This is a genomic window from uncultured Enterovirga sp., from assembly GCF_964242715.1.
Classification (GTDB): Bacteria; Pseudomonadota; Alphaproteobacteria; order Rhizobiales; family Beijerinckiaceae; genus Enterovirga.
The window spans coordinates 56,540-101,707 of the sequence record NZ_CAXTAZ010000011.1; the positions used below are offsets into that span (position 1 = coordinate 56,540).

Below are 45,168 nucleotides of genomic sequence, written 5' to 3' on the forward strand. Positions count from 1 at the left end.
TCGCGGCCACGGTCGCGGTCGCGATCGGCCTCGCCGCCGCCGGCGGTTTCGCGGCGCTGAACCAGATGCAGAAGCAGCGCACCGCCGACGCGCTCGCCTCGGCCGAGGCTGGGCGCTGGGTGGCGAAATCCCAGGCCGAGCTCCGCGACGACGATCCGGTCGAGGCGATGCGCAGCGCGCTCCGGGCCTACCGGCAGCTGCCGCGGGAGGATACGCGCTCGGCGCTCCTCGCCGCCCTCCTGGATATCCCGAACCTCGCCGGCACGGTGAAGCTCCCCGATGGTCCCGCCCAGGCCCTCGCCTGGCTCGACGGCGGCACGCTCGGCTTCGCCTCGCAGGGCGGGGTCCTGCGCCGGATCCCGGTGCCGGGCCAGCCTGGCGACCGCACATTCGACGCGGCCGCCTGGCCCTCGCCGCCGGTCGAAGACCTGAAGGCGGGCCATGCCTTCGTGCGAGCCATCCGGCGGGTCGCGCCGGACAGGGTCGTGGCCGCGCTCTCGGACGGCTCGGTCCTGGCCATCGGGCGGTCGGACCCGAAGGCGGTCGAGCTCGTCCGCCCGGGCCCGAACACGGTTGTCGACGCGGCTGCGATCGGCCGGACCGGCGCCCTCGTCGCATCCGCCGCCAACGGCGAGGGCCTGAGCCTCGCGACCTGCGACGGGCAAAGCTGCACGACACGCCGCCTGAGCGAAGGTCCAGCCCTGTCGGTCGCCATCGACGAGAGCGAGACCAAGGTCGCGATGGGCGACGAGGGCGGCAACGTCTTCGTCTTCGAGCCGTCGGGTGCGCCGCATGGCCGGACGGTCGCGCTCGGCTCGCCCGTGACCTCGATCGGCTTCGGCGAGGGCGGCGCCTGGCTTGCCGCCGGCACGGCGTCGGGCGAGGCCGTGATCGTCGACCCGGTTCAGGGGAGCGTGGTCTTGCGGGCGGGCATGTCGACGCGACCGGTCGGCAGCGTGGCCGCTTCGCCGGTCGGGACGAAGGCGGCGTTCAGCTGCGGCGAGACGACGGCCTGCCTCTGGTGGCTGCGCCGGTCCGAGGCGTCGGGCGTCGCGTCGGCGGGATCGACGCGCCTGCCGGGCCAGCGCGGCGTCGTGGTCGCGACGGCCTGGTCGCCCGCGGGCGACCGGCTCGCGACGGCCTTCTCCGACGGCATCGTGCGGGTCTGGCGATCCGACGCGACGGGACAGGTCGGCGCGGCTTTCCGTCCCGAGCGGATGGTGAACCTGCTTCGCGTCCAGGCGAGCCCGGACGGCAGCCTGGTCGCGGCCGGCGGCGGCGACGGCGCCGTCAGGATCTGGGACCGGCGCACCCATGCCCTGCGACGGGTGCTGCACAGGCCGGGCGGCGAGTTCGAGACGCGCTCGGTCGCCTGGGCGCCCGACGGCCGCATCGCGGCGGTCCATGACGACGGGGCCGTCGCGATCTGGCCGGCAAGCGGCGGCGACGGCGAGCCTGTCGTGAAACGCTGGGACGCGAATGCCAACCCGGGCCTGGCCTGGACCGGTGGCGGGCGCATGCTCGCCGTCGCGCTGGGAGATGGCCGCATCGCGCTGCACGACCCCGCGACCGGACAGGACGCGTTCCTGCCGGCGATCGGTCCCGGCACGGATCCCTGGGGCCTCCTCGCGAGCCCCGACGGCGCCTCGCTCGTCGCGACCTACGTCCGGGGCGAGATCCGCCGCTGGCAGCCCGCCGCGAAAACCCACACCGTTCTACGCTCCGCGGCCGACAGGCCGGCTGGCGAGCGCGGCGGTCCCGAAAGCCTGTCGGAGAGCCCGGACGGCCGCCGGCTCGCGGTCACGGCGGACGACGAGGACGTCCGGGTGCTCGACCGCAGCGCCGGCACTTGGACGACGCTCCGGACGGAATCGCCGCAGACGAAGGCGGTCGCCTTCAGTCCCGACGGCGCTCGGCTCGCGGCGCTCGGCGTCGATGGGCGGCTCTATCTCTGGACGGTCGCGGCGACCGGGTTCGAGCGACACCTGTCGTTGCAGCCCTCCGCCGGTCCGACGCAGCTCGGTTCGCGGCGGCCGGCGAACGGGCTCAGCTGGGCCGGTCCGGACACGCTGGTCGTCGCGACATCGGGCGGGACGCTGCAGGCGATCGGGTTTGACGAGGCGGCCTGGGTGCGGCGGGCGGAGACGCTCGATCTCGCCGTCGCGCCGGGTCCGTGATGGACCTTCCGGCCGGCCGTTTCGGGCGATAGGATTTCGAGGCGGAGGGAGCGAGCGATGGCGGACCGGCATCTCGGATCAGCGGCAACCCTTCTGGCCGGCGTCTTCTTCGCCCTAGCGCTGTGCGGCTCGGCCGGGGCGGAGGAGGACGACGCCTCCCCGACGGCCCGCGTAGTCGTCGCCCTTCCGGCCGAAGCGGGAGCGTGGCGCAGCCGCAGCCAGCCGGTCTACGATCCGAAGGCCCAGGCGCTCGTCCGCAAGCTCTACACGGTTTGGGACCCCACGCCGTCGCGGGGGCTCGACTTCACCTGGCTGCCGGATCGTCCGGCGGATGGCGAGGCGGAACGCATCACCGGCCAGGGGCGGCTCGTCTGGCGGGCCGCCGGGAAGCCCTCCTACGATCCGGCCTCCTTCGTGGCCGAGTATCGCGGCCGCATGCAGGCCGGTCGTCCGGACGGCGTCGGGAGCTATCGCGATCGGCAGGGCCTGTCCTACGAGGGTGGCTGGGTCGGCGGGCGCCCGGCCGGCACCGGCGCGATGAAGCTCGGCAACGGCGCCGAATATGCCGGTCGGTTCGAGCATGGTGGCGCGGAAGGCCTGGGCCGGTTCTACGACGTCGACGGCGAGATCTTCGAGGGCCTGTTCCGGCGCGGGCTGCGGGAGGGACGGGGCCGCACGATCCTGCCGGGCGGCGGCGCCTACCAGTCGCGATGGGTGGCCGGCGAGGAGGTCGCGAATTCCCGCAAGCTCCGGGTCGCGCAGCTCGGCCCCGGAGTCGCTGCGAATGACGACATCCGGCTCGGCATCACGGTCGATCGCGTCGATGATCCCGACCTCCTGCAATACACGACCAGCAATGCCGAGAGCGGACTCCTGATCCGGCCGAGCAAGGGGCGGCTGATGGATGCCTGGAAGGGCAATGGCGAGATCCAGTTGACCGAGCGCGAGGAGGGGATCACCGGGCGCGGCAGCTACGGCATCTTCGCCTTCGCGGCCGGCGACATGCCGCCTCTGTCGCTCGTCTTCGAGGTGCAGAACCGGGCGGCTGCCCCGGTCCGGGTGCGCGGGGCCTATCTCGACGTGGATGCGAGCAATACCGATCTTCAGCCCGCGATCCAGATGAGCGGCGGCTCCTCGGGCGAATGCAGCGCGCGGGCCCGTTCCGATTTCTCCCCGCGCTACGAACTCGAGAATTTCGGCTGGGGTGCGGCGGAAGGCGCCAAGCTCCGCTTCAACTTCGTGGCGCCACGCTCGAACGCCGCCTCGCCGTCTGCGATCACGAAAGAGGTCGGCAATGTCACGACCGTCAGCAAGGTCGATTTTGAGGCCGAGCTCCGGGCCGCCGGGGTCAAGACCGATATCCTGAAGCAGCGGGCCCAGAGCGGCGGCATCGCCTGCAAGTCCAAGGGCAATCCCGGCGCCTGCCTCGCCGAGATCGTGGCGACCGGCTATTTCGGCACCCTCGGGCGTCTCGTTCGGCTCGATGAGCGGGACATCGTCCTCCACGCGGGCGGCACGCTCGATTACGGGTGGCGGACGCAAGGTGGCGAGCAGAAGACCCGGTCATCTCCCTTCAACGCGCGGCTCCTGCTGGCCCGCACCCCGGTCGAGGCGGAATGCGGCGAGGGGGCCGAGAAGGAGGCCGTCGGCAAGAAGCCGCTCGAGTTCCGGCTCGACCAGACGCGCTACCGGCTGCCGGTCGCCTTCGAGCGCACCGTCCGGGCAGGCGGCAGCGCGCGCTACACCGTCACCTTGCAGGCCCCGAAATCCTCCGAACACAAATTCAAGGTCGTGCTGCAGACGGCCGATGGCCGGCAGATCGCCTCGCGGCCGATCGCGCTCACCTATTTCCGGCCGAACCGCCTGACGGACCAGTATCTGAACCAGTGACGTCACCCGCCTCGCGCCCACGCAGCAGCGCGTTGCCGAGCTCGAACAGGTTCGGCAGCGGGATCAGCCGCACCGCGAAGGTGCCCTGGCGGAAGCGGCGCAGCTCGAGAAGGGCGCCTGTGCCCCGGGGCGAGGTCTGGTCGAAGAGGAAGTTTCCGAGGGACGGAAGCAGCGCGTATTCGCCGCCCTGCGGCGCCTCGATCCGGGCGGCGGCACGGTGGCTATGCGCGCCGATGATCGCGCCGACCCCGCAGCGATGCAGATTGCGGGCGGCCTCGTATTCGGCCGGGCCGATATCGGTCGCGTATTCGACGCCCCAATGCACGAAGGCGACGAGGGGCGGGCGCGCGGCCGCTCGGCAGAGCGTGTCGAGATCGCCCTCCCGCACCACCGGGAAGCCGGAGCGGTCGTTCCGGCCGACGAAGTTGAGCGGGATGATCCGGACAGGCCCGAGATCGGCGACCCGTCCGTGCGGCATCGGCATGATCCCGGTTCGCTCCAAATGGGCGATCGTCTCGCGGTAGCCGTCACGACCGAGATCGAAGCTGTGATTGTTGGCGAGGCCGGCGGCCTTGACGTTCATGGCCTTCAGGATGGGCAAAGCGAGCCCGGCATGGATCGCGTGGAGATGGTCGCCGATGCCTTCCGGCGGTTCGGTCAGCAGCACGCCTTCGAGGTTGAGGACGAGCGGCGCCCCGCCGGTCAGGGTCCTGACCCGCGCCGCGATCGCGTCGGCGATGGCGGGCGTGGCGAGCGCCTTGGTTAGCCAGCGCCCCGGAAAGGCGTCGCCACCGAAGACGAGGACCTCCTGGTCCGGATAGGCGTAAGGGAAGGCCTCGGTCTCGGTCGCATAGACCGAGACGAGGTAGCTCGTCGTGCGCGAGGCATGCGGCACGTATTCGACCGAGTTCCGGCTCGCGATCACGGTCCCTCGGGACCCGCGCGACGCCTGTAAGCTCATCTGGACATACTGCGCGCCCCGCGAATCCATGTGGTCCGACGAGACGAGTCGCTCGATCGCGGCCGGATCCTCGGCCGCGATCACGTTCAAGGTCTCCTGGTCGCGGGCGAGGCTCGCGACCACCGGGAGGTAGTGGGAATAGTCGGTCGATTGCACGACGAGCGTGCCCGGTCCGGCAAGCTTCTCCAGGAGCGCCGTCGCCCGGTCCCACTCGGCCCGGCCCGCCCGGAGCGAGATCGCGATCGGGACGATCTTCGCGTCGGGAAAGAAGTGCTTCGCGAAGGGCAGCAGGGCCGCGATGCCGTGCTCGCGGTCGAAGAGATCCGAAACCTCGAACAGCTCGCTATCCGCGACGAGCGTTCCAACCGCATCGCGATCGGTCGCGAGCCTCCCGAACACGGTGTCGAAGTCGTGCGCGCTCGTCGCAAGGGGCTTGCGGCTTCGGTTGAAATGGTCTGGCGACAGGATGACGATCCGGTCGTAGCGGTTGCCCTGGGCGGCCCAGAAGCCCCGCGCGATCAGGTCCGCCGCAAGCAGGTGGTGCGGGACGGTGATGCCGGTGACGGTCGGCGGCCGCGCCGGCGCAGGTTGCCGCTCCGCCGCGATCGCGGCCAGGAAGGGCTGCGGGTCGGTGTACAGGGAGGGGAAGGAGGCGGTTTCGGCCGGCTGGGCCTGTCTGTCAGCCGAGTCGTGTCCGGGAGCTCCTTCTCCCGCGAGAGGAGAAGGAGCCGCGCAGAGGCCGAAGCTGGTCGTCGTGAGGGCGAGGACCAGCCCGAACCGGAGCGCCGCCCAGCGCCTCAATGAAAGGCCCCGACGCCGAGATGGCGCTCGATCGAGGCCTGGTCGCTCCGGAGTAACGGACTCGGGCCGGACCAGACGATGCGGCCCCGGTCCATGACCACCGTGTCCTGGGCGAAGTCGAGGGCGCGCTCGATCTGCTGCTCGACGAGGACGATCGTCATGTCGCCGCTCTCGGTCAGCCGGTGAAGCGCCGCCATGAGTTCGTCGCAGATGACCGGCGCCAGGCCCTCGAGCGGTTCGTCGAGGAGGAGGACGCGCGGCCGGCCGAGCACGGTCCGGGCGGTCGACAGCATCTGCTGCTCGCCGCCGGAGAGGAGCGAGGCGGTCTGCCGGCGCCGTTCTCCTAGCCGCGGGAACATCGCATAGGCCTCGACCAGCGCCGAGCGGGGCCGTTCCTTCAGGCCGGCGACGAGGTTTTCCTCCACGGTGAGCGAGCGGAAGACGTCGCGGGTCTGCGGCACGTAGCCGAGACCCCGCCGGGCGCGCTCGGGCGTGGACAGCGCCGCGACATCCTGCCCGTCGAGGAGGATTTGACCCTCATGCCGGCGGGCGAGGCCCATCAGGGCGGCGAGCAGCGTCGTCTTGCCGACACCGTTCCGGCCCAGCACGGCGAGGCGCCCGCCCGCCGCCACGGCGAAGCTCGCCTCCTCGACAATCTGCGTCGCGCCGTAGCCGGCGGTGAGCCCTGTCACCTCGAGCGAGGCGGCGCCGCTCATGCGTGAGCCGTTCCGGCGTAATTGCCGAGATAGGCTTCGCGCACCCGGGGATCGGCGACGACCGCGGCAGGGGAGCCGTCGAAGATCGCCGCCCCGGAGGCCAGGACCACGACCCGTCGGGCGAAGCGGAGCACCAGGTCCATGTCGTGCTCGATCATCAGGACGGCGATGTCGGAGGGCAGGCGGTCGATCGCCTCGACGATGCGGGGCGCTTCCGCGCGCGACACCCCGGCGGCCGGCTCGTCGAGGAGCAGCACCTTCGGCCGCAGCGCGACTGCGATCGCGATCTCGACCAGCCGCTGCTGCCCGTAGGCGATTTCCCGGACGAGCGCTTCGGCGACAAAGCCGAGGCCGAGTTGACCCAGGATCGCGTGGGCTTCGTCCTCCAGCACCGGATCGGCATGGGCGTTCCGCAGGAGTCGACCGGTTCGGCCATGGCGCTGCAGCAGAGCCAGAAGCACGTTCTCGACGACGCTCATGTCCTGGAACAGGCGGCTGATCTGGAAGGTGCGGACGAGCCCCCGCCGGACCCGGGCCTCGACGCCCTGGTCGGTCACATCCTCGTCGCCGAGCCGGATGCGGCCGCCATCGGGGCGGAGCTGGCCGCTGACGAGGTTCACGAAGGTGGTCTTGCCGGCCCCGTTCGGGCCGATCAGCGCGACGCGGTCGCCGGGCGACAGGGTGAGCGAGATATCCTGGCTGACCCGCAATCCGCCGAAGGATTTCCGCAGGGCTTCCACGGTGAGGAGCGCGCTCACCGCCGCCTCCACAGGCCCGGGACGGAGGCCACGATCTTCTGCAATCCGCCTGGCAGGAACAGCATCACGGCGATGAGGAGAAGGCCCATGATGGTGAGCCAGTGGAAGGGGTTCGCGGCCGAGACGATATGTTCGAAGACCTGGAAGACGACGGTGCCGATGATGGCGCCCGACAGCGACCCCGACCCGCCGAAGACGAGCATCACGAGCGCCGTCGCGGACCGCTCGAAACTGACGCTGTCGAGCCCGACGACGCCCGTCGTGATCGCGGACAGCGCGCCGCCCAAGCCGGCGACGAGCCCCGAGATGCCGTACATGGTGACGAGCGCCGGCTTGATGCGGGCTCCGAGCGCCCGGACGCGGATCTCGTCCTCGCGGATGCCGCGGCAGAGGAGCCCGAAGGGCGAGCGCACGAGAAGCCGCAGGAGCCCGAAGACGACGATCAGGAGCGCGATGCCGAGAACGTATCCGGTCTGGCCGTAGAGATCGAACTCGAAGGTTCCGAACAAGGGTTTCGGCGTGATTCCGGACAGCCCGTCGCTGCCGCCCGTGACGGTCGATGCCTTGTTCGCGAGCGCGCCCGCGAGCTGGACCACCGCGATCGACAGGACGAGTTGCGGCAGGCCGGAGGCCCGCAGGATGACGAGGCCGGACACGAGGCCCGAGACGCCGCCGGCCGCCATCCCGATCAGGAGCAGCGTCAACGGCTCCGTAATCCCAGCATGCACGGCCACGACCCCGGCCCCGTAGGCACCCGCCCCGAACAGCGCGGCGTGGCCGAGCGTCGCCACCCCGCAATAGCCGACGACGAGGTCGAGGGAGAGGACGAGAAGCGCCATCGCGCAGATCCGGCTCAGCAGGCCGAGATCGTAGGGGAAGAGAAAGAAGCCGACCGCCCCGGCGGCCGCGATCGCGGCCATGCCGAGGAGCGTGACCAGGCGGTCCCGACGGACGATGCGACCGTGCGACCGCGACCGGGCAGGAGCGGACACCGAAGCCGTGGGCGCGCTCAATGGGCCCGTCCCAGGAGGCCGCGCGGAAAGGTCCAGACGACCGCGATCACGGCCGCATAGAAGAAGAACTCGCCGTATTCCGGCAGGAGATACTTGCTGGTCGTATCCACGAAGCCGAGGAGCAGCGCGGCCAGGAGCGCGCCCGAGATCGATCCCGCGCCGCCGACGGAGACCACGACCAGGAAGGTGACCATGTAGCGGAGTGCGTAATAGGGCTCGACGGGCAGGATCTCGGCCCCGATCACGCCGCCGAGGGCGCCGAGCCCCACGGAGAGCGCGAAGGCGAAGGCGTAGATCCGCTGCGTCCGGATCCCGAGCGCGGCCGCCATCGACGGGTTGTCGACCGCCGCCCGGAGTCGGATGCCGAAATCGGTCCGCTCGATCAGGAGCCAGAGCCCGAGCGCCACGGCGGCGCCGGTCGCGATCACGACGAGGCGATGGGCCGGCACGGTCCGGAAGCCGAGATCGACCGGGCCCGTGAAGGCTGCGGGGAGAGGGATCGTCTTCAGCGTCGGCCCGAATGCCCAGTTCGCCGCGCCTATCACCGCGAAGGTGATGCCGATCGTCATCAGCACCTGCACCAGCGGATCGGAGGCGCCATAGATCCGTCGATAGAGTGTCATCTCGAGCGGGATCGCGAGCAAGACGGCGCCTGCCACCGCGAGAAGGATGGCGACCCCGTAGGGCAAGCCGAGCGACAGAGTCGCCCAGGAGGCCAGATAGCCTCCGATCATCGCGAAGGCGCCATGCGCGAGGTTCACGACCCGCATCAGCCCCATCGTCACCGAGAGGCCGATCGAGATGATGAACAGCACCATCCCGTAGGCGAGCGCGTCGAACAGGATCGAGACGGCCGTCTGCACGAGGGGCCGTGTGATCCGAACCGCGGGCCCCGAAGGCCGGGCCTTATTGCATCAGGCCGAAATCGGGCTGATCCGGATAGGCCTTGATCTCGCGGTTGATATACTCGCCGTCCTTCTTCTCCACCACGCGCTTGTAGATGCTCTGGCGGATGTGGCGGGTCTTCGGGTCGATCGAGACCGGGCCGCGCGGGCTCTCCCAGGCATAGCCCTTGACGGCATCCATCGCCTTCGCCGGGTCCTGCTTGCCGTCGGTCGCCTCGATCATCCGGTAGAGGAGCCGGGTGCCGTCATAGGCCGCGACCGCGGTCATCACGACTTCCTTCTCGGGCAGGCCGACCTTCTTCAGCTCGGCCAGGAAGGCCTTGTTCTCGGGCGAATCGTGCGACATCGCATAGCCGTAGGTCGAGATGATGCCGAGCGCGGCATCGCCCAGCGCCGGCAGGTCGGTCTCGAGCGTCAGGTCGCCCGTGGTGATGAGCTTGATGCCGGCGGCCTTGAGGCCGTTGTCGATGAAGGCCTTGACGAAGGCCAGGGTCGGCGGGCCGCTCGGCAGGAAGGCGAAGACGGCGTCCGCCTTGGTGTCCTTCACGCGCTGCATGATGGGGCCGAAGTCGGTCGTCCGCACCGGCATGCGGATAGAATCCGTCACCGTGCCGCCATCGGCCTCGAAGGTCTTCTTGAAGGCCGCCTCGGCGTCGAGGCCCGGCCCGTAATCGCTGACCGCGACCACGGCCCGCTTCGCGCCCTCCTCGATCGCGGCCTTCGCGGCCGGAACGGTGATCTGCCAGAGCGTGAAGGAGGTCCGGCTGACCAGCGGGCTCTTCTCCGTGATGGAGGACGTCGCCGCGTTCATGACCACGAAGGGCGTCTTGCCCTGGTCGATGACGGTCGTGATCGCCATCGCGTCCGGAGTGAAATAGGCGCCGGCCAGATACTGCACCCGATCCTTGACAATCAGCTCCTGGGCGAGCGCCTTCGCCTTCGCGGGATCGATCGCGTCGAGGTCGCGGTAGATGAACTCGACATTGTGGCCCTTCACGGTCTTGCCGTTCTTGGACTGGTAGGCCTCGATCCCGGCCTTGAAGTTCTTGCCGAAGATGCCGAAGGGCCCCGAGAAGGGACCGATGACCCCGACCTTGACCGTATCGGCCAGGGCCGGCAGCCCTGCCAGACCAACCGCGGCGGCCGCGATTACGAAGAACCCAACGCGTCTCATCTTGTGCCTTCTCCGATGGCCGGCCGCATCGCGGTTGATCTAGCACGAAATAACGCCGTGGCATCGCCCACCTTCGTGGCACACGCAACAGGCCTTCGCGCCTGACGCGGCCCCGCGGCGCAGACTAGGCCTTCGCTCAAAAAACCTCGAAATACTCCCGGTGCTCCCAATCGCTGACCTCGGATTCGAAGCGGTCGATCTCGGCGTGTTTGATGTGGGCGAGGTAGTCGATGAAGCGCTCGCCGAGATGCTCTCGGAAGAAGCTGTCGCCTTCGAGGGCGAGCACGGCCTCCCGCAAGCTTCGGGGAAGCCGGGAGGCCTCGGCCTCGTAGGGGGTGTCGGCCGACGGCCCGGGTTCGCGTCCCCCGTCGATGCCGTCGAGCCCGGAGAGGATCTGCGACGCCATGTAGAGATACGGATTCGCGGCCGGCTCGCCGATCCGGTTCTCGAGCCGCGTCGCGGGATCGCCCGGGCTGCCGAGCACCCGGATCATCACGCCGCGATTGTCGCGCGCCCAGGTCGCCCGGTCCGGGGCGAGCGAATAGGCGCGCAGGCGCTTGTAGCCGTTGATCGTCGGCGTGGTGAACACGGCCGCCGCGCGGGCATGGTGGAGGAGGCCGGCGAGATAGCGACGGCCGGTCTCCGACAGGAGATCGTCGCTGCCCTCCGACGCGAAGGCGTTCGTGCCGGTCTCCCGACTTCGGAGCGACTGGTGCAGGTGCCAGCCCGACGAGACGAGGTTCGGCAGTTTTGGCCGGCACATGAAAGTGGCGTGGAAGCCGTGCCGGCGGCAGATCTGCTTCACGGCGCTCCGGAACTGGACCATGAGGTCGGCCGGCTCGAGCCCGACCGTCGGCGCGAAGGTGAATTCGCACTGACTCGGGCCGTATTCCACCTCGACCGACCGCAGGGGAAGCCCGAGCGCCAGCACGTCGCGGCGTATGATCTCCAGCACCGGCTCGATCAGGTCGTAGCGCTGCTCCGTCAGATACTGGTAGCCGGGCGACAGGAGCGCGACCGCGGGCGGCTCGCCCGGTTGCCCGGCATGGGCCGGGTCCATCTTCGGATCGACGAGCCGGAAGATGTGGCATTCGACCTCGATCCCGGCCGTGAAGTCGAAGCCGCGCCCGGCGAGGTCCGAGAGCACGCGGCGATAGATGTTGCGCGTCGCGAAGGGCACGGGCGCGCCGTCTGCGAAATGCAGGTCGCAGAGAACCCAGCCGGTCTTCTCCGCCCAGGGCAGGATTTTGAAGGTCGCCGGGGCCGGGATCATCAGGGCATCGCCGCCGCCCTGCATCTCGGCCATGCCGAAGCCGCCGCCGGCGGAGAAAACCGGGAACACGGTCCGGTGCGCCGTGTCCTTGGCCAGCAGCGTCGTCGTCACGGAGACGCCGCTCTCCAGCACCCGGATCGCCTCGCCGGCGACCAGCGTCTTGCCGCGCAGGATGCCGTGCTGGTCCGGGAAGGAGAAGCGGACGACTTCGAGACCTTCAGCCTCGATCCGCCGCACGATCTCGGCCGCCTGCCGCCTCTGGTCGTCGGACCAGAGGCCGTGCCGTTCGACGAAGGTCATCGGCGCGTTGCCTCTCCCGAGAGGGAGAGGTCGAGCGACCGCGGTAGCGGGCAACCGGGTGAGGGTCGATCCCTCTCCGGATACTCCGCATCCCTCACCCGGTCGGCTGCCGCCGACTCTACCTCTCCCTCTCGGGAGAGGCAGGCGCGCCCCTTCACTCCGCCGCGCTCAGATGCACGATCCTCTCGTCGCCCGGGACGGCAGCCGGGACGGGCGCCATCCAGGGGGCGGCGCGGCGGCGGGCGACGTCGACCTCCATCCAATAGGTCTCCCAGCCGCGGGTCGGACCGATCCCGTCCATGGTGCCCGGACCCTGGATGGATCGTGCGCTCTTCTCGTCGAGGAACAGCATCGGCTCCCCGCCGCCCGCGACCTTCTCGATCTGCTCGCGCAAGAGGCGGCGATACTGGATGATAGCCTTGTCCGACGAGCCGAGATGCTCGCGCGTCCGGTCCTGGATCGGCCCCATCGATTCCACCGCCCAATGGTCGTGGACGTTGATGTCGTGGCCCATGCCCGTATAGGTCTCGTGCTTCTGCTCGTGCGGGTCGAAGCCGTAATGGTTGCGCTTGTTCTTGCGCGAGCGATATTCGGGCAGCTCGTAGAGTTCGAGCCGCTGCGCCCTCATCTTGGGCTTGTCGACCGGCTTCGTGTAGCTCGTGAAGATCGCGTACCAGTAGCAGGTCTCGTCATCGACCGGGACATGCCATTGCGTGATCGTCATCTCGGTCGACATCGGGATGACGAAGGCGTGCGGGAAGAGCTGGTTCGTCACTCGGACATGGGTGCGCTCGCCGTCGATCTCGCGCAGCGCGATGAGGCGAAGGCCGTATTCGGTCCGCTCCACATTGATGATCGGCCGGTCGTATTCGCGCAGGATGCGGGTCATCGGCATCTCGGTGCCGGCCGAGGCGCCGCGGAACTGCTTGCCGTAGGATTGCGACACCTCCTCGTCCTCGAAGAAGCGGTGCAGGAAGGAGGCGTGCGCCGGGTCGATCCCGACCTCCAGCGCCTGGAGCCAGTTGCACTCGATCAGGCCCTTGAACGCGAAGGTGTGGCTGTCCGGTGCGACGAAACAGTCGATCTCGGGAAAGGCCGGCGGCGCACCCTCGCCGAGCCAGGCCCACAGGATGCCGTTCCGCTCCGTGACCGGATAGGCACGCTGGCGGATGTTGCGGCAGAGCTGCGAACCCACGGGTTCGGCCGGCGTCTCGAGGCAGGTGCCGTCGGCCGCGAAGAGCCAGCCGTGGAAGGCGCAGCGCAAGCCCTCCTCCTCAAGCCGGCCGAAGGCGAGGTCGGCGCCGCGATGCGGGCAGTCGCGGTCGACGAGGCCGTAGCGACCCTGCCCGTCGCGGAACAGCACGAAGTTCTCGCCCAGCAGCCGCACCGGCACGACCGGCCGCTCGCCCGCGAGTTCGTCCGCGAGCGCGGCCGGCTGCCAGTAGCGCCGCATCAGCGCGCCGGCCGGGGTGCCGGCCCCGGTCCGGGTGATGAGGTCGTTCTGCTCCTGGCTCATCATGGCGGCAGTCTCCGGGTCACGGATAGGCTTCCTGCGACGTTACGATCCCGTGTGACGCGCCGCAACGAGCGGGCACAGGCATGTGCCGCGCCAGCCCGGCAGGTCATGCCGTGCCTTGACGGCGGCTGCCCGGCACGGGATGGCGGGGCCTTGCCCGAGCGGGGCGCGGCGGCGGAGCAGACGTGTCGGGCAATGTGCTGGTCACGGGGGCGGCCGGTTTCATCGGCTTCCATGTCTGCCGGAGGCTTTTGACCGAAGGCCGCCCGGTGGTTGGCGTCGACAATCTGGATCCCTATTACGATGTCGCCTTGAAGGAGGCGCGGCTCGCCGAACTCGCGGCAAATCCGGGCTTCCGGTTCGAGCGGACCGACCTCGCGGACGCGGCCGACACGGCTTCGTTGTTTCGCCGGCACGACCCGTCGCTCGTGATCCATCTCGCGGCCCAGCCCGGCGTCAGGCATTCGCTGGTCGATCCCGGGGCCTATGTCGGGGCGAACGTCACGGCCTTTCTCCACGTCCTCGAAGCGTGCCGGCATGGTCGCGTCGCGCATCTCGTCTACGCGTCCTCCTCGTCCGTCTACGGCGCCAACACCGCCATGCCCTTCTCGACCCATCGGGGCGCCGACCATCAGGTCAGCCTCTACGGCGCGACCAAGAAGGCGAACGAGGCGATGGCACATAGCTACAGCCACCTCTTCGGCCTGCCCGCGACGGGCCTGCGCTTCTTCACCGTCTACGGTCCCTGGGGCCGGCCCGACATGGCCATGGTCCTCTTCACCCGGGCGATCCTGGAGGGGCGGCCGATCGACCTCTTCAACGGCGGCCGGATGAGCCGCGACTTCACCTATATCGACGACGTGGTGGAGGGGGTTGTCCGGGTCGCGGCCGCGCCGCCCGGGCCCGACCCCAACTGGTCGTCTGCCGCGCCCGATCCCGCGACCAGCGCCGCGCCGCACCGGCTCTTCAACCTTGGCGGTGATGCCCCGGTCGAACTCGGCCGGGTCGTCGCGCTCCTGGAGGCCGAACTCGGGCGTCCGGCACTCACCCATCTCATGCCGATGCAGCCGGGCGACGTCATGGCCTCCTGGGCGGATGTCGAGGACCTTGCCCGGCTGACGGGCTTCCGGCCGCAGGTCCCGATCGCAGAGGGGATCCAGCGCTTCGTTGCCTGGTACCGGGGCTTCTACGGCGCGTGAGCGGCGTGGACGCGGCGACCCTTCGCCGATAAGGCCGTCTCGCGCACGGGCCGGGGCAACGTGCTCGAGACAGGGAGGGCGTCATGGAGTTGCAGCGGAACGCGTTCAAGGCGGGGCTCGCGGAGGGCCGCACGCAGATCGGTCTCTGGAGCAGCCTCTGCAGCAACATCGTGGCCGAGATCCTGGGCGATTGCGGCTTCGACTGGATCCTGCTCGACACCGAGCATTCTCCGAACGAACTGCCCGGTCTCGTGTCGCAGATGCAGGCGCTCGCGCGCGGCACCGCGACCCCGATCGTCCGGCCGGCCTGGAACGACGCCGTCCTGATCAAGCGCATCCTGGATGCGGGCGCCCAGTCGCTGCTGATCCCCTTCGTCCAGAACGAGGCGGAAGCCCGGGCGGCGGTGGCCGCCACGCGCTACCCGCCGGAAGGCATCCGGGGCATCACGACGAGCGGCCGCGCCGCCCGTTTCGGGCGCGTGCCGAACTACCTGAAGACGGCCGCGAGCCAGATCTGCCTCCTCGTCCAGGTCGAGACCGAGGCGGCCTTGAACGACATCGAGGCGATCGCGTCGGTCGAGGGCATCGACGGCGTCTTCATCGGCCCGTCCGACCTTTCGGCCTCGCTCGGCCATCTCGGCAACTCGGCTCATCCGGTGGTGCAGGACGCCATGCGGGACGCCGTCACGCGGTTGACCAAGCTCGGCAAGCCGGCCGGCATCCTGACCTCGAACGAGGCGGAGGCGCGACGCTATCTCGAATGGGGCTATCGCTTCGTCGCGGTCGGGTCGGATCTCGGCGTGCTGACGCGGAATGCCGACGCGCTCGCGAAGGCCTTCAAGAGCTAGCGGGGCGCGCCGACCCGGATCGGACCGAACCGGCAGGACCGGCGGTCCACCTCCGGGCAGGGCCTGAAGCTGCGCAGGTCGCGCGTGAAGCAGATCCGGACCTCCTGCAGGGCGCCGCGCCCGCATTGCACCGACATCATGTCGGACCGCAATCCCGGATTGGCCTCGCTGAAGGCGCGCTCGATCGCCTGCGGCGAGGTCCGGCCGTCCTCCCCGAGATCGGCCAGCGCCTCGGGGACCCGTATCTTGGCGCGGGTCTCGCGCACCGCCCGCATGTACTCGGACGGGCCTAGCCCGGAGCAGGTGCCGTGCTGGCGCCATTCGTAGCGGGCGAGGGATTCCTCCGGAAACACGTCGCCCGCCTCGTCGAGCGCGGGGCGCGGCAGAGCCCGTTCCGGGCCGCATCGCGACGGGAAGCCGCGCTCGTATTGCGGCCAAAGCCCGTGCACCACGAAACCGAGCCGGCGTCCGGCCTCGCATTGCCGGGAGCCGCGCCGGTCGCCTGTCGTCTCGCAGAAGCCCGGCGACCAGGAGAGGGCGAGGACGTAGAAGTCGAATTCGCCGGGCGTCCCACCGCTCCGGCCCTGCGCGCCGGCCGGGCTTGCGGCCCCGACGAGCGACGCGGCGAGGGCGAGGGCGAGCGCCGGAGCGATCAAGGGCGCGCCATGCGGCAGGCGGGCGAATAGGCGAGATTGCGGTCGAGGCCGGTCACGCACCATTCGACACCCCAGCCGGCGCCGATGAAATTCGTGTCCTCGCGAACCGAATAGTCGACCCGGTGGTGGCGACCGCTCGAGACGTAGGCAGAGGCGGTGCAATAGCGGCGCGGGATCAGGTCGAGGCCCCAGGGACGCCAGGCGAGGGGCTTGATCTTGGAATATTCGACGATGGTGAGGTTCGAATTCCAGAATTTCGCCTCCTTTTCGGCGAAGGCGGTCGAGATCTCGGCCAAAACGGACGGGTCACCGCAGGTCGGCAGCTCGGCCACATACGGGATGATGCGCTTTTCGGCCGGCACGACCTCATAGGCCGAAGCCGTCGAGCAGGAGAGAAAGGCGCAGCCGAGAAGAAGGAGGATGCGGCGCATGCGGATTGGTCCACGGGGGCGGGCCCCGACCATGCCGGGCCGTCGTCCGGCCGGCAATGGCGGGCGTGCAACACCCTCTGCCTTAAGCGGGTTGCTCGTCCCGACCTGAAGCTCGGTTCAGTACAGGCGGCCGGCCCCGGCCAGGTGGGGCTGGAGCGGCATCGGAGTGCCGGCCGAGGCGGGCGAGCGAGGTGCGACGGGCAAGGACGTGCGCTCCTGCCCCGTGCGGAGCGGCGCGGCGTGAACGCGCGACCCTTCGGACACGGTCTCGGAATCCTCGTCCTCCTCCATCCCGGGCCGCATGGCCGGTTCCGGTCGCGTGCGAGCCGGAAACAGTGGAGGCGCGCCGGCGACGCGATCCGGGCCGAGCCTCGGTTCATATTTGATCAGGGGCTTGCAGACCCGCCGTCGCCCGGCCGTATCGTGCCGCGCGAGGTCGAGGTGGAAGTGGTTGTAGTGGAACACGTCGGAGCCGGGGGCCAGCACCGTCGTGAAATGCCGGCACGCGCCCACGAAGACCTCGCGCAGAAAGTCCTGCTCGTCGGCCGCGCCCCGCCAGCCCTTCTCGACGGTGATCTCCCGCCCGTCCGCGAGACGGAAGGCAAAGACGTCGAGGGCATTGCCGTAGGCGTGTTCGGAGACCTTGGCGCCGCTCTGGTTATTGCGCGGCCGGCAGGAATAGGAGCCGGCCCGGATCCCGGTCACGGCCTGGCCGAGATAGAGTTCGGCCGCGGGCTGCACCGTCCCGGCGAGCCAGCGGTCGATTTCCGGGATGATTGGGCAGGCGAGGGTCACGGCGCTGGTGAGACGGATGTCGCCCCCGGCCAAGGCCTGTGCCCGGTACGGATAGGTGATGCCGCAACTGCCCGGGCCGTCGATCTCGGCGGCGCGCGACATGTAGGCCGAGGGGGCGACGAGTTTCGCCGCGAGGCACGCCTCCTCCGCCTGGACGCGCCAGGCTTCGCGGGTCTCGAACGAGAACCGCCCGCACCCGACGAGACCCGCGCCCAGGAGCACGAGGGCCGACAACGCAACACGACCACGACGCATGGTCGGGACAATGCGAGCGATCCCGTTAACGCTGGTTCAACCTCCGACCGAGGGGGCTGACCCATATCGATGCAGCATGGGCGGCCCAAATGCCGCCGGGCGGCCTTTTCACATCGGGCCGGAGAGGCCACGATTGCCGGATGCAAGGATCCGCCATGCTCTCTCTCGTCGACATCACCGGCCGCATCCGCTCGGGCCGGCTCACGCCCGATGCCGCCCTGGCTCTCTCCGCCGACGCCATCCGGGACCGCGAGGCAGAGGTGGGCGCTTTCGTCCGCCTTGCCCCCGAACCGACGCGAGCGGGCCAGGGCCGGCTTGCCGGGATCGCGGTCGCCGTGAAGGACATCATCGACACGGCCGACATGCCGACCGAAATGGGCGCACCCGCCATCCATGGGGGCTGGCAGCCCCGTGCCGACGCCCCGGTTGTCGCCGCGCTCCGGCGAGCGGGCGCCACGATCATCGGCAAGTCGACCACCACCGCCTTCGCGACGACCGACCCGACCGAGACGCGGAATCCGCATGACCTCGGTCATACGCCGGGCGGCTCCTCGGCCGGATCGGCGGCGGCGGTCGGGGCCGGGATGGTGCCGCTGGCGCTCGGCACGCAGACCGGCGGCTCTGTGATCCGGCCGGCCTCCTTCTGCGGCGCCGCCGCGATCAAGCCCTCCTTCCGCCTCCTGCCCACCGTGGGCGTGAAATGCCTCGCCTGGACGCTGGACACGGTCGGGCTGTTCGCGGCCGGAACCGCCGACCTCGCGGCCGCGCTCGCGATCCTGAGCGGGCGGTCGATGGAGGGCACCGGGCTGCGCACCCCCCGGCTCGGCCTCGTGCGCCAGCGTTTCGCCGGCGCAGCCGAGCCGGACGGGGAGCGGGCGCTGGAGGAGGCCGCCGACATCCTCGGCCAGGCCGGGGCCACGATCGTCGAGCCCGGGGAACCGGCCGCGATCGCGGAGGGATGGCACGTCCATCCGGCGATCCAGGATTTCGAGGCGGCGACCTCGCTCGCCTGGGAATATGACAATGCCCGAGACAGGCTGCCCCCGCATATCCGGGACAGCCTGGACCGGGGCCGGGGGATCGCGGCTTCGGAATACGACGAGGCCCGGCGGGTCGCGAACCGAGCTCGACGTGATGCGAAGCTCCTCTTCCGCGACGTCGATGCCGTGCTGACCTATTCGGCCACGGGCGCCGCCCCGCGCGGTCTCGCCTCCACCGGCGATCCGAAATTCAACCGGCTTTGGACGATGCTGGGGACCCCCTGCGTCACAGTGCCCGGCCTCCGCAACGCGGCCGCCCTGCCGATCGGGATCCAGGTCGTCGCACCATTCGCCCGGGACCATGTCGCGCTCGAAGTGGCTGAGTTCGTTGAGGCCGCCCTTGCCGGCACACATGACTGAGCGGCGGACGCCGCAACTCGAAGCGAGGCATCCCTCATGGCGGGATGTGGTCGCTCTCGCGGCTGCAATATGGAAAGCGCCTATCCGGTTGAAACCGGCCCTGGTAGCATTGCGTTAAGGACCAGAGCGGGAGGCGGCGGCAATGGACCTGATCGTAAGGCGGGACTGGTGGTCGACGATGCAGATCGGCGCCTTTTGTGCGGCGCTCGGTCTTCTCGGGGCGATCGTGGTAGGCGTTTTCTGAGGGGTTCAACCTCTCACTCGCGAATGGAAAACCGCCGAAGGGCGGTTTTTTTGTGCCCTGCCTCGAAAACAGGCGTGTGCTTCAGGCCTGTCGAGCTTAGGGCCTTGGCATGGCGAGAGGGCTGATCGGGAGAGCAGGCGTCGAATGGAGCGGACTGGCAATCCTCTCCTTCGCCCTTTCCTACCTTTTCGTCGCGGCTTCGCTCCCGGGCTCCATCCTGATCGGACCGATGCTGGCTGCGATCGCCTTTGGCCTGGCCGGGTCAGAGCGCCGGGTGGCCCGGCCTGTCTTCACGGTCGCGCAAGGCGTCGTCGGATGCCTCATCGCCGGATCGATCACCTCCGAGATCCTGCGGGAGGTGGTGCGGGACTGGCCGATCCTCCTGTTCGGCGTCACCGTCACGATCGCGGCCTCCAGCGCGGTGGGCTGGGTCCTGGCGCGGTTCGGAACGCTTCCGGGCTCGACCGCCGCCTGGGGCTCGTCGCCGGGCGCCGCCTCGGCCATGGTCGCGATGGCGGGCGAGTTCGGCGCCGACGTCCGGCTGGTCGCCACCATGCAATATGTGCGGGTGATCTGCGTGGTGCTGGCGGCCTCGCTCGTGTCGCGCGTGCTTCTGGGCGGGATCGCGCCGGTCCAGATCCCACAGGCGGCAGCGGCCCCAGCCTCTCTCGACCTCCTGGGTCTCGGGGCCACGCTTGCGGTCGCGGTCGCGGGTTCCTGGCTCGGACGGCGCCTGCGGGTGCCGGCCGGCGGCATCCTCGTCCCGCTCGGGATCGCGGCCGCGATCAACGCTGCAGGCGCGGTGCATCTGGCGCCTCCTGCCTGGCTCCTCGCCTTCGCCTATTACGTCATCGGCTGGACCATCGGGCTTCAGTTCGAGCGCGTCTCGCTTGGCCGTTCGGTGAGGGCGCTCCCGGAAATCCTCGCCGCCTCCTTCGCCCTCATGGCTCTGTGCGGCGCCGCGGCCTGGATCATGGTGCGGCTGACGGGGCTCACGCCGCTCACGGCCTTCCTGGCGACGAGCCCCGGCGGCATCGACACGGTCGCGATCATCGCCCTGTCGGGCGGAGCCGACACGCCCTTCGTCATGGCCATGCAGACCTTGCGGCTTCTGACCGTCGTGGCGGCCGGCCCGGCGATCGCCCGGCTCCTGACCCGGACCACGAAGCGGGACGGTCAGTCCGGCGGGAAACGCGACGACGACGGCGGGAACACGACGCCGTCATAAATCTCGGCCAGCGGTAGCTCGATCCCGAGCGCCGGCAGCGGAACCGACCCGTCCAAGACTTCGATCCGCGCCCGCGTCCAATTGCGCTCGGCCCCCCGCGAATAGGCCAGCACCTCCGGGTGGTTAGGCTCCACGTAGAGGATATGCTCCAGGCCTTCGATCGCCTTGTACTCGGTCAGCTTGCCGATGGCGTCGAAATCTCGCGTCGACGGCGACATCACCTCGACAACCAGCCGCGGATCGGCGGCCCGGTACCCGTTCGGGTCGCGCCGGCCGCAATCCACGCCGGCGTCGGGCCGGCGGATCTGGCCGGGATAGGTCTCGACCGCTCCGTCGCCCGTGAAGGGGCGGCAGCCGCTGCCGCGAAGGCGATTACCAAGCGCAATGATGATGTTCGCCACGACGTCGTCATGGCGATTGCTCGCGCCCGCCAACATCCGGAGAGGGAGGCCACCGACAAGTTCGTAGCGCTCGTCCTGGCGTTCCTGCCAGGCGAAGAAATCGTCGACCGTCCAGGCTCGCAAGACCGAGGAAGCCACGTCCACCTCCGTGTCCATCCTACACCGGAACTGGGGCGAGCGTCGCGCTTCCGAAACGAAAATGGCCGGGCATCGACTGGGCCATTCATGCCATGTCGGTCCGTCTGAGGTCTCTACTCGGCGGCCTGAAGCTGCGGCATGCCCTCTTCGGCCTTGCCGTCGGTATAGGTCGACCCGGTCCGGTTCTGGCCCGGAGCCGGCTTGCCCGGCAGCGGAGGCAGCGCCTTTGCCTTCGCGAGGTCGATCCCGGCGCCTTCGGCGACGCGGCGGCCGTAATCCTCGTCGCAATGGGAGAAGTGATAGACCATGCGGAGCTGGATCGGCTCCGGGCAGGCCTTCATGTCGCCGACGAGGTTGGCGATCAGGTCGTCGCGCTCCCAATCTTGGAAGGAACGGTAGCGAACGCCCGCCTGGGTGTAGTCGTCCTGCACGCGAGTCGGCTGGTAGCGGCCGAGATGGCCCTCGACCAGCTGGTGATACTCCTTCGCCGGCTTCGGCGCCTCGAGCAGGCCCTGGTTGAGCGTGGAGGGCTCGTAGTTGATGTGCTTGTTCGCGCCGGTGCCGTCGACCGCATAGGTCATCTGGCCGTCGCGCTGGTTCGAATAGACCTTTACGCCGGGCTGCGGCGCGTTGATCGGCAGTTGAAGGTAGTTGGCGCCGACGCGGTAGCGCTGCGTGTCCGAATAGGACAGCGTCCGGCCCTGCAGCATCTTGTCGTCCGAAAAGTCGATCCCGTCGACGAGCACGCCCGTGCCGAAGGCCGATTGCTCGACCTCGGCGAAGAAGTTGTCCGGTACCCGGTCCAGCACCATCCTGCCGCACGGCAGGAGCGGAAACTGGTCGACGGGCCACAGCTTCGTGTCGTCGAGCGGATCGAAGGTGAGGTGCTCGTTCGGGCCGTCCGGCATGATCTGGACGCAGAATTCCCATTCCGGGAAGTTGCCGGCCGAGATATTGTCGTAGAGGTCGCGCGTTGCGTGGCCAACGTCACGACCCTGGATCTCGGCTGCCTGGGCCGAGGTCAGGTTACGGACGCCCTGCTTCGGCTCCCAATGGAACTTGCAGAGGACCGCCTCGCCCTGGTCGTTGACGAGCTTGTAGGTGTTGACGCCCGAGCCCTCCATCTCACGGTAATTGGCCGGGATGCCCCAGGGCGACTTCAAATGCGTCACCATGTGGAGCGACTCGGGGTGGCTCGCGATGAAGTCGAAGAATCGCCAGGCTTCCTGGCGGTTCGTCACCGGGTCCGGCTTGAAGGCATGGATCATGTCCGGGAACTTGATCGCGTCCCGGATGAAGAACACCTTGAGGTTGTTGCCGACGAGGTCCCAATTGCCGTCCACCGTCTTGAACTTGACGGCGAAGCCGCGCGGGTCGCGCTCGGTTTCCGGGCTCTCCTTTGCGCCGGCCACCGTGGAGAAGCGCACGAACATCGGCGTCTTGACGCCGGTCTCGTTCAGGACGCGGGCACGGGTGTATTTCGAGGCCGGCTCGTCGCCGATGGTGCCATAGGCCTCGAAATAGCCATGCGCGCCGGCGCCGCGGGCATGAACCACGCGCTCCGGAATGCGCTCACGATCGAAATGGGTGATCTTCTCGATGAACTGGTAATTCTCGAGCGTCGCCGGGCCGCGCTCGCCGACCGTTCGCATGGACTGGTTGTCGCGAACGGGATGACCCTGTCGGGTCGTGAGAATGCGGTCGTCGGCCATCGGGAGGCTCCTGCCTGCGTTTTTTTGGTCGACGCGCGCCGAAGGGCCAATGCGAATACGACCAATCCGGAACAGCCTGGACCAGCCGGACGATCAATGCCAATGCCTATACACGAAGGAAGCCATAGGCGTGGGTTATGAATACGGCCGGGCTGTCGCTGCGCGACCTCGAATATGTCGTCGCCATCGAGGAAGAGCGTCACTTCGGGCGCGCTGCCACCCGCTGCAACGTCAGCCAGCCGGCTCTCTCGGCGCAGATCCGGAAGCTGGAAGGCTCGCTTGGCCTTGCCCTCTTCGAACGGACGAGCCGGCGCGTGCTGGCGACCGCCGGGGGCGAGGCGGTCGCACGGCAGGCCCGGCGCGTTCTGGCCGAGGCGCATCGGCTCCTCGAGATCGCGCGGGCAGGGCAGGGCAGCGGCTTCGCCGGTCGCCTCGCCCTGGCCGCGATCCAGACGCTCGGCCCCTATCTGTTTCCGCTCGTGCTCCGGCGATTGCGGGCCACCTTCCCGGATCTCGCCTTGAACCTGAGCGAAGGCCGAACCGCCGAACTCCTCGAGAGCCTGCGCGAGGGTCGGCTCGACGCCGCGCTCCTGTCCTTGCCGATCGAGGCGGGAGGGCTCGCGGTCGCTCCCCTCTTCCTCGAACCCTTCTGGCTCGCCTGCCCGGCCGACCATGCGCTCGCCCGGGCGGACCGCCTTGAGCCGGCACAACTCGCCGGACCAGGCCTCCTCCTCCTCGACGAAGGCAATTGCCTGCGCGACCAAGCCCTCGCAGCCTGCGGTGCGGCGCAGGCCGGCCGGCACGCGACAAGCCTCGAGACGCTTCGGTCCATGGTGGCGGCGGGCGCTGGCTACACGTTGCTGCCTCGCTTGGCTGCTCGCGACGGCGCCGATCCGTCCGGCCTCCTCGTCTGCCGCCCTTTCCCGGAGCGGGAGCCGGGCCGCGTCGTGGCGCTGGTCTGGCGCGCCTCCGACCCGCGCCAGGAGGGTTTTGGCGCGCTCGCCGCCTTCTTTCGCCGGGAGACGCCGGAGGGAACGCAGGCGCTCGACCAGGATGGCAGGCCGTCCGCTGAGGCCACGACCTCGCGGACGGCATGATGTAAGCCGGCATGTAGGCCCGGACGGCCGGACAGGGAGGTGACGATGGCGAAGCGGAAAACGGCTGCCCAGGCCCAAGACGCTGGCCCTGCCGGGGCAGCAAAGCCGAAGAAGCCCGACATCGGCCTGAAGCCTGCGCCGCAGCTGGATCGTGAGGCGACGGCGCTCGGTCTGCCGCCCGGCGAGTTGTCGCCGGAGATGGCGGCCTATCTTGCGAAATGCGACGAGAAAATCGGTTTCGTGCCGAACGTGCTCACGGCCTACGCTCACGACACCGCCAAGCTCGGCGCCTTCGCCGCGATGTATAACGACCTCATGCTGGCGCCGTCCGGCCTGTCCAAACTCGAGCGCGAGATGATCGCGGTCGCGGTCTCCAGCCAGAACCGCTGCTACTATTGCCTTGTCGCCCACGGCGCCGCTGTCCGGCAGCTCTCGGACGATCCCTTGCTCGGCGAGTTGATGGCGATGAACTACCGCGCGGCCCGGCTCGAACCCCGGCACCGTGCGATGCTCGACTTTGCCGTGAAGCTCACGAACCAGCCCTGGACGATCGAGGAGGAGGATCGCGCCGCGCTGCGGGCGGCCGGCTTTACGGACCGCGACATCTGGGACGTCAGTGCCGTCGCATCGTTCTTCAACATGACCAACCGGATGGCCTCGGCCGTCGACATGCGGCCGAACCCGGAATACCACGCCCAGGCCCGCTGACCTCCGCAGGAACTTTGTAGTTTCGCCGGCTATTACAGCCCTGATAGGGGTTTCTCGACCCCTTCAGGATATTCCTTCCATGTTGTCCAGGCTCCTAGCAGCCGGCGCACTCGCCGCCGCTTCGCTCCTCCCGTCTGCCCCGGCCTCGGCGCAGGTCGCCATGCGGGTCGGCGTGATCCCGATCGTGGGTGCGGCGCCGATCTTCGTCGCGAACGGGGCCGGCTGGCTCAAGGCGGCGGGAATCGACACGCGGGTCACGACATTCGAATCCGGTCCGAACATGATCCAGGCCCTCGCCTCGGGCACGATCGACGTCTACGTGGCCGGGGTGATGCCGCTCGCGGTCGCGCGATCGAAGGGCATCGAATCGAAGGTCCTCACCGCGACGGCGATCGAGGAAATGGTCTTCGTCGCCGGCCCGAAGCTCGCGGCCTATTTCACCGACGGAGTCTCGGCCGCGGATGCCCTCAAAGCGTTCCGGGCGAAGGAGGGCAAGGCGGCCAAGCTGGCTGCCCAACCGCCGGGCTCGGTGCCGAACACGACCCTCCAACACTGGCTCTACGCCGTGTCGAAGGCCGACAAGGGCGATACCGAGATCATCTCGATGGGGATCGATGCGACCCAGCAGGCGGTGCTGGTCGGCGCGGTCGACGGCGCGGCGATCCGGGAGCCCGCGCTCACGATCGTGCAAGGCCGCAATCCCAACATCAAGCTGGTCGCGACGGGAGGCCAGATGTTCCCGTCCCAGCCCGGCACGGTGGTGGCCGTGACGCCCGCCTTCCTGGCCGCGCAGCCGGCCGCCGTGCAGTCGTTGGTCGACGGCCTCGTCCGGGCCGACGCGCTGCTCAAGGAGAAGCCGGCCGAGGCCGCGCCCTTCGTCGAGGCGGCGCTCGGCAAGGGCATCGTCGACGCGGCGACCATCACCAAGGCCCTGACCTCGCCCGCCTCCCGCTTCGTCGCCGACCCTCGCGTGATCATCGAGGCGACGGCGAAGATGCAGGCCTACCAGGTTTCGATCGGCACCCTCGACAAGGAAGCGCCGCTCGAGGGCCTGTTCGAGCCGCGGTTCTACGAGCAGGCGGTTCGGGCGGCGAAGAAGTGAGCTTTGGCTTCTGCCCAACCGTTGTTCCACACAGAGCGTCATGCTGAGGAGTGCCGCGAAGCGGCGCGTCTCGAAGCACGCACAACGGCCAAGCGTGCTTCGAGACGCAGGCTGCGCCTGCTCCTCAGCATGACGCCGGAGGTGGAACACTTTTCGCTGTGGCGGGTCCTGTCGTGACCCGTCTCACCCGCACCGCCCTCGCGGCGCTCGGGCTCGCGCTGTTCCTCGCGGTTTGGGAGGCGCTGCCCCGGCTCGGCCTCCTGAACGCGACCCTGGTGCCGCCGCCATCCGCCATCCCTGCCGCATTCGCGAGCGAGGTTCGCTCCGGCATTTGGATCGCCGCCGTCCTGTCCAGCCTGTCGCATTACACGACCGGTCTCGTGGTGGGCGCCGGCTTGGGCGTGGCGCTCGGGATCGCGAGCGGCATGTTCCGCCTCGTCGAGGACCTGACCGCCTGGATCGTCCGCCTGATCCGCCCCATCCCGGGTCTTGCCTGGGTACCCTTCGCGATCATCTGGTTCGGGGTCGAGCCCTCGGCCGCCGTCTTCATCATCGCGATCGGAGTGTTCTGGATCGTGTTCTTCGCCACCCAGGGCGCGATCCGGGGCGTCGACCGCGACCTCGTCGAGGTGGCCCAGGCCTTCGGCTTCCGGTCGGCGGGCGCGCGGCTGGTCAAGGTGCTGCTGCCATCCGCGACGCCCGGGATCATGGTCGGGCTCCGGACCGCCCTCGGCCAGGCTTGGATGGCGGTGGTCGCGGCCGAAATATTCGGCGTGCCGGGTGTCGGTCAGCGCATGATGCAGGCGTCCAGCCTCCTCGCGACCGACATCGTGCTCGTCTACATGCTCACCATGGCCGGCCTCTACGGCCTTATCGACACCGCCTTCGTGGCGGCTCAATCCTGGCTGCTCCGATGGCGAGCGTGATCGACATCCGCGGCCTCGCGCTCACCTACGAGCGCGACGGCCGCCGGACCGAAGTGCTGCGCGGCCTCGATCTTTCGATCGAGCCGGGCGAGTTCGTGGCGATCGTCGGCGAATCCGGCGTCGGCAAGTCGACCTTGCTCCGGGTGCTGATCGGCCTCGCCGAGCCCAGCGCAGGCACGGTCACGGTCCGGCCCTCGCCCGGGCGCGAAGCGGGCCGCCTGCCGCCGATGGCGCTCGTCTTCCAGGATTCGCGGCTCCTGCCCTGGCGTCGGGTGATCGCGAATGTCGGTTTCGGGCTCGAATGGCACGGCGTCGCGGCGGCCGAGCGAAAGCGGCGTGCCCAGGCCATGCTCGACCTCGTCCGGCTCGGCGACCTCGCCGGGCGCTGGCCGCACCAGCTCTCGGGTGGGCAGCGCCAACGCGTGTCGCTCGCCCGGGCCCTCGCGGTCGAGCCGGACGTGCTCCTGATGGACGAGCCCTTCTCGGCGCTGGACAGCATGACCCGCGAGGGCCTGCAGGACGAACTCCTGCGCATCCGGCGCGAGACCGGGCGCACGATCCTGTTCGTGACCCATGACATCGATGAAGCCGTCTACCTCACCGACAGGGTCATCGTCCTCACGGGCCGGCCTGCCGGGATCGGGGCTGACGTCCGGGTCGGCATCCCGCAACCGCGACGGCGACGCGACCCGGCCCTCGCCGAGATCGGCCGGGCCCTCCGGGCCGAACTCTCCCAGCTCTCGTCGGAACTCTGACGTTATTGCGCCGCCCGGCGCGAGCCGTCGAGGATCGCTTGCGGCTCGAAGGTCGCGCCGGCCTCGCCGGTCCTGTTCCCGCAATGACGGCAGATGTGACGGAAGAGGAACTCGCTTTCGCGGGTGCGGCGCTCCAGCTTCTGCTCAAGCGTCTCAGGTGCAGGCGCGAAGCCTTGCGGGTTGACCGTGACGGCGAGCGGCCCGGACGTGGTCTGGGCCAACGCCGCGCCGGCCGTCAGGGCGAGTGCGCAGGCAGCGATCAGCCACGCCGCCAGCGTCGTGTGTTTCAGGCCCGGTTCCGCAGCTGGTCCGGCTCGGAGCCGCTTCGCTCTTCCGGGCGAGCGCCGTAGACCTGCACGGCGCGGCTGGAGAGCGATCCCGCACCGGTCTCGCCCATCGCCGAGGAGGCTGCCGCGAAGGGCATCACCTGACGGGCGAGATCGCCGAAAGCCCGGGCGAGCCGGATCCGGCTTGTCCGTTGATCGGTCGTGCTGGTCATGACGTCCATCCTCCGACCCGCGGAGACTACGGTCCGGCGCTTGGCCCCGTCCTGACGAAGGCGTGCAGCCGCCGTTCATCTCAGGAACGCGGCCACGCCGGGAGTGGTTCGCGCATGGTTTCGTACGCGGCCGCGAGCGCGAGCACCCCCTCGTCGTCGAAACGGCGGCCCGCGATCTGCAGCCCGATGGGAAGGCCGCCGGACGTCATTCCACAGGGCAAGGAGGCTGCCGGCTGTTCCGAGAAATTATAGGGCACCGTGAAGCCAATATGCTCGAAGGGCCGGGACGGGTCGTCGAGGGGAGACGCCATCTCGGCCGGAAAGGCCGCGACGGGCGCGACCGGTGAGAGGACCGCGTCGTAGCTGCCGGTGGCCGCGAGCGTGGCATCCCGGATGGCGCCGATCTGGCTGAGGCCGCGGTAGACGTCAGCCCCCGTGAGGCTGCGTCCCGGTTCGGCCCATTGCAGGATGTAGGGCAGGATGCGGGCGCGCTCCGCCTCGGAGAGGAGCACGATGTCGGCCCAGGCGCGCTGGCGCCAGAAGGCGTCGAGCCCGTCCAGCATGGCCCGCGTCATGAACGGCCGGACCGGTTCGACGATCGCGCCGGCGGTCTCGAAGAGCCGAGCTGCCGAGACCACGGCCTGGTCGATCTCGGGATCGACGGCCATACCGATGCCGGGATCGCGCCAGAGGCCGATCCGTATCCCCTTGAGGTCGCGGTCCAGCCGATCGAAGCGGAGGTCGGCCGGCGGCAGGCTCATGCCGTCCCGCGCATCGGAGCGGGACAGCTCACGCATCATCAAGGCCGAATCCGCGACCGTGCGGGTCATCGGTCCGGCCACTCGCCCCCAATAGGGCGGGTCGACCGGCACGCGGCCGAAGCTCGGCTTGAGCGCCACGATCCCGCACCAGCCGGCCGGCAGCCGCACCGAGCCGCCGATGTCGGTGCCGAGATGAAGAGGGCCGTAACCGGCCGCCGCCGCTGCCCCCGCTCCGGCGGACGACCCGCCGGGCGTCTTCGAGAGGTCCCACGGATTGCGGGTCAGGGGATGGAAGCTCGACAGCCCCGAGGACAGCATGCCGTAATCCGGCATGGTGGTCTTGGCGAAGATGACGGCCCCCGCCTCGCGGAGGCGTGCCGCCGGCGGCGCGTCGGTGGCGGCGGCGGCGAGTTCGCGGGCTGCGGTGCCGAGGGGCATCTTCGCGCCCTTCGTCGCGATATTCTCCTTGATCGAGACCGGCACGCCTTCCAGCGCCCGCGCCTCGCCCCGCATCCAGCGCGCCTCCGCATCGCGGGCGGTCCCAAGGGCTTCTTCCGGCCGGAAGTCATAAAGAGCGCAGAGTTTCGGCTCCCAGGCCTCGATCCGGCGGAACACGGCCTGGATAACGTCGACGGGTGACGCTTCGCGCGACCGGAAGGCAGCCAGGAGGTCGACGGCGGAGAGGTCGGCGAGGTCGCCAGACGGGGATGGGGCTTCGGTCATGCTTCTGGATACGCCGCCGGACCTCATTCGCGCTACCGCCCCGGCGAGGGCGGCGGAACGAACATACCGGGCGCGGAGGTGATGATCGTGTCCCTCGCAGCGGGCGACCGGAGCGGTTCCGATGGGTCCGGGGCACCGGCGAGGCTCGGGCCGGCGACCATCCCGGCCTCGCTCGTGTCGACCGCATCCGGCACAGGGGGAACTCGACCGCCCGCGAAACGGCCGAGCGCCGCGATGCGATCGTCGATCGCCGGATGCGTTGCGAAGAGGTCGGCGAAACCGGAGCGGGGATTGTCGACGCAGAGTTCCATGACCCCGGAGGGAACGCCGACGAGCTCGCCTCGGCCGCGGATCTTCACGAGCGCGTTGATCATCGCATCCGGGTTCTTGGTGAGTTCGGCCGCGCCGGCATCGGCCAGGTATTCGCGCGACCGCGAGAGCGCGAACTTGATCACCTGCGAGAGCAGCCAGACGACCAGCATGATCACGACCGCGATCAGGATAGCCGCCGCCGCCCCGCCCTTCTTCTTGCCGGAGCCACCTCCGAAGCTGATGCTCCGCGGCCCGCGGGCCATCATCTCGCCCGCGAAGGACAGGATGCCGGCGACGACGACCGCGATCATCATCGTGCGGACGTCGTCGTTTCGGATGTGGGTCAGCTCGTGCGCCAGCACCGCTTCGAGCTCCGCCTCGTCGAGCGCGGCGAGGAGGCCGGTGGTGACCGTGATCGCATATTGCTCGGGCTTGAGCCCCGTCGCGAAGGCGTTCAGCGCCTCGCTCTCCATTGCGCGGAGCCGCGGGACCGTCATGCCGCGGGCGATGCAGAGATTCTCCACGAGCTCGTAGAGCCTGGGATGGGTGTCCCGCGACGCCTCGTCGGAGCCCGTGACCCTGTCGATGAGGGCTTGGTGGACACGGTAGGCGACCGCGATCCAGATCCCGGCGCCCGCGATCGCGAGGGGGCCGAGCCATACGAGGTCGTGCCAGGCGGCCCGGACGTAGCTCCCGACGCCGTCCGGGTAGCCGGCCGGGAGCTCGCCGCTCCAGCCCCGCATGAGGAGTGCGATGCCGAAGGCCAGTACGAGCACCAGCACGAAGAGCCCGGCCAGGAGGACACGCGAGCGGACCCGGTTCGCCCGGATATGCGTGTAGAGTCCGAAGGCGGGCAGCATGGCGATGCCCCGCCGGGCTAGAACTTGACCGCGGGCGGCGCGTCCAGCGTCTTCCGCTCGGTCTCTCCGAGGTCGAAGAACGGGCGCGGCTGGAAGCCGAGCGAGCGGGCGAAGAGCGAGGCCGGCAGGGCTTCGATCCCCGCATTATATTCGGCGGTCGCGTTGTTGAGGAAGCGCCGCGAGGCCGCGAGCTTGTTCTCGACGGAGGACAGCTCGGTCTGGAGCTGCTGGAAATTCGTGTTGGCCTTCAGGTCGGGATAGGCTTCGCTCAGGGCGAGGAGGCGGCCGATGGCGCCGCCGAGTGCCTGCTCGCTGGCGGCCTGCTGAGCCGGGCCCTGTGCGGTCATGGCCGCGTTTCGAGCCTGCACCACCGCCTCGAGCGTCCCGCGCTCGTGGCCGGCATAGCCCTTCACCGTCTCGACAAGGTTCGGGATGAGATCGTGACGCTGCTTCAGCTGGACGTCGACATCGCCAAAAGCCTGGGACACGCGCTGCCGCAGCGTGACGAGCCCGTTATAGGTGACGACCAGATAGAGGAGCAGCAGGACCACCGCCCCGAGCAGAACCCATTCCATTGCCGATACCCCTTCGCCCAACCCGACGAGCGGCCGCAGGCCGGCTGCCGTGACGCATTATGCGGAATATCGAGGTTCGGCCGCAATCAGGAACGAGGGATTGAGCCTTCGAGTAGGCAACATTGCGGAGCGCCGGCCGAGCCCTGGCGACCGCGGAGGGACTCGAACCCCCAACCTTCGCGTTCGAAGCGCGACGCTCTATCCGATTGAGCTACGCAGTCCTGCCGTTGGTGACGGCCTCTTTAGGTTTCGGCGAGCGCCCACGCAACCAATTTAGGGCCAATCCGGTCGGCTAGCGGGGCTGGACGTAGATGTTCACGAGGAGACCGACATCCGCCTGGTCGGACACGTCGTTCATGTATTCCTCGATGAACTGATCCTTGGCGACGATGTCCTTCACCTCGAGATAGGTCGTGATCGTCTCGTAGGTGGTGTCGATCTCGTCATAGGCGCCCTGGTGGACGAAGCGGAAGGCCTTGCCGGCGGGGCTGAGGCCAAACCGCATTCCGGCCGGCAGGTCGGGCGCGGGTGGCGGTGCGGAGGTGACCGGCACCATCGCCTCGAAACGGAAGGCGTCGTCCGACGTCTGCGTGAAGACGGCCAGCGGCCGCCCGATCGGCGCCAGGTTGCGGCGGGCGAGTTCGGCCTCGATGAGAGCGAAGGCCTCGCGCAGGGATTTCAGCCCGGTATTCCAGTCCCCTGTTCCCGGCAAAATCAGCACCGCCTTTTCGGGGAGGATCACCTCGTCGACATTGCCCGGATCCCCGGGCTGGGGGACGAGCGCCGGGCGAGCATCCCGCGCTCCAGCGCTCGTATTCGGGGCGGAAGTGGCGGGCGCCGCGCCCGAAGGCAGCGCGCCTGCAGGCGGCGGCTGGGTGATGGTCGCGGGCGGAGGCGAAGCCGGGCCGGCAGGCTGCGTCGAGCCCTGGGACGACACCAAGGTCAGCGCTGCCGCAAGCGCGACCCAACGACATACGGCTCTCATCCTGTATTCCCCCGAGGCCGTGACGGCGGCCATGTCGGCCCTCGCGACACGCCGTCCGTCGTCCGATATACGGGCCTGCAACCGGATTGTTCCCGATGAGTCCGCTCGCCGACAGCCGCTACCTCAAGATGAACGGGCTCGGCAACGAGATCGTGGTCGTCGACCTGCGCGGCCGGTCCGACCGGATCACGCCCGACGAAGCCCGGGCGATTGCCCGGGATCCTCGGACGCATTTCGACCAACTCATGGCGATCCACGATCCGTCGAAGGCCGGAAACGATGCCCGGCTCGCGATCTACAATGGCGACGGCTCGCTCTCGGATGCCTGCGGCAACGGGACACGCTGCGTCGCTTGGGCGATGCTCGACGACCCCCTCATGGCGCGACCGCTCGGCGGACGGCTCCGGCTCGAGAGCGGGGCCGGGCTCCTCGCCGTCGAGCGTGTGTCCTCCCACGTGTTCACGGTGGATATGGGCGTGCCTCGGCTGCGCTGGGACGAGGTGCCGCTGGCCGAGCCGTTCAACGACACGCGCCGGATCGAACTGCAGATCGGCCCCATCGACGCGCCGGTCCTGCATTCGCCCTCAGTTCTCAGCATGGGCAATCCGCATGCGATCTTCTGGGTGGACGATCCGGACCGCTACGATCTCGGCCGGATCGGCCCCCTCCTCGAACATCATCCGGTCTTCCCGGAACGCGCCAACGTCTCGCTGGCGGCGGTGCGGTCGCCCTCGCATATCGTGCTGCGCGTCTGGGAACGAGGCGCCGGGCTGACCCGGGCCTGCGGTTCGGCCGCCTGCGCCGCCCTCGTGGCGGCGGCCCGGAAGAAGCTCACGGGCCGGCAGGCGACCGTGACCCTGCCAGGCGGCGATCTCGAGATCAGCTGGCGCGAAGAGGACGGTCACGTCCTCATGACGGGCCCGGTGGAACTGGAATACGAGGGCGTCTTCGCCCCGGACCTGTTCGAGGACGTCCGGCTGGAACCCGGGCGCGCCGCCTGATGGCGGTGGACGCGCTTACCTTCGGCTGCCGCCTGAACGGCGCGGAATCGGAGACGATCCGGGGCCGGGCAGCCGCGGCGGGCTTCGCCGACCTCATGCTCGTGAACACCTGCGCGGTCACGGCCGAGGCGGTGCGCCAGGCCGGGCAGGCGATCCGACGGGCAGGGCGCGACCGGCCCGGCGTGCCGATCGTCGTCACGGGCTGCGCGGCCCAGATCGATCCAGCACCTTTCGCGCAGATGCCCGGCGTGACGGCCGTCTTCGGCAATGCCGAGAAGATGGAGCGGGACATCTGGCGACGACTGCGGGCCGGCTCGCTCGACCGCGTGACGGTCGGCACGATCGCGGCGACCGCGTCGCCTGAACCGGCAAGCGATGCCGGGGCCGGGCGGGTGCGGGCCTTCATCGAAATCCAGAACGGGTGCGACCACGATTGCACCTTCTGCACGATCCCGCGCGGGCGGGGGCGCTCCCGCTCGGTTCCGGCCGCGGCCGTGATCGCGGCCGTGCGGGTGGCGGCCGCGGGCGGTGCGCGCGAGATCGTGCTCACCGGGGTCGACGTCACGGCCTACGGCCCCGATCTCGGCACCGAGACGCGCCTCGGCACGCTGGTGAAGACGATCCTGGCGGCCGTGCCGGAGCTGGAGCGGCTCCGCCTCTCCTCGATCGATTCCGTCGAGGCGGATGACGATCTCCTCGACGCGCTCGCCACCGAGCCGCGGCTGATGCCGCATCTGCATCTCTCCTTGCAGGCGGGCGACGATCTCGTTCTCACCCGCATGAAGCGGCGGCATCGCCGTGCGGACGCGATCCGGTTCTGCCGCGAGATCCGCCGGCTCCGGCCCGACATCGTCTTCGGCGCCGACCTCATCGCCGGCTTCCCGACCGAGACCGAGGCAATGTTCGCCCGCTCGCTCGCACTGGTCGAGGAATGCGGGCTGACGCATCTGCACATCTTCCCCTATTCGGCCCGGCCCGGGACGCCGGCCGCCCGCATGCCCCAGGTCGCCGCATCGCTCGTCCGGGAACGGGCCGCGCGACTTCGGGAGGCCGGCGCAGACGCGCTTCGGAAGCATCTCGAAGCGCAGGTCGGCTCGCGCCAGCGGGTTCTCGTCGAGGGATCCGGGATCGGCCGGACGGAAGGCTTCGCGCTGGTCCGCTTCCCCGCGCCGCTTACCAAGGGGACGTTGCAGGAGGCCCGGATCGCAGGGCAGACGGGGCGCGAGCTTCTTGCCGCCTGAGGCGGGCAGGCGCGGATTCCGGCAAGCGCCTATATAGCGGATCGAAGCCCGCGGCGCGGCTGCGGCAAGGATGACCTGATGGCGTTGCAAGGCCGGAAGCCCGGTTGGCTTCTCGACAAGATCCTGGGCCGCACGGACGAGGCGCTGCCCCCTCCGGTGCCGCCGCAGGCGCCGGCTGCTCCATTCCCTCCGAGTGAGGATCCCGCGCCGGTCGAGCCCGCGCCTTCCGAGCTGCCGATCCTCTCGCCAGCCTCCCGCTCGGAAGGCCAGCCGGACTTCATGCCGGCCGCGGACGTGGCCGCGATCCCGGCGGTCGAGCCGACCGTGACGGAAGCCTCTCCGGAGACGCCGGTCGCCGCACGGCCGGTCGACGAACTCGTCGGCGCGACCCTGCAGCCCGTGGAGGGCGCGCCGGAAGGGGCGACTCTCCCGGGCGTTCCGCATCCGGGCCTGCCCGAAACGGCTGCACCCGCGTCGGCCCCGGAGACACGGCCGACCTGGTTCAGGCGTCTCGCGGACGGGATGCGCCGGACCTCGTCCGTCATCGGCGACAGCGTCACGAGCCTGTTCACCAAGCGCCGTCTCGACCGCGCCACGCTGGACGACCTCGAGGACGTGCTCGTCGGCGCCGATCTCGGCGTCGAGACCGCGACCCGCATCACGGCCGCGGTCGCGGGGGGACGCTACGACCGGGAAATCTCGGCCGGCGAGGTCAAGCGCATCATGGCGGCGGAAATCGAGAAGATCCTCGCGCCCGTCGCGCGCCCGCTCGTGATCGAAAGCGGCCGCAAGCCCTTCGTCCTCCTGATGGTCGGTGTGAACGGGGCCGGCAAGACCACCACCATCGGCAAGCTCGCCTCGAAATTCCGGCAGCAGGGCCTCTCGGTCACGATCGCGGCCGGCGACACCTTCCGGGCGGCCGCGATCGAGCAGCTGAAGGTCTGGGGCGAGCGGGTCGGCGCGCCGGTGATCTCGCGCGGGCAGGGCGCAGACGCGGCCGGGCTCGCCTTCGACGCTCTGGAAGAGGCGAGGGGACGCGGCGCCGACGTCCTCATGATCGACACGGCCGGCCGGCTCCAGAACAAGGCCGGGCTGATGGCCGAACTCGAGAAGATCATTCGGGTCGTCCGGAAGCTCGACCCCGACGCCCCGCACGCGACGCTGCTGGTCCTTGACGCCACCGTCGGCCAGAATGCGCTCTCGCAGGTCGAGATCTTCGCCAAGACCGCCGGCGTGACCGGCCTCGTGATGACGAAACTCGACGGCACGGCTCGGGGCGGCATCCTGGTCGCGCTCGCAGCCAAGTTCGGGCTTCCCGTCCACTACATTGGGGTGGGGGAGGGCGTCGACGATCTCGAGCCGTTCACGGCCGGCGACTTCGCCCGCGCCATCGCCGGGATCGAGGAGGCGGCCTAAGCCGGCAGCGCCGGCACGATGTCGGTCAGCCTGAAGTCCTTGCCTGTGAAGAGGAGCGGCGCTGACAGATACTTCGCGAGCGCATAGGCGAAACAATCGCCGTAGTTCAGCGCCGCTGGGTGCCGGCCCTTGCCGTATTGCGCAAATGCATCCGCCGCCAGCTGCGCCCGGGGCAGGTCCACCGGCACGACGTCGATTCTGTAGCGAGCGACGAAGGTGTCGAGGTTGCTACGTCCGGCGAGCCCCCGTCCCAGTGCTACCATCGCGCATTCCAGGTAATTTCCCGCGGACATCGACAGGCGGGGTGACGCGACCAGGATCTCCGCCAGTTTTCGTTCGTCCGGCTCGCCTTTCAGGATGGATATGAACACCGACGTATCGACGGTGATCATACCGGAAGGCCATTCTCGTCGTAGGCCAGGATCTCTTCGATCGGCCGGGGATCGACGATAGGGAGGGCGTTCCAGCGTTCGCGGAAGGCTCGGTTGAAGGCGAGGGCAGACTCGACCTCCGCCTCGATATCGCGCTCGAGCCGGTCCTTCTCCCGCCTGAGGAGGTCCAGGAGGAGGTCCGTCGTCCCCTTGCCTGTGCGACGCTTCAGCTCCGTGACGAGCGCCTCCGCCTCCCGGTTCTTGATATTGATGGACATGGCGGCCATCTCCCGATTACAGACAGGTTCACTCGTTTCTGTAACACGGGCAGGATGATCCGGAAATGGACGAAGCCGGCCCCTCGAAGCTCAACCCCTTCGTCAAGCTCGCGCTTGAACTCGGACCATTGGTCCTGTTCTTCTTCACCAATGCCTATTCGGATCGCTTCGGGGTGCCGCAGGACCGGCGCATCTTCGTGGCGACGGGTCTTTTCATCGCGGCCACGGTGGTGGCCCTCACGGTGCATTACATCCTGGTACGCCGGCTTCCGATCATGCCGCTCGTGTCGGCGGCCGTCGTGATCGTGTTCGGCGGGCTGACGATCCTTCTGAACGACGAGACCTTCATCAAGCTGAAGCCCACCATCGTGAACGCGCTGTTCGGGGCCGTGCTGCTGGGCGGGCTCTACTGGCGCAAGCCGCTCCTCGCGATCGTGCTCGATTCGATGCTGAGCCTGACGGAGGAGGGCTGGCGCAAGCTGACCTTCCGTTGGGCCATCTTCTTCTTCGTGCTGGCGGCCCTGAACGAGATCGTGTGGCGCACGCAGACGACCGACATGTGGGTAAACTTCAAGGTCTTCGGCATCATGCCGCTGACCGTCGTCTTTGCGCTCGCTCAGACGCCGCTTCTCATGCGCCACGAACTCAAGACCGACGCGAACCCGCTCCCAGGTCGCTGACGGCCCAGTTTTGCGTCCGCGCTCGCGACCTCGCCGCAGCTCGACCGACCAGCGGGCCGTCGAGGTCTCGCCCGAGTCCGATCCGGAGCGCTGCGGCCTGTGCGGCCGCCCGATCCCGCCCGGCGCCCGGGCGAGCCGACACCATCTCGTCCCGAAGCTGAAGGGCGGAGCCAAGCTGCCGACGGTGCTGCTGCATCAAGTCTGCCACAGCGCCATTCACGCCCGCTACAGCGAGGCGGATCTCGCCCGGCGATTGTCGGACCTCGACAGCCTTCGGGCCGAACCGGACCTCGCGCGCTTCCTTTCCTGGGTGCGGCGCAAGCCGGACGGTTTCCATGCCGCGACGCGCCGGACGGCAAAGCTCCGCGACGAGCGGCCGCGCCGGTGACCGCGTCGCTCAGGCCGGCGCTGCTGCGTGATCCGGGAGGCCGGCGCGCTCGCGCAGCAGGTCGACCCAATGCGCCGAAGGCTGCGCGCCCGAACGGCGGATCGTCCGTCCAGGACGAAGAAGGGGACGCCGGAAACGCCGATCTCGGCGGCGCGGCGCTCGAGGGCGGCGACCTCCCGGTCGAGCGCCGGGTCGCGGATCGCGGCGGCAGCGTCGGCCCGTTCGAGGCCGTGGCGGGTCGCGAGGTCAAGGAGGACGTCGTCGTCGCCGACATCGAGCGCCTGCTCGAAATACGCCGCCAGAAGTGCCTCCTTGACGGCATCTCCGCGACCAGCCCGGTTCGCCTGCATGATCAGCCGGTGCGCCTTCCGGGTGCTCGGGGTCCGGGTGACCCGGTCGAAGGCGAAAGCGATGCCCTCGTCGCGGCCGCGTTCGGTCATCTCCCGGTCGAGCGTCTCGCTCCGCTCGCGGCCGAATTTGCGGGCCCGGTAATCCGCCCGCGCCATGCCGCCCTCCGGCATGTCGGGGTTCAACTCGAAGGGCAGCCAGGTAATCTCGGCGGTGGCCCGGAGGTCCAGCTCGTCCAGGGCGCGCTCGAGCCGGCGCTTGCCGATGAAGCACCAGGGACAGATCACGTCCGAAAAGATCTGCAGCGTCAGGGTCATCGCGTCTTTTCCCCGGGCCGTCCGATGGCCCGCACCCGGGCCATGAAACCGGCCAATTCCTCGGGCGCGAGCGGGCCGACATGCTTGTGCCGGATGATCCCGTCCGGCCCGACCACGAAGGTCTCGGGCACGCCGTAGACGCCCCATTCGATCGCGACACGGCCGCTCTCGTCGGTGCCGAGGGCGGAGAAGGGGTTGCCGAGGGCGGTGAGGAAGCGTCGGGCCGCGTCCGGGCGGTCCTTGTAGTTGAAGCCGACCACCCGGACCGAGGGATCCTTGGCGAGTTCCATCAGGACCGGATGCTCGACCCGGCAGGGCGCGCACCAGGATGCCCAGACATTGACGATCGTGACCTTGCCGGCCGCGAGATTGGTATTCGAGAAGCCCGGCAGCGCCGCGCCGCCGACCCGTGCCCCTTCGAGCGGCGGCAGCGAGAAGGCCGGAACCGGCCGCCCGATCAGGGCCGAGGGCACGCGCGACGGATCGCCCGAATAGAGCCGCACCGCGAAGAGGGCTGCCAGCGCGGCGAAGGTCAGAAGGGGCAGGAAGACGAGCGGGCGAAAGGCCCGCCGGCTCGCAACGCCCGTCTCGCCCGCCGGCAGGGAGGCCGGATCAGCCATGCCGGGTCTCCTCTTTGCCCCGGGCCGGGCTCTCGAGGCGCGCCAGCGCCCGAAGCTGGGCGCGATGGTCGAACACGGCCCGGACAAGGAGGGCGGCGACGGCAAGCGCTGTCACGCCGTATGCCGACCAGATGTAGAACCCGTAATCCGCGCCGGGCATCAGGCTGAGACCGGATGCGGCGACAGGGTGCCGACGGAGCTGTCGTCGAGCCGCTCCGCCTCGATCAGGGTCAGGCGGCGCACGCGGCGGCGCAGCACCTCGGTCCTCATCCCGGCGAGATGCAGCGTGACCCCGAGGCAGGTGAAGGCCGCCGCCATGACGAGGAGCGGCTGCAGGATCGAGGAATGGATCGCCGGGCCGGACATCCTGAGGACCGACGCGCCCTGGTGCAGCGTGAACCACCAATCGACCGAGAATTTGATGATCGGGATGTTGATCGCTCCGACGAGCGTCAGGATGGAGACCGCCCGCGCGCCCTGGGCGGGGTCCTCGATCGTCCGCCAGAGGGCCAGGATGCCGCAATAGATCAGGAACAGGATCAGCATCGAGGTCAGGCGCGCGTCCCAGACCCAATAGGTGCCCCACATCGGCTTGCCCCAGAGCGAGCCCGTGACAAGGCAAACCAGCGCGAATGCGGCCCCGATCGGCGCCGCCGCCTTCTGCGACACGTCGGAGAGCGGGTGACGCCAGATCAGGCTGCCGAGCGCCGACGCCGCCATCAGCATGTAGAAGAACATGGCGAGCCACGCTGCCGGCACATGCACGAACATGATCCGGACGGTCTCGCCCTGTTGGTAGTCGGGCGGGGCCACGACGAGGGCGAGATAGAGCCCGATCGCGCCGAGGGTCGCGGTCGCGACGGCCAGCGGCACGACGAGGTATCGGGACCAGCGCATGAAGGCGCCCGGATTGGCGATCGCAGTCAGCATCCGTTCCAATCTACCTCATGGCCGGTCCGCTTCAATGCGGCGTTCGCGCCCGCTACTCCCCGGCGCGGAGCACCATGGCGGAGGCGAGGGTGCCGACGACGCCTGCCGACAGGGTGAGCGCCGCCAGGATGAGAAGGGCAGGGCGGGCGGCCTCTCCGGCCGGATCGGCGGCCGCGACACCGAAGATCAGGGTCGGCACCATCAGCGGTATGACGAGGATCGCCAGGATGAGGCCGCCTCGCCGCATCGTCGCCGTGAGCGCCGCCCCGACGGCGCCCAGGAAGGTCAGCGCCGGCGTGCCGACGAGGAGCGACAGGGCGGAGGCCCGCATTGCCTCCGGGCTCATAGCGAGAAGGAGGCCGAAGAGCGGGGAGGCGAGGGCGAGCGGCAGGCCGGTCACCAGCCAATGCGCTGCGACCTTGGCCAGGACCAGCATCTCCATAGGGCTCTCCGACAGCCTGAGGAGGTCGAGCGACCCGTCCTCCTCGTCGGCCTGGAACAGCCGGTCGAGCCCGACCAGCGTCGACAGGATCGCGGCGATCCACAGGATGGCCGGCCCGATCCGGGACAGGAGATTGAGATCCGGGCCGAGCGCGAAGGGGATCAGCGCGACGACCATCAGGAAGAAGACGAGCCCGAGCCCGCCCGATCCGCCCACCCGGGCGGCGAGCGCGAGATCGCGCCGGACGAGCGCCAGGAAGGTGCGGCTCACCAGCCTGGCTCGCCAGCAGCGGCGGAGGGGCCCGGCCCGCCGGCCGGCGAAACGGGAGCCGCCATCCCGAACTCGGCCCGCGGTCCGGATGGCCGACCGAGAACCAGCTCGCGGCTTCCCTCGAGAGGGAGCGGCATGTGGGTCGCCGCGATCAGGAGGCCGCCTCCGGCCAGGTGATCGCGCATCAGGGCCAGGACCATCGCCTGTCCGTCCTGGTCGAGCGCGGTCGTCGGCTCGTCGAGCAGCCAGAGCGGCCGTTTCGCGACGAGCAGGCGGGCGAGCGTCACGCGTCGCCTTTGCCCGGCCGACAGGTAGCCGACGGGAAGGTGGCCGGCCCGCGCGAGCCCGACCCTTGCGAGCGCTTCCGCGGGCGGCAGCCCTGGCGAGCCGAGGCAGGCGGCCGCGAAGGCGAGATTTTCGGAGGCCGTGAGCGATCCCTTCAGGCCGTCGCGGTGGCCGAGATGGTGGACGCATTCGCGCCGGGACCGCTCGCCTGTTCCCGACAGCGAGATCGTGCCGGCGGAGGGCCGGAGAAGACCTGCGAGCGCGGCCAGCAGCGTCGACTTTCCGGCCCCGTTCCGGCCGGTGACGAGAAGCGCCTCGCCCGGTCGGACGGACGCGGTCACGTCCGCGAAGACAAGCCTGCCGGCACGGCGGCAGGCGAGGGTCTCGATGTCGAGTTGCAACGCGGCTGTCCGGCTCCGTCGGCCCAGCTATCACGCAGGAAGGGGCGCGGCGAGGACGCCTTCGCGTGACGTCCGCTGCCGGTAATAGGCCCAGAGCATGCCTGCCGCGGCCGTGCGCCATGGCCGCCATCGCTCGGCGAAAATGGCCAGATCCCGAGCGGTCGGACGTGCCGGAAGCCCGTAGGCGAGCCGGGCTGCCTCTTGCAGCGCGAGGTCGCCGGCCGCAAAGGAATCGGGATGGCCGAGGCAGAACATGAGATAGATGTCCGCCGTCCAGGGCCCGATGCCGGAGACGGCCGTCAGACAGGCATGCGCCCGCTCCGCCGGCATCTCGGCGAGCCCGTCGAGTGGCAGCGTGCCATCCTTGATCGCGGCCGCGACCGCCCGAAGCGTGCGGATCTTCGCGCCCGAGAGGCCCGGTCGACGGAGATCCTCGTCGGAAGCCGCCAGGATGGTGTCGGGCGACAGGGGATCGATGCTCGCGGCAAGCCGCCCGTAGATCGCGGCGGCGCTCGCGGTCGAAAGCTGCTGGCCCATGACGATGGCCGCGAGGCCCGCGAAACCCGGCTCACGCTTTCGAAGCGGCGGCCGGATGCCTCTGGCGACGAGCTCCGCCATCACGGGATCCAGCCGCACGAGCTCGGCCAGCCCCGCCGCGAGCGCGTCCTCGGAATCGATCAGGCGAGCCACCGGCTGTCCTCTTGCGGCGGCTCGGCACGGTCGCTGCCGTGACACGGCCGCGCTTCCGTTTTGCTCCGAGCCCGAACGGGCGGCTGCATCTCGGCCATGCCTATTCCGCGCTCCTGAACGAGCGGATGGCAGAGGCGGCGGGCGGGCGGCTCCTGCTCCGCATCGAGGATATCGACCCGGTCCGGTCGAAGCCGCATTTGGTGGACGCGATCATCGCGGACCTCGCCTGGCTGGGCCTCCGTTGGGAGGAGCCGGTCCGGCGGCAATCGCAGCATCTCGAGGATTATGCTCGTGCCTCCCGGCAGTTGTGCGAGGCGGGTCTCGTCTATCCGTGCTTCTGCACCCGGTCCGAGGTGCAAGGTGCGGCCGAGGCAGCGCGCCCCGGCGAGCCGGCGCCGCGCGATCCCGACGGAGCGCCGCTCTACCCTGGCACCTGTCGGCGTCCGATCACCACGGACTGGGCGATCCGCGAGGCCGAGCACCGCGTTCCTGTCTGGCGTCTCGACACCCGGGCCGCGCTCGCGCGCCTTCAGGGCGCTCCGATCGGCTGGACCCGGATCGCGGCGGACGGGCAGGACAGCTGGCGCGAAGCTCGCCCGCTCCTCTGGGGCGATCCGGTCGTCGTCCGGCGCGACGTCGGGACGAGCTACCACCTGTCGGTCGTGACGGACGATGCCTTGCAGGGCATCACCCATGTCGTGCGAGGCCGGGACCTCGAAGCCGCGACGGACCTTCACGCGCTGCTCCAGGCTCTGCTCAGCCTTCCGGCACCGCTCTATCACCACCATGACCTCGTCCTCGACACAGGAGGTGCCAAGCTGTCGAAGAGCCTCGGTTCCGCCTCGCTCGACCAAGCCCGCGCCGCCGGAGCGAGCCCGGCCGACATCAGGCGCGCGCTCGGCTTCGAAGGCCGGCCCTAGCGCGGATCGGTCGAGGCGAGCTGGTTGGCGCCGGCCCTTTTCGAGATCGAGTCGATCTGGTCGCGCTGGCGTCCGAAATCCACCAGGGCACGGCCGTCGAGTTCGCGCCCGCGCGGGACCCGGATCTTCATCGGATCGACGAAACGGCCGTTGACCAGCACTTCGTAATGGAGGTGCGGGCCGGTCGAGAGTCCCGTCGAGCCGACGAAGCCGATGACCTGGCCCTGCCGCACCCGCACGCCCGGCGCGATGCCGCGCGCGAAGGCGGATTGGTGATTGTAGGTCGTCACATAGCCGTTGGTGTGCTGGATCTCGATCCGGCGGCCGTAGCCGCCGGAATCCCAGGACGCCTTGGTCACCGTCCCGTTTCCGGCCGCCAGGATCGGCGTGCCGATCTTCGACGCCCAATCGACGCCGGAATGCATCTTCCCGTAGCCGAGGAGGGGATGGAAGCGATTGCCGAAGCCGGAGCTCATGCGCGCGTCCAGGATCGGCTTGCGGACCAGGAACTTCTTCAACGAGCGCCCGGCCTCGTCGAGATAGTCGATCGTGCCGTCCTCCGCCTGGTAGCGGAAGATCCGGCGCACGTCGTTTCCGATCGTCAGGGCGGCGGATTGGAGTTCGAGCCGCTCGGTGCCGCCCTCCTCGTCGGTCGCATAGAAGATCTCGAACGAATCGCCGACAGCGACGCGGCGCTGGAAGTCGACATCGTAGCCGAAGATGCGGACCAGTTCCTCGACGGTCTGGCGCGGCAGGTCGTGTTTCAGGGCCGTCTCGTAGAGACTGTCGTAGAGGCGGGCGCCGGTGCCTTCGGCTTCCTCCTCCTCGTCCTCGGTGCCCGCGGGCCTGCCGTCAGTGCGGGCCGATTCGACCGGGGGCGGCGCCACGGAGACGAAAGCCCCACGGTCGTTCATGGCCGCGATGGCGTCGATCCCGCGCTCGCCATAGAGGACGGCCCGCATCACGGGCCGGGCCTGGCCCGGAGCGGGCGGCGGTGCCAGCAGCAGACGAAGCTGCATGCCTTCCACACTGCGCTCGCGGCCTCCCAGCGCGGCGAGGATCTGGCGGGCCTCCTCGGGACTGGCACCGGCGCCGCGCAAGGCGGCGTCCAGCGCCTCGCCGCGCCGGATCGGGACGGTGCGGTCGTCGAAGGCGAGTTCGCCCGCCCGAGCCGCCGATTTCGGCAGGCTCGTGACGTTTTCGGGCACGACCCGGACCTCGATCGACCGGAAGGTCGTGTCGCTCGCGGACGGGAAGAGGCCCGGAGCGGTTCCGGCCGCTGGTCCCTGCGGTCCGAAGGCGCGCGGCAGGATGGCCGGAAGAGCGTCGGCAACCGAGGCGCGTCGCCCGGCCTCTGCCGCCGCCCGGGCCGCCGCTTCGACCTGGATCGCCACATTCTCGTCCGAGAGGCTCGGTCCCGCGGGCTCGAGCATCAGCGTCGACAGGTCCGTCTTGACCACGGAGACGTCCGCATCCCCGGATTCCGGAATGGCCTCGACCGCCCGCTCCGCCTCGGCGGATGCGAAGAACCGCATCGGGTTGAAGGCCGGGATGTTGGTCGCATAGACGCCGCTCGTCAGCGAAAGGGCGGTGGAGATCCGGGTGAACGTCCGGACTTTGATCACCTCGCGGTCGCCGGCCCGGAGCGTCATCGGGGCGCGGTAGACCTGCTTCGCCGACGCGACCGTTTCCGCCCGCACTAGCTTATCGCTCTTACGGAGGCCGCCGCCCGGGCCGGCATCGGTTCGGCCGGACCCGGCCGGGGCCGGCTCGGCGAGTTCCGCGAAGGTCATCTCTCCTTGCGAGGAGACGTAGATGGCCGAGCCGATCAGGACGGTGCCGGCGAGAGCCGTCAGGACGCTGGCGCCGAGCCAGCGGAAGCTCAGGGCATGCCGGCTCGCCGAATGGGTCGGGGCCTCTATGTCGAGGGGCGGATCGTTGCCGAAATTCCAGCTCGGAGACCGGTACGGCGACGCCGTCCGGGCGGACCGGGCCGGTCTGTCCGGCCGCACGCCTGGCCCGGCGAAGGCGACGCGGTAGGGTGTGGAGTGGAACGTCAAAGAGGGAATCGCTTCCGCGCGGCGGTGACCATGACCGGGCCCAAGCCTTTGTTCAACACGACGGCGCCGCCGCTTCGACAGGCCCTTATGGCAGCCCGTCTGTGGCCGGAGCGTGGCCGCGCCTCGTCCGAAACGGCCGCGACGGAGACCCGGGGCCGACGCCGGTTCGTTGCGCAATCGTCGCAAAAAATTCGTCAACCGTGTTGACAGCCCCGGGGGGCGCGTCTAGAACCACGTCCATCGACGGCGGCCGGCAACGGCGGGCCGCCAAACGCTTCCTCGGATCAACGGGTTCACTTACCCGGCTTCGGCTGGGTCGGGTGAATTTGTCGCCTGCGGAATCGTGTTTAGTCTCGATACCGCTCTTTGACAAGTGAATATGGAAAGAGAAGCGTGGACGGCGGGGTCCTTGCGGA

At 69.6% G+C, this 45,168-nt stretch carries 45 protein-coding genes, 1 tRNA gene and 1 pseudogene (1 of these 47 running past the window's edge); 17 read left to right on the forward strand and 30 right to left on the reverse strand.

Features of this window, described 5'->3' with window-relative positions; all coding sequences use genetic code 11:
* Together ACFE87_RS08010 and ACFE87_RS08015 are read left to right on the forward strand one after the other, a co-directional pair.
* Positions 1–2,177, forward strand: the 3' portion of a protein-coding gene (locus ACFE87_RS08010) for a TIR domain-containing protein (protein WP_375459101.1). The gene continues 2,101 nt to the left of window position 1, outside the view; 2,177 of the gene's 4,278 nt are visible here — the last part of the coding sequence; the start codon falls outside the window, past its left edge; it ends in the stop codon at positions 2,175–2,177.
* A 57-nt stretch (positions 2,178–2,234) separates the two neighbouring features.
* The gene (locus tag ACFE87_RS08015; RefSeq protein WP_375459102.1) at positions 2,235–4,067 is read left to right on the forward strand and encodes a hypothetical protein; all 1,833 of its coding nucleotides are present in this window, start codon (positions 2,235–2,237) and stop codon (positions 4,065–4,067) included.
* Here the strand turns inward: ACFE87_RS08015 and amrB are convergent.
* From amrB to ACFE87_RS08055, 8 genes are all read right to left on the reverse strand, one after another.
* Positions 4,018–5,829, reverse strand: a complete 1,812-nt coding sequence (gene amrB / locus ACFE87_RS08020; protein ID WP_375459103.1) for an AmmeMemoRadiSam system protein B — start codon at positions 5,827–5,829, stop codon at positions 4,018–4,020. The two genes, ACFE87_RS08015 and amrB, sit on opposite strands and share 50 nt — an antisense overlap.
* Positions 5,826–6,545, reverse strand: coding sequence for an ABC transporter ATP-binding protein (locus tag ACFE87_RS08025; RefSeq protein WP_375459104.1), 720 nt, complete (start codon positions 6,543–6,545; stop codon positions 5,826–5,828). Before ACFE87_RS08025 ends, amrB begins: the two co-directional genes overlap by 4 nt.
* Positions 6,542–7,303 (reverse strand): ABC transporter ATP-binding protein, encoded by a 762-nt coding sequence (locus ACFE87_RS08030; protein ID WP_375459105.1) that lies wholly within the window; start codon positions 7,301–7,303, stop codon positions 6,542–6,544. Before ACFE87_RS08030 ends, ACFE87_RS08025 begins: the two co-directional genes overlap by 4 nt.
* Positions 7,300–8,223 carry a branched-chain amino acid ABC transporter permease gene (locus ACFE87_RS08035; RefSeq protein WP_375459147.1) on the reverse strand — a complete coding sequence of 308 codons (924 nt, stop codon included), beginning with the start codon at positions 8,221–8,223 and terminating at the stop codon, positions 7,300–7,302. Before ACFE87_RS08035 ends, ACFE87_RS08030 begins: the two co-directional genes overlap by 4 nt.
* A gap of 89 nt (positions 8,224–8,312) precedes the next feature.
* The gene (locus tag ACFE87_RS08040) at positions 8,313–9,179 is read right to left on the reverse strand and encodes a branched-chain amino acid ABC transporter permease (RefSeq protein WP_375459106.1); all 867 of its coding nucleotides are present in this window, start codon (positions 9,177–9,179) and stop codon (positions 8,313–8,315) included.
* A 43-nt stretch (positions 9,180–9,222) separates the two neighbouring features.
* On the reverse strand, positions 9,223–10,395 hold the full coding sequence (locus ACFE87_RS08045; protein WP_375459107.1) for an ABC transporter substrate-binding protein: 1,173 nt from the start codon (positions 10,393–10,395) through the stop codon (positions 9,223–9,225).
* Between the two features lie 136 nt (positions 10,396–10,531).
* The gene (locus ACFE87_RS08050) at positions 10,532–11,968 is read right to left on the reverse strand and encodes a glutamine synthetase family protein (RefSeq protein WP_375459108.1); all 1,437 of its coding nucleotides are present in this window, start codon (positions 11,966–11,968) and stop codon (positions 10,532–10,534) included.
* A gap of 154 nt (positions 11,969–12,122) precedes the next feature.
* Positions 12,123–13,487: a Rieske 2Fe-2S domain-containing protein gene (locus ACFE87_RS08055; protein WP_375459109.1), complete on the reverse strand. Its 1,365-nt coding sequence runs from the start codon at positions 13,485–13,487 to the stop codon at positions 12,123–12,125.
* 182 nt (positions 13,488–13,669) lie between these two features.
* On the opposite strand from ACFE87_RS08055, the gene ACFE87_RS08060 reads away from it, so the two are divergent.
* Positions 13,670–14,683 (forward strand): NAD-dependent epimerase, encoded by a 1,014-nt coding sequence (locus ACFE87_RS08060; RefSeq protein ID WP_375459110.1) that lies wholly within the window; start codon positions 13,670–13,672, stop codon positions 14,681–14,683.
* Positions 14,684–14,766: 83 nt separating this feature from the next.
* Complete coding sequence (locus ACFE87_RS08065; protein WP_375459111.1) at positions 14,767–15,531, forward strand: HpcH/HpaI aldolase/citrate lyase family protein; 765 nt, start codon at positions 14,767–14,769, stop codon at positions 15,529–15,531.
* Here ACFE87_RS08065 and ACFE87_RS08070 read toward each other — a convergent pair.
* The 3 genes from ACFE87_RS08070 to ACFE87_RS08080 form a co-directional block, all read right to left on the reverse strand.
* Positions 15,528–16,250 carry a ribonuclease T gene (locus ACFE87_RS08070; protein WP_375459112.1) on the reverse strand — a complete coding sequence of 241 codons (723 nt, stop codon included), beginning with the start codon at positions 16,248–16,250 and terminating at the stop codon, positions 15,528–15,530. The genes ACFE87_RS08065 and ACFE87_RS08070 overlap by 4 nt on opposite strands.
* Positions 16,184–16,618 (reverse strand): hypothetical protein, encoded by a 435-nt coding sequence (locus ACFE87_RS08075; protein WP_375459113.1) that lies wholly within the window; start codon positions 16,616–16,618, stop codon positions 16,184–16,186. Before ACFE87_RS08075 ends, ACFE87_RS08070 begins: the two co-directional genes overlap by 67 nt.
* 117 nt (positions 16,619–16,735) lie before the next feature.
* Positions 16,736–17,647, reverse strand: coding sequence for an extensin family protein (locus tag ACFE87_RS08080; protein ID WP_375459114.1), 912 nt, complete (start codon positions 17,645–17,647; stop codon positions 16,736–16,738).
* A 176-nt stretch (positions 17,648–17,823) separates the two neighbouring features.
* On the opposite strand from ACFE87_RS08080, the gene ACFE87_RS08085 reads away from it, so the two are divergent.
* Both ACFE87_RS08085 and ACFE87_RS08090 read left to right on the forward strand, forming a co-directional pair.
* The gene (locus tag ACFE87_RS08085; RefSeq protein WP_375459115.1) at positions 17,824–19,068 is read left to right on the forward strand and encodes an amidase; all 1,245 of its coding nucleotides are present in this window, start codon (positions 17,824–17,826) and stop codon (positions 19,066–19,068) included.
* 353 nt (positions 19,069–19,421) lie between these two features.
* The gene (locus ACFE87_RS08090) at positions 19,422–20,540 is read left to right on the forward strand and encodes an AbrB family transcriptional regulator (RefSeq protein ID WP_375459116.1); all 1,119 of its coding nucleotides are present in this window, start codon (positions 19,422–19,424) and stop codon (positions 20,538–20,540) included.
* Here ACFE87_RS08090 and ACFE87_RS08095 read toward each other — a convergent pair.
* Positions 20,489–21,079 carry a Uma2 family endonuclease gene (locus tag ACFE87_RS08095; RefSeq protein WP_375459117.1) on the reverse strand — a complete coding sequence of 197 codons (591 nt, stop codon included), beginning with the start codon at positions 21,077–21,079 and terminating at the stop codon, positions 20,489–20,491. The two genes, ACFE87_RS08090 and ACFE87_RS08095, sit on opposite strands and share 52 nt — an antisense overlap.
* Before the next feature lie 113 nt (positions 21,080–21,192).
* Entirely contained in the window at positions 21,193–22,791 is a 1,599-nt protein-coding gene (locus ACFE87_RS08100; RefSeq protein WP_375459118.1) for a catalase, read from the reverse strand.
* Between the two features lie 137 nt (positions 22,792–22,928).
* On the opposite strand from ACFE87_RS08100, the gene ACFE87_RS08105 reads away from it, so the two are divergent.
* From ACFE87_RS08105 to ACFE87_RS08125, 5 genes are all read left to right on the forward strand, one after another.
* Positions 22,929–23,888 (forward strand): LysR substrate-binding domain-containing protein, encoded by a 960-nt coding sequence (locus ACFE87_RS08105; RefSeq protein ID WP_375459119.1) that lies wholly within the window; start codon positions 22,929–22,931, stop codon positions 23,886–23,888.
* A gap of 45 nt (positions 23,889–23,933) precedes the next feature.
* The gene (locus ACFE87_RS08110) at positions 23,934–24,596 is read left to right on the forward strand and encodes a peroxidase-related enzyme (RefSeq protein ID WP_375459120.1); all 663 of its coding nucleotides are present in this window, start codon (positions 23,934–23,936) and stop codon (positions 24,594–24,596) included.
* 79 nt (positions 24,597–24,675) lie between these two features.
* Positions 24,676–25,698 (forward strand): ABC transporter substrate-binding protein, encoded by a 1,023-nt coding sequence (locus tag ACFE87_RS08115; RefSeq protein WP_375459121.1) that lies wholly within the window; start codon positions 24,676–24,678, stop codon positions 25,696–25,698.
* A gap of 173 nt (positions 25,699–25,871) precedes the next feature.
* Complete coding sequence (locus tag ACFE87_RS08120) at positions 25,872–26,624, forward strand: ABC transporter permease (RefSeq protein WP_375459122.1); 753 nt, start codon at positions 25,872–25,874, stop codon at positions 26,622–26,624.
* On the forward strand, positions 26,612–27,379 hold the full coding sequence (locus ACFE87_RS08125; protein WP_375459123.1) for an ABC transporter ATP-binding protein: 768 nt from the start codon (positions 26,612–26,614) through the stop codon (positions 27,377–27,379). The genes ACFE87_RS08120 and ACFE87_RS08125 overlap by 13 nt, the downstream gene beginning before the upstream one ends.
* Positions 27,380–27,381: 2 nt before the next feature.
* Here the strand turns inward: ACFE87_RS08125 and ACFE87_RS08130 are convergent, their stop codons facing one another.
* The 7 genes from ACFE87_RS08130 to ACFE87_RS08160 all read right to left on the reverse strand — a co-directional run bounded on the left by ACFE87_RS08130 (position 27,382) and on the right by ACFE87_RS08160 (position 32,127).
* Positions 27,382–27,600: a hypothetical protein gene (locus ACFE87_RS08130; protein ID WP_375459124.1), complete on the reverse strand. Its 219-nt coding sequence runs from the start codon at positions 27,598–27,600 to the stop codon at positions 27,382–27,384.
* A gap of 65 nt (positions 27,601–27,665) precedes the next feature.
* Positions 27,666–27,878 (reverse strand): hypothetical protein, encoded by a 213-nt coding sequence (locus ACFE87_RS08135; RefSeq protein ID WP_375459125.1) that lies wholly within the window; start codon positions 27,876–27,878, stop codon positions 27,666–27,668.
* An 80-nt stretch (positions 27,879–27,958) separates the two neighbouring features.
* Complete coding sequence (locus tag ACFE87_RS08140) at positions 27,959–29,362, reverse strand: amidase (protein ID WP_375459126.1); 1,404 nt, start codon at positions 29,360–29,362, stop codon at positions 27,959–27,961.
* A 32-nt stretch (positions 29,363–29,394) separates the two neighbouring features.
* The gene (locus ACFE87_RS08145) at positions 29,395–30,534 is read right to left on the reverse strand and encodes a M48 family metallopeptidase (RefSeq protein ID WP_375459127.1); all 1,140 of its coding nucleotides are present in this window, start codon (positions 30,532–30,534) and stop codon (positions 29,395–29,397) included.
* Between the two features lie 17 nt (positions 30,535–30,551).
* The gene (locus ACFE87_RS08150) at positions 30,552–31,109 is read right to left on the reverse strand and encodes a LemA family protein (protein WP_375459128.1); all 558 of its coding nucleotides are present in this window, start codon (positions 31,107–31,109) and stop codon (positions 30,552–30,554) included.
* A 144-nt stretch (positions 31,110–31,253) separates the two neighbouring features.
* Positions 31,254–31,330: transfer RNA gene (locus ACFE87_RS08155), tRNA-Arg, on the reverse strand.
* A gap of 71 nt (positions 31,331–31,401) precedes the next feature.
* On the reverse strand, positions 31,402–32,127 hold the full coding sequence (locus tag ACFE87_RS08160; RefSeq protein WP_375459129.1) for a GyrI-like domain-containing protein: 726 nt from the start codon (positions 32,125–32,127) through the stop codon (positions 31,402–31,404).
* 62 nt (positions 32,128–32,189) lie between these two features.
* Between ACFE87_RS08160 and dapF the strand changes: the two genes are divergently transcribed.
* The 3 genes from dapF (at position 32,190) to ftsY (ending at position 35,752) form a co-directional block, all read left to right on the forward strand.
* Positions 32,190–33,095 (forward strand): diaminopimelate epimerase, encoded by a 906-nt coding sequence (dapF, locus tag ACFE87_RS08165; RefSeq protein WP_375459130.1) that lies wholly within the window; start codon positions 32,190–32,192, stop codon positions 33,093–33,095.
* Positions 33,095–34,336 (forward strand): tRNA (N(6)-L-threonylcarbamoyladenosine(37)-C(2))-methylthiotransferase MtaB, encoded by a 1,242-nt coding sequence (gene mtaB / locus ACFE87_RS08170; protein WP_375459131.1) that lies wholly within the window; start codon positions 33,095–33,097, stop codon positions 34,334–34,336. The genes dapF and mtaB overlap by 1 nt, the downstream gene beginning before the upstream one ends.
* 78 nt (positions 34,337–34,414) lie before the next feature.
* Complete coding sequence (ftsY, locus tag ACFE87_RS08175; protein WP_375459132.1) at positions 34,415–35,752, forward strand: signal recognition particle-docking protein FtsY; 1,338 nt, start codon at positions 34,415–34,417, stop codon at positions 35,750–35,752.
* Here ftsY and ACFE87_RS08180 read toward each other — a convergent pair.
* Positions 35,749–36,144, reverse strand: coding sequence for a type II toxin-antitoxin system VapC family toxin (locus ACFE87_RS08180; protein ID WP_375459133.1), 396 nt, complete (start codon positions 36,142–36,144; stop codon positions 35,749–35,751). The two genes, ftsY and ACFE87_RS08180, sit on opposite strands and share 4 nt — an antisense overlap.
* Positions 36,141–36,401, reverse strand: coding sequence for a type II toxin-antitoxin system VapB family antitoxin (locus tag ACFE87_RS08185; protein WP_375459134.1), 261 nt, complete (start codon positions 36,399–36,401; stop codon positions 36,141–36,143). Before ACFE87_RS08185 ends, ACFE87_RS08180 begins: the two co-directional genes overlap by 4 nt.
* A 65-nt stretch (positions 36,402–36,466) precedes the next feature.
* Between ACFE87_RS08185 and ACFE87_RS08190 the strand changes: the two genes are divergently transcribed.
* Positions 36,467–37,081 (forward strand): septation protein A, encoded by a 615-nt coding sequence (locus ACFE87_RS08190; RefSeq protein ID WP_375459135.1) that lies wholly within the window; start codon positions 36,467–36,469, stop codon positions 37,079–37,081.
* A 10-nt stretch (positions 37,082–37,091) separates the two neighbouring features.
* On the forward strand, positions 37,092–37,469 hold the full coding sequence (locus ACFE87_RS08195) for an HNH endonuclease signature motif containing protein (protein WP_375459136.1): 378 nt from the start codon (positions 37,092–37,094) through the stop codon (positions 37,467–37,469).
* Positions 37,470–37,621: 152 nt separating this feature from the next.
* Here the strand turns inward: ACFE87_RS08195 and ACFE87_RS08200 are convergent.
* The 7 genes and pseudogenes from ACFE87_RS08200 to ACFE87_RS08230 form a co-directional block, all read right to left on the reverse strand.
* Positions 37,622–38,134: pseudogene (locus tag ACFE87_RS08200) on the reverse strand (DsbA family oxidoreductase); the annotation flags it as partial.
* Positions 38,131–38,754, reverse strand: coding sequence for a DsbE family thiol:disulfide interchange protein (locus ACFE87_RS08205; protein ID WP_375459137.1), 624 nt, complete (start codon positions 38,752–38,754; stop codon positions 38,131–38,133). The pseudogene ACFE87_RS08200 and the gene ACFE87_RS08205, both read right to left, overlap by 4 nt.
* Positions 38,747–38,914, reverse strand: a complete 168-nt coding sequence (ccmD, locus tag ACFE87_RS08210) for a heme exporter protein CcmD (RefSeq protein WP_375459138.1) — start codon at positions 38,912–38,914, stop codon at positions 38,747–38,749. The genes ACFE87_RS08205 and ccmD overlap by 8 nt, the downstream gene beginning before the upstream one ends.
* On the reverse strand, positions 38,914–39,684 hold the full coding sequence (locus tag ACFE87_RS08215) for a heme ABC transporter permease (RefSeq protein WP_375459139.1): 771 nt from the start codon (positions 39,682–39,684) through the stop codon (positions 38,914–38,916). Before ACFE87_RS08215 ends, ccmD begins: the two co-directional genes overlap by 1 nt.
* Before the next feature lie 52 nt (positions 39,685–39,736).
* On the reverse strand, positions 39,737–40,396 hold the full coding sequence (gene ccmB, locus ACFE87_RS08220) for a heme exporter protein CcmB (protein WP_375459140.1): 660 nt from the start codon (positions 40,394–40,396) through the stop codon (positions 39,737–39,739).
* Positions 40,393–41,082 (reverse strand): heme ABC exporter ATP-binding protein CcmA, encoded by a 690-nt coding sequence (gene ccmA / locus ACFE87_RS08225; protein ID WP_375459141.1) that lies wholly within the window; start codon positions 41,080–41,082, stop codon positions 40,393–40,395. Before ccmA ends, ccmB begins: the two co-directional genes overlap by 4 nt.
* 30 nt (positions 41,083–41,112) lie before the next feature.
* A complete protein-coding gene (locus ACFE87_RS08230) occupies positions 41,113–41,772 on the reverse strand; it encodes a DNA-3-methyladenine glycosylase family protein (protein ID WP_375459142.1) in 660 nt (219 codons plus the stop codon).
* A gap of 38 nt (positions 41,773–41,810) precedes the next feature.
* Between ACFE87_RS08230 and gluQRS the strand changes: the two genes are divergently transcribed.
* Positions 41,811–42,692: a tRNA glutamyl-Q(34) synthetase GluQRS gene (gene gluQRS, locus ACFE87_RS08235; RefSeq protein WP_375459143.1), complete on the forward strand. Its 882-nt coding sequence runs from the start codon at positions 41,811–41,813 to the stop codon at positions 42,690–42,692.
* Here gluQRS and ACFE87_RS08240 read toward each other — a convergent pair.
* Positions 42,689–44,704 carry a M23 family metallopeptidase gene (locus tag ACFE87_RS08240; RefSeq protein ID WP_375459148.1) on the reverse strand — a complete coding sequence of 672 codons (2,016 nt, stop codon included), beginning with the start codon at positions 44,702–44,704 and terminating at the stop codon, positions 42,689–42,691. The two genes, gluQRS and ACFE87_RS08240, sit on opposite strands and share 4 nt — an antisense overlap.
* Positions 44,705–45,168: the final 464 nt, after the last annotated feature.

Bases quoted from the DNA above. Each gene is read 5' to 3' on its own strand.
- ACFE87_RS08100 (WP_375459118.1), bottom strand. From the start codon at position 22,791: ATGGCCGACGACCGCATTCTCACGACCCGACAGGGTCATCCCGTTCGC.
- ACFE87_RS08135 (WP_375459125.1), bottom strand. From the start codon at position 27,878: ATGACCAGCACGACCGATCAACGGACAAGCCGGATCCGGCTCGCCCGG.
- dapF (WP_375459130.1), top strand. From the start codon at position 32,190: ATGAGTCCGCTCGCCGACAGCCGCTACCTCAAGATGAACGGGCTCGGC.
- ACFE87_RS08090 (WP_375459116.1), top strand. From the start codon at position 19,422: ATGGCGAGAGGGCTGATCGGGAGAGCAGGCGTCGAATGGAGCGGACTG.
- ACFE87_RS08050 (WP_375459108.1), bottom strand. From the start codon at position 11,968: ATGACCTTCGTCGAACGGCACGGCCTCTGGTCCGACGACCAGAGGCGG.
- ACFE87_RS08025 (WP_375459104.1), bottom strand. From the start codon at position 6,545: ATGAGCGGCGCCGCCTCGCTCGAGGTGACAGGGCTCACCGCCGGCTAC.
- ccmD (WP_375459138.1), bottom strand. From the start codon at position 38,914: ATGCCCGGCGCGGATTACGGGTTCTACATCTGGTCGGCATACGGCGTG.
- ACFE87_RS08075 (WP_375459113.1), bottom strand. From the start codon at position 16,618: ATGCGCCGCATCCTCCTTCTTCTCGGCTGCGCCTTTCTCTCCTGCTCG.
- ACFE87_RS08065 (WP_375459111.1), top strand. From the start codon at position 14,767: ATGGAGTTGCAGCGGAACGCGTTCAAGGCGGGGCTCGCGGAGGGCCGC.
- ACFE87_RS08145 (WP_375459127.1), bottom strand. From the start codon at position 30,534: ATGCTGCCCGCCTTCGGACTCTACACGCATATCCGGGCGAACCGGGTC.
- ACFE87_RS08085 (WP_375459115.1), top strand. From the start codon at position 17,824: ATGCTCTCTCTCGTCGACATCACCGGCCGCATCCGCTCGGGCCGGCTC.
- ftsY (WP_375459132.1), top strand. From the start codon at position 34,415: ATGGCGTTGCAAGGCCGGAAGCCCGGTTGGCTTCTCGACAAGATCCTG.
- ACFE87_RS08015 (WP_375459102.1), top strand. From the start codon at position 2,235: ATGGCGGACCGGCATCTCGGATCAGCGGCAACCCTTCTGGCCGGCGTC.
- ACFE87_RS08105 (WP_375459119.1), top strand. From the start codon at position 22,929: ATGAATACGGCCGGGCTGTCGCTGCGCGACCTCGAATATGTCGTCGCC.
- ACFE87_RS08150 (WP_375459128.1), bottom strand. From the start codon at position 31,109: ATGGAATGGGTTCTGCTCGGGGCGGTGGTCCTGCTGCTCCTCTATCTG.
- ACFE87_RS08205 (WP_375459137.1), bottom strand. From the start codon at position 38,754: ATGGCTGATCCGGCCTCCCTGCCGGCGGGCGAGACGGGCGTTGCGAGC.
- ACFE87_RS08190 (WP_375459135.1), top strand. From the start codon at position 36,467: ATGGACGAAGCCGGCCCCTCGAAGCTCAACCCCTTCGTCAAGCTCGCG.
- ACFE87_RS08160 (WP_375459129.1), bottom strand. From the start codon at position 32,127: ATGGCCGCCGTCACGGCCTCGGGGGAATACAGGATGAGAGCCGTATGT.
- ACFE87_RS08185 (WP_375459134.1), bottom strand. From the start codon at position 36,401: ATGTCCATCAATATCAAGAACCGGGAGGCGGAGGCGCTCGTCACGGAG.
- ACFE87_RS08180 (WP_375459133.1), bottom strand. From the start codon at position 36,144: ATGATCACCGTCGATACGTCGGTGTTCATATCCATCCTGAAAGGCGAG.
- ACFE87_RS08215 (WP_375459139.1), bottom strand. From the start codon at position 39,684: ATGCTGACTGCGATCGCCAATCCGGGCGCCTTCATGCGCTGGTCCCGA.
- ACFE87_RS08070 (WP_375459112.1), bottom strand. From the start codon at position 16,250: ATGGTGCGTGACCGGCCTCGACCGCAATCTCGCCTATTCGCCCGCCTG.
- ACFE87_RS08045 (WP_375459107.1), bottom strand. From the start codon at position 10,395: ATGAGACGCGTTGGGTTCTTCGTAATCGCGGCCGCCGCGGTTGGTCTG.
- ACFE87_RS08055 (WP_375459109.1), bottom strand. From the start codon at position 13,487: ATGATGAGCCAGGAGCAGAACGACCTCATCACCCGGACCGGGGCCGGC.
- ACFE87_RS08110 (WP_375459120.1), top strand. From the start codon at position 23,934: ATGGCGAAGCGGAAAACGGCTGCCCAGGCCCAAGACGCTGGCCCTGCC.
- ACFE87_RS08115 (WP_375459121.1), top strand. From the start codon at position 24,676: ATGTTGTCCAGGCTCCTAGCAGCCGGCGCACTCGCCGCCGCTTCGCTC.
- mtaB (WP_375459131.1), top strand. From the start codon at position 33,095: ATGGCGGTGGACGCGCTTACCTTCGGCTGCCGCCTGAACGGCGCGGAA.
- ACFE87_RS08125 (WP_375459123.1), top strand. From the start codon at position 26,612: ATGGCGAGCGTGATCGACATCCGCGGCCTCGCGCTCACCTACGAGCGC.
- ACFE87_RS08140 (WP_375459126.1), bottom strand. From the start codon at position 29,362: ATGACCGAAGCCCCATCCCCGTCTGGCGACCTCGCCGACCTCTCCGCC.
- ACFE87_RS08035 (WP_375459147.1), bottom strand. From the start codon at position 8,223: ATGGCCGCGATCGCGGCCGCCGGGGCGGTCGGCTTCTTTCTCTTCCCC.